The sequence below is a fragment of the Streptomyces sp. NPDC006997 genome, assembly GCF_040635175.1.
In the GTDB taxonomy this organism is placed as follows: Bacteria; Actinomycetota; Actinomycetes; order Streptomycetales; family Streptomycetaceae; genus Streptomyces.
This window is the reverse complement of the sequence record NZ_JBEYHH010000033.1, coordinates 1-57,671: the sequence shown is the minus strand read 5'-3', so window position 1 is coordinate 57,671 and position 57,671 is coordinate 1. Positions and strand designations below refer to the sequence as shown.

At 69.3% G+C, this 57,671-nt stretch carries 51 protein-coding genes, 2 tRNA genes and 1 pseudogene (1 of these 54 running past the window's edge); 34 read left to right on the top strand and 20 right to left on the bottom strand.

Features of this window, described 5'->3' with window-relative positions; all coding sequences use genetic code 11:
• Both ABZ659_RS28020 and rpsF read right to left on the bottom strand, forming a co-directional pair.
• Positions 1-318, bottom strand: partial view of a single-stranded DNA-binding protein gene (locus ABZ659_RS28020; RefSeq protein ID WP_360225168.1) — the 5' portion only. Its footprint begins 261 nt before the window's first position; only the first 318 of its 579 coding nucleotides appear in the window; its start codon is at positions 316-318; its stop codon lies off the left edge, out of view.
• A 75-nt stretch (positions 319-393) separates the two neighbouring features.
• Positions 394-684: a 30S ribosomal protein S6 gene (rpsF, locus tag ABZ659_RS28015; RefSeq protein ID WP_003991486.1), complete on the bottom strand. Its 291-nt coding sequence runs from the start codon at positions 682-684 to the stop codon at positions 394-396.
• A gap of 295 nt (positions 685-979) precedes the next feature.
• On the opposite strand from rpsF, the gene ABZ659_RS28010 reads away from it, so the two are divergent.
• The 3 genes from ABZ659_RS28010 to ABZ659_RS28000 all read left to right on the top strand — a co-directional run bounded on the left by ABZ659_RS28010 (position 980) and on the right by ABZ659_RS28000 (position 3,707).
• The gene (locus ABZ659_RS28010) at positions 980-1,294 is read left to right on the top strand and encodes a hypothetical protein (protein ID WP_360225166.1); all 315 of its coding nucleotides are present in this window, start codon (positions 980-982) and stop codon (positions 1,292-1,294) included.
• Between the two features lie 185 nt (positions 1,295-1,479).
• Complete coding sequence (gene femX / locus ABZ659_RS28005) at positions 1,480-2,601, top strand: peptidoglycan bridge formation glycyltransferase FemX (RefSeq protein WP_360225164.1); 1,122 nt, start codon at positions 1,480-1,482, stop codon at positions 2,599-2,601.
• 74 nt (positions 2,602-2,675) lie between these two features.
• The gene (locus ABZ659_RS28000) at positions 2,676-3,707 is read left to right on the top strand and encodes an alanine racemase (protein WP_360225162.1); all 1,032 of its coding nucleotides are present in this window, start codon (positions 2,676-2,678) and stop codon (positions 3,705-3,707) included.
• A 69-nt stretch (positions 3,708-3,776) separates the two neighbouring features.
• On the opposite strand, the gene ABZ659_RS27995 is transcribed toward ABZ659_RS28000, so the two are convergent.
• Positions 3,777-5,300, bottom strand: a complete 1,524-nt coding sequence (locus ABZ659_RS27995) for a glycosyltransferase 87 family protein (protein ID WP_360225160.1) — start codon at positions 5,298-5,300, stop codon at positions 3,777-3,779.
• 104 nt (positions 5,301-5,404) lie between these two features.
• Positions 5,405-8,101 (bottom strand): transglycosylase domain-containing protein, encoded by a 2,697-nt coding sequence (locus ABZ659_RS27990; RefSeq protein WP_360225158.1) that lies wholly within the window; start codon positions 8,099-8,101, stop codon positions 5,405-5,407.
• 374 nt (positions 8,102-8,475) lie between these two features.
• Between ABZ659_RS27990 and ABZ659_RS27985 the strand changes: the two genes are divergently transcribed.
• The 4 genes from ABZ659_RS27985 (at position 8,476) to ABZ659_RS27970 (ending at position 12,273) form a co-directional block, all read left to right on the top strand.
• Complete coding sequence (locus ABZ659_RS27985) at positions 8,476-9,153, top strand: helix-turn-helix transcriptional regulator (RefSeq protein ID WP_360225156.1); 678 nt, start codon at positions 8,476-8,478, stop codon at positions 9,151-9,153.
• A 45-nt stretch (positions 9,154-9,198) separates the two neighbouring features.
• Entirely contained in the window at positions 9,199-10,281 is a 1,083-nt protein-coding gene (locus ABZ659_RS27980; protein ID WP_360225154.1) for an inositol-3-phosphate synthase, read from the top strand.
• Positions 10,282-10,359: 78 nt separating this feature from the next.
• A complete protein-coding gene (locus tag ABZ659_RS27975; RefSeq protein ID WP_360225152.1) occupies positions 10,360-11,637 on the top strand; it encodes an MFS transporter in 1,278 nt (425 codons plus the stop codon).
• Between the two features lie 111 nt (positions 11,638-11,748).
• A complete protein-coding gene (locus ABZ659_RS27970) occupies positions 11,749-12,273 on the top strand; it encodes a hypothetical protein (protein ID WP_360225150.1) in 525 nt (174 codons plus the stop codon).
• A 100-nt stretch (positions 12,274-12,373) separates the two neighbouring features.
• Here the strand turns inward: ABZ659_RS27970 and ABZ659_RS27965 are convergent, their stop codons facing one another.
• A complete protein-coding gene (locus ABZ659_RS27965) occupies positions 12,374-13,816 on the bottom strand; it encodes a CCA tRNA nucleotidyltransferase (RefSeq protein ID WP_360225148.1) in 1,443 nt (480 codons plus the stop codon).
• A gap of 228 nt (positions 13,817-14,044) precedes the next feature.
• Here ABZ659_RS27965 and ABZ659_RS27960 point away from each other — a divergent pair, with 228 nt between their 5' ends.
• The 7 genes from ABZ659_RS27960 (at position 14,045) to trxA (ending at position 23,892) form a co-directional block, all read left to right on the top strand.
• Positions 14,045-16,456 carry a DUF6049 family protein gene (locus tag ABZ659_RS27960; protein WP_360225146.1) on the top strand — a complete coding sequence of 804 codons (2,412 nt, stop codon included), beginning with the start codon at positions 14,045-14,047 and terminating at the stop codon, positions 16,454-16,456.
• Positions 16,457-16,500: 44 nt separating this feature from the next.
• Positions 16,501-18,852: a murein biosynthesis integral membrane protein MurJ gene (gene murJ, locus ABZ659_RS27955; RefSeq protein WP_360225144.1), complete on the top strand. Its 2,352-nt coding sequence runs from the start codon at positions 16,501-16,503 to the stop codon at positions 18,850-18,852.
• A gap of 137 nt (positions 18,853-18,989) precedes the next feature.
• On the top strand, positions 18,990-20,714 hold the full coding sequence (locus ABZ659_RS27950) for a protein kinase family protein (protein ID WP_360225142.1): 1,725 nt from the start codon (positions 18,990-18,992) through the stop codon (positions 20,712-20,714).
• Between the two features lie 24 nt (positions 20,715-20,738).
• Positions 20,739-21,464: an RNA polymerase sigma factor SigM gene (gene sigM / locus ABZ659_RS27945; RefSeq protein ID WP_360225140.1), complete on the top strand. Its 726-nt coding sequence runs from the start codon at positions 20,739-20,741 to the stop codon at positions 21,462-21,464.
• Complete coding sequence (locus ABZ659_RS27940) at positions 21,461-22,390, top strand: hypothetical protein (protein WP_360225138.1); 930 nt, start codon at positions 21,461-21,463, stop codon at positions 22,388-22,390. Before sigM ends, ABZ659_RS27940 begins: the two co-directional genes overlap by 4 nt.
• A gap of 160 nt (positions 22,391-22,550) precedes the next feature.
• Positions 22,551-23,519, top strand: a complete 969-nt coding sequence (gene trxB, locus ABZ659_RS27935; protein ID WP_360225136.1) for a thioredoxin-disulfide reductase — start codon at positions 22,551-22,553, stop codon at positions 23,517-23,519.
• A 40-nt stretch (positions 23,520-23,559) separates the two neighbouring features.
• The gene (gene trxA / locus ABZ659_RS27930) at positions 23,560-23,892 is read left to right on the top strand and encodes a thioredoxin (protein WP_360225134.1); all 333 of its coding nucleotides are present in this window, start codon (positions 23,560-23,562) and stop codon (positions 23,890-23,892) included.
• A gap of 73 nt (positions 23,893-23,965) precedes the next feature.
• Here the strand turns inward: trxA and ABZ659_RS27925 are convergent, their stop codons facing one another.
• From ABZ659_RS27925 to rpmH, 9 genes are all read right to left on the bottom strand, one after another.
• Positions 23,966-24,583 (bottom strand): GNAT family N-acetyltransferase, encoded by a 618-nt coding sequence (locus ABZ659_RS27925; RefSeq protein ID WP_360225132.1) that lies wholly within the window; start codon positions 24,581-24,583, stop codon positions 23,966-23,968.
• Between the two features lie 298 nt (positions 24,584-24,881).
• Positions 24,882-25,976, bottom strand: coding sequence for a ParB/RepB/Spo0J family partition protein (locus ABZ659_RS27920; protein ID WP_360225130.1), 1,095 nt, complete (start codon positions 25,974-25,976; stop codon positions 24,882-24,884).
• On the bottom strand, positions 25,973-27,046 hold the full coding sequence (locus tag ABZ659_RS27915; protein ID WP_360225208.1) for an AAA family ATPase: 1,074 nt from the start codon (positions 27,044-27,046) through the stop codon (positions 25,973-25,975). Before ABZ659_RS27915 ends, ABZ659_RS27920 begins: the two co-directional genes overlap by 4 nt.
• Positions 27,047-27,381: 335 nt before the next feature.
• A complete protein-coding gene (gene rsmG, locus ABZ659_RS27910) occupies positions 27,382-28,098 on the bottom strand; it encodes a 16S rRNA (guanine(527)-N(7))-methyltransferase RsmG (protein ID WP_360225128.1) in 717 nt (238 codons plus the stop codon).
• 137 nt (positions 28,099-28,235) lie between these two features.
• Complete coding sequence (locus tag ABZ659_RS27905) at positions 28,236-28,748, bottom strand: R3H domain-containing nucleic acid-binding protein (protein ID WP_360225126.1); 513 nt, start codon at positions 28,746-28,748, stop codon at positions 28,236-28,238.
• A gap of 15 nt (positions 28,749-28,763) precedes the next feature.
• A complete protein-coding gene (gene yidC, locus ABZ659_RS27900; protein WP_360225124.1) occupies positions 28,764-30,068 on the bottom strand; it encodes a membrane protein insertase YidC in 1,305 nt (434 codons plus the stop codon).
• 3 nt (positions 30,069-30,071) lie between these two features.
• A complete protein-coding gene (gene yidD / locus ABZ659_RS27895) occupies positions 30,072-30,434 on the bottom strand; it encodes a membrane protein insertion efficiency factor YidD (protein WP_360225122.1) in 363 nt (120 codons plus the stop codon).
• The gene (rnpA, locus tag ABZ659_RS27890) at positions 30,431-30,802 is read right to left on the bottom strand and encodes a ribonuclease P protein component (protein ID WP_210922181.1); all 372 of its coding nucleotides are present in this window, start codon (positions 30,800-30,802) and stop codon (positions 30,431-30,433) included. The genes yidD and rnpA overlap by 4 nt, the downstream gene beginning before the upstream one ends.
• Before the next feature lie 21 nt (positions 30,803-30,823).
• On the bottom strand, positions 30,824-30,961 hold the full coding sequence (rpmH, locus tag ABZ659_RS27885) for a 50S ribosomal protein L34 (RefSeq protein ID WP_003949374.1): 138 nt from the start codon (positions 30,959-30,961) through the stop codon (positions 30,824-30,826).
• Between the two features lie 396 nt (positions 30,962-31,357).
• On the opposite strand from rpmH, the gene dnaA reads away from it, so the two are divergent.
• The 9 genes from dnaA (at position 31,358) to ABZ659_RS27840 (ending at position 44,294) form a co-directional block, all read left to right on the top strand.
• Positions 31,358-33,277, top strand: a complete 1,920-nt coding sequence (dnaA, locus tag ABZ659_RS27880) for a chromosomal replication initiator protein DnaA (protein WP_360225120.1) — start codon at positions 31,358-31,360, stop codon at positions 33,275-33,277.
• Positions 33,278-34,181: 904 nt separating this feature from the next.
• On the top strand, positions 34,182-35,312 hold the full coding sequence (gene dnaN / locus ABZ659_RS27875) for a DNA polymerase III subunit beta (protein ID WP_360225118.1): 1,131 nt from the start codon (positions 34,182-34,184) through the stop codon (positions 35,310-35,312).
• Between the two features lie 173 nt (positions 35,313-35,485).
• Positions 35,486-36,361, top strand: a complete 876-nt coding sequence (gene gnd / locus ABZ659_RS27870) for a phosphogluconate dehydrogenase (NAD(+)-dependent, decarboxylating) (protein ID WP_360225116.1) — start codon at positions 35,486-35,488, stop codon at positions 36,359-36,361.
• Positions 36,362-36,447: 86 nt separating this feature from the next.
• Positions 36,448-37,569: a DNA replication/repair protein RecF gene (recF, locus tag ABZ659_RS27865; RefSeq protein WP_360225114.1), complete on the top strand. Its 1,122-nt coding sequence runs from the start codon at positions 36,448-36,450 to the stop codon at positions 37,567-37,569.
• Complete coding sequence (locus tag ABZ659_RS27860) at positions 37,566-38,183, top strand: DUF721 domain-containing protein (RefSeq protein WP_360225112.1); 618 nt, start codon at positions 37,566-37,568, stop codon at positions 38,181-38,183. Before recF ends, ABZ659_RS27860 begins: the two co-directional genes overlap by 4 nt.
• A 385-nt stretch (positions 38,184-38,568) precedes the next feature.
• A complete protein-coding gene (gene gyrB, locus ABZ659_RS27855; protein ID WP_360225110.1) occupies positions 38,569-40,641 on the top strand; it encodes a DNA topoisomerase (ATP-hydrolyzing) subunit B in 2,073 nt (690 codons plus the stop codon).
• 42 nt (positions 40,642-40,683) lie between these two features.
• Positions 40,684-43,281 (top strand): DNA gyrase subunit A, encoded by a 2,598-nt coding sequence (gyrA, locus tag ABZ659_RS27850; protein ID WP_360225108.1) that lies wholly within the window; start codon positions 40,684-40,686, stop codon positions 43,279-43,281.
• An 18-nt stretch (positions 43,282-43,299) separates the two neighbouring features.
• Positions 43,300-44,130, top strand: coding sequence for a DUF3566 domain-containing protein (locus ABZ659_RS27845; protein WP_360225106.1), 831 nt, complete (start codon positions 43,300-43,302; stop codon positions 44,128-44,130).
• A gap of 87 nt (positions 44,131-44,217) precedes the next feature.
• Positions 44,218-44,294 (top strand) — tRNA-Ile (locus ABZ659_RS27840).
• Between the two features lie 73 nt (positions 44,295-44,367).
• On the opposite strand, the gene ABZ659_RS27835 is transcribed toward ABZ659_RS27840, so the two are convergent.
• Entirely contained in the window at positions 44,368-45,153 is a 786-nt protein-coding gene (locus ABZ659_RS27835; RefSeq protein WP_360225104.1) for a hypothetical protein, read from the bottom strand.
• A 229-nt stretch (positions 45,154-45,382) separates the two neighbouring features.
• The gene (locus ABZ659_RS27830) at positions 45,383-45,763 is read right to left on the bottom strand and encodes a DUF6344 domain-containing protein (protein WP_360225102.1); all 381 of its coding nucleotides are present in this window, start codon (positions 45,761-45,763) and stop codon (positions 45,383-45,385) included.
• 262 nt (positions 45,764-46,025) lie between these two features.
• Between ABZ659_RS27830 and ABZ659_RS27825 the strand changes: the two genes are divergently transcribed.
• Positions 46,026-46,154, top strand: a complete 129-nt coding sequence (locus ABZ659_RS27825; RefSeq protein ID WP_003999697.1) for a DLW-39 family protein — start codon at positions 46,026-46,028, stop codon at positions 46,152-46,154.
• Positions 46,155-46,357: 203 nt separating this feature from the next.
• Positions 46,358-47,656, top strand: a complete 1,299-nt coding sequence (locus ABZ659_RS27820) for a hypothetical protein (RefSeq protein ID WP_360225100.1) — start codon at positions 46,358-46,360, stop codon at positions 47,654-47,656.
• Between the two features lie 16 nt (positions 47,657-47,672).
• On the opposite strand, the gene ABZ659_RS27815 is transcribed toward ABZ659_RS27820, so the two are convergent.
• On the bottom strand, positions 47,673-49,208 hold the full coding sequence (locus ABZ659_RS27815) for a serine/threonine-protein kinase (RefSeq protein ID WP_360225098.1): 1,536 nt from the start codon (positions 49,206-49,208) through the stop codon (positions 47,673-47,675).
• 97 nt (positions 49,209-49,305) lie between these two features.
• On the bottom strand, positions 49,306-49,854 hold the full coding sequence (locus tag ABZ659_RS27810; RefSeq protein ID WP_360225096.1) for a DNA-binding protein: 549 nt from the start codon (positions 49,852-49,854) through the stop codon (positions 49,306-49,308).
• Positions 49,855-50,034: 180 nt separating this feature from the next.
• Here ABZ659_RS27810 and ABZ659_RS27805 point away from each other — a divergent pair.
• Positions 50,035-50,107 (top strand) — tRNA-Ala (locus ABZ659_RS27805).
• A gap of 72 nt (positions 50,108-50,179) precedes the next feature.
• Here ABZ659_RS27805 and ABZ659_RS27800 read toward each other — a convergent pair.
• Complete coding sequence (locus tag ABZ659_RS27800) at positions 50,180-50,887, bottom strand: DUF5324 family protein (protein WP_360225094.1); 708 nt, start codon at positions 50,885-50,887, stop codon at positions 50,180-50,182.
• A 316-nt stretch (positions 50,888-51,203) separates the two neighbouring features.
• Here ABZ659_RS27800 and ABZ659_RS27795 point away from each other — a divergent pair, with 316 nt between their 5' ends.
• Positions 51,204-51,737, top strand: coding sequence for a peptidylprolyl isomerase (locus ABZ659_RS27795; protein WP_360225092.1), 534 nt, complete (start codon positions 51,204-51,206; stop codon positions 51,735-51,737).
• A gap of 135 nt (positions 51,738-51,872) precedes the next feature.
• Positions 51,873-52,760: a rhomboid family intramembrane serine protease gene (locus tag ABZ659_RS27790; protein WP_360225090.1), complete on the top strand. Its 888-nt coding sequence runs from the start codon at positions 51,873-51,875 to the stop codon at positions 52,758-52,760.
• Positions 52,761-53,089: 329 nt separating this feature from the next.
• Here ABZ659_RS27790 and crgA read toward each other — a convergent pair whose 3' ends face one another.
• Complete coding sequence (gene crgA / locus ABZ659_RS27785) at positions 53,090-53,344, bottom strand: cell division protein CrgA (protein ID WP_221755573.1); 255 nt, start codon at positions 53,342-53,344, stop codon at positions 53,090-53,092.
• A 141-nt stretch (positions 53,345-53,485) separates the two neighbouring features.
• Between crgA and ABZ659_RS27780 the strand changes: the two genes are divergently transcribed.
• The 6 genes and pseudogenes from ABZ659_RS27780 (at position 53,486) to ABZ659_RS27755 (ending at position 57,609) form a co-directional block, all read left to right on the top strand.
• Entirely contained in the window at positions 53,486-54,268 is a 783-nt protein-coding gene (locus tag ABZ659_RS27780; RefSeq protein WP_360225088.1) for a DUF881 domain-containing protein, read from the top strand.
• 63 nt (positions 54,269-54,331) lie between these two features.
• Positions 54,332-54,799 (top strand): annotated as a pseudogene (locus tag ABZ659_RS27775) (sortase); the annotation flags it as partial.
• A 163-nt stretch (positions 54,800-54,962) separates the two neighbouring features.
• A complete protein-coding gene (locus ABZ659_RS27770; RefSeq protein WP_171060312.1) occupies positions 54,963-55,124 on the top strand; it encodes a hypothetical protein in 162 nt (53 codons plus the stop codon).
• Positions 55,121-55,759 (top strand): aminodeoxychorismate/anthranilate synthase component II, encoded by a 639-nt coding sequence (locus tag ABZ659_RS27765; protein WP_360225206.1) that lies wholly within the window; start codon positions 55,121-55,123, stop codon positions 55,757-55,759. Before ABZ659_RS27770 ends, ABZ659_RS27765 begins: the two co-directional genes overlap by 4 nt.
• A complete protein-coding gene (locus ABZ659_RS27760; protein ID WP_360225086.1) occupies positions 55,756-56,847 on the top strand; it encodes a class E sortase in 1,092 nt (363 codons plus the stop codon). Before ABZ659_RS27765 ends, ABZ659_RS27760 begins: the two co-directional genes overlap by 4 nt.
• 15 nt (positions 56,848-56,862) lie before the next feature.
• Positions 56,863-57,609 carry a class E sortase gene (locus ABZ659_RS27755; protein WP_360225204.1) on the top strand — a complete coding sequence of 249 codons (747 nt, stop codon included), beginning with the start codon at positions 56,863-56,865 and terminating at the stop codon, positions 57,607-57,609.
• Positions 57,610-57,671 lie beyond the last annotated feature (62 nt).

Genomic DNA, 57,671 nt, shown 5'->3' with positions numbered 1-57,671 from the left:
GACCTCGTCGACGTCCAGCTCGTAGACCGTGCGCTTGACGCCCTCACGGTCCTCATAGGACCGCTGCTTCAGCCGGCCCTGCACGAGGACGCGCATACCTCGCTGAAGCGACTCCGCGACGTTCTCCGCCGCCTGACGCCAGACCGAGCAGGTCAGGAACAGGCTCTCGCCGTCCTTCCACTCATTGGTCTGACGGTCGAAGGTGCGGGGAGTGGACGCGACACGGAACTTCGCGACCGCCGCACCGGAGGGGGTGAAGCGCAGCTCGGGGTCATCGACAAGATTGCCGATGACCGTGATGACGGTCTCGCCTGCCATGGGGGAACCTCTCGGCGGGTTTGCTGCTGGCTGCTGGTGCTGCTACTCGAAACCCGAGATCTACTGAGCGAAGGCTCAGTGGGTCTCGGGGCGGAGGACCTTGGTCCGGAGGACCGACTCGTTCAGGTTCATCTGGCGGTCGAGCTCCTTGACGACCGCAGGCTCGGCCTGCAGGTCGATGACCGAGTAGATGCCCTCGGGCTTCTTCTTGATCTCGTACGCGAGACGACGACGACCCCAGGTGTCGACCTTCTCGACCTTGCCGCCGCCGTCACGGACGACAGAAAGGAAGTTCTCGATCAGCGGGGAGACAGCGCGCTCCTCGACGTCGGGGTCGAGGATGACCATCACCTCGTAGTGACGCATGTGGAACCCACCTCCTTCGGACTCAGCGGCCACGGTCGTTCCGTGGCAGGAGGGTTGTGATGCGTACGCAACGGTATCGGCCGCCACTGACAAGCGGGGTCGGTAGGCGGTTTCCCAGGTCGGTGGGGACGGGTACCTGACGCGTCACCGACTCGGTGTGGGCAGACACCGGTGCAGACGGTACAGCCTACCCGCATGAGTGCTTCCGGTTGAAATTCCCCCGGGGAGGCAGTCAATCTGGACACATCGGGTGTGTATGGCGCTACAGTGCGCCGCCTTCCGCAGGAGGTGCCCCATGGCACAGGCAATGCGACCCAACACCGCCGGCTCTCTGTTCGCCACGGACGACCGGCGTCATCCGCTCCAGGACACCCTGCTCGCGGTGACGCTGGTGCTCGGAGTGACGGCCTTCGTCTCGGCGATGTTCCACGACCTGCATCTCCTCAGCTCCTGGACGGGTTTGCTGGGGATCATGACGGGCGCGTACGGGCAGTGGGTCTCGGAGACGACCCGCGAACGCTTCGGCCTGATCCTGGGACTCGGCGCCTCGGCCGTCGGCTTCTTCCTCGGGATGGCGCACGGCGGACTCTTCGGCGGCGTCGTCGGCTGACACGGAGGCGTCCCGGACCCGCGGACGCCGTCCTCCCGAAACGCCCCGGTGTACTCCGGTAGGCCGTGGCCCGGGGTGAAGGTGCCGTGTGCCCAGTCGGGGCGCTCCCAGGGCGCAGTAGGCTTCGGCGCGAGAGCCGGAGCCCCTGACCCCATGGGGACACACCAGCCCGAGGAGCGCCCCGAATGAGCCTGACCTTGAGGACCATCAGTCGCGAGCAGCATCTGGCCTACATCCAGAGTCTGCCGGCGGCGAGCCACATGCAGGTCCCGGCATGGGCAGATGTCAAGGCGGAGTGGCGCTCCGAGAACCTCGGCTGGTTCGACGACCGCACCGGCGAGCTGGTCGGTGTCGGCCTGGTCCTCTACCGGCAGCTGCCGAAGATCAAGCGCTATCTGGCCTACCTTCCCGAGGGCCCGGTCATCAACTGGTTCGCGCCGAACCTGGACGACTGGATCCAGCCGATGCTGGCCCACCTCAAACGGCAGGGCGCGTTCTCCGTGAAGATGGGCCCGCCGGTGGTCATCCGACGCTGGGAGGCCACGTCCATCAAGAAGGGTATCCAGGACCCGGACGTCAAGCGGCTGCGGGACATCGAGGCCGACTTCATCGAGCCGCGCGCCTTCGAGGTGTCGGACAAGCTGCGCCGGATGGGCTGGCAGCAGGGTGAGGACGGCGGCGCCGGGTTCGGCGACGTGCAGCCCCGCTACGTCTTCCAGGTGCCGCTGGCGAACCGGTCGCTGGAAGAGGTGCACAAGAACTTCAACCAGCTGTGGCGCCGCAACATCAAGAAGGCGGAGAAGGCGGGCGTGGAGGTCGTCCAGGGCGGCTACCACGACCTGGAGGAGTGGCAGCGGCTGTACGAGATCACCGCCGTGCGCGACCACTTCCGGCCGCGCCCGCTGTCGTACTTCCAGCGCATGTGGTCGGCCCTCAACACCGAGGACCCCAACCGGATGCGGCTGTACTTCGCCCGCCACAACGGTGTGAACCTGGCCGCGGCGACGATGCTGGTCGTCGGCGGTCACGTCTGGTACTCCTACGGCGCCTCCGACAACATCGGCCGTGAGGTCCGGCCCTCGAACGCGATGCAGTGGCGGATGCTGCGGGACGCGTACGCCCTGGGCGCCACCGTCTACGACCTGCGGGGCATCTCCGACTCGCTGGACGAGACCGACCACCTCTTCGGTCTGATCCAGTTCAAGGTGGGAACGGGCGGCGAGGCCGCCGAGTACCTCGGCGAGTGGGACTTCCCCCTCAACAAGCTGCTCCACAAGGCGCTCGACATCTACATGTCCCGCCGCTGAGCCGCGACCGTTTGGTTCCATAGCTTCCATACCTCTGATACACCGCAGCCACGAGAAAGGTTCCAGGTCCGGCCATGGCGCTCACGCTCTACGTCGACACCGCGCGCTGGCGGGCGCACCACAAGCACGTGCAGGAGCAGTTCCCGGGGCTCGTCCCGGTCTGCAAGGGCAACGGCTACGGCTTCGGCCACGAGCGGCTGGCGGAGGAGGCCACGCGGCTGGGCGCCGAGGTCCTCGCCGTCGGTACGACGTACGAGGCCGCGAGCATCAAGGACTTCTTCGGCGGTGATCTGCTGGTGCTGACGCCGTACCGGCGCGGCGAGGAGCCGGTGCCGCTGCCTGACCGGGTGATCCGGTCGGTGTCGTCGGTCGACGGCGTGTACGGCCTGGTGGGGGCCCGCGTGGTGATCGAGGTGATGTCCTCGATGAAGCGGCACGGGGTGAGCGAGCAGGACCTGCCACAGCTGCACGCGGCCATAGAGAACGTCCGTCTCGAGGGCTTCGCGATCCACCTGCCGCTGGACCGTACCGACGGCTCCGACGCCGTCGAGGAGGTCATCGGCTGGATGGACCGGCTGCGTGCCGCCCGGCTGCCGCTGCACACGATGTTCGTGAGCCACCTCAAGGCCGAGGAACTCGCCCGGCTGCAGCAGCAGTTCCCGCAGACGCGCTTCCGTGCCCGCATCGGCACCCGGCTGTGGCTGGGGGACCACGACGCCACCGAGTACCGCGGCGCCGTACTGGACGTCACCCGCGTCGCCAAGGGCGATCGCTTCGGCTACCGGCAGCAGAAGGCGGCCTCAGACGGCTTCCTGGTGGTTGTGGCGGGCGGAACGTCGCACGGGGTGGGCCTGGAGGCCCCCAAGGCGCTGCACGGCGTCATGCCGCGTGCCAAGGGCGTCGCTCGGGCCGGTCTGGCCACGGTCAACCGGAACCTCTCCCCGTTCGTCTGGGGCGGCAAGCAGCGCTGGTTCGCGGAGCCGCCGCACATGCAGGTCTCGATCCTGTTTGTGCCCGCTGACGCGCCGGAGCCGAAGGTGGGCGACGAACTGGTGGCCCACCTCCGGCACACCACGACGCAGTTCGACCGCCTGATGGACCGCTGACCGCCTGAGGCGAGCCAGCAGGCCGAACCGAAGCGGGCGCCGTCTCCCGCTCCGTCGCCGCCTCCCGCCTCACTGACTGGCGGCGGAATGACCGGGCCCCTCCGCGGGCTCCCCCCAGTTCACCTGCGGCCCCTCCACGAAGGGCGCCGCGTGCCGGGGCGGCCGGGCCAGAGAGCCGAGGACGAACACGTCGTCGGCCCCGTCCAGGACACCGCCCGAGGGATCGTCGTCGCCCGCCCGGCGCACGACGTCCCGCTCCGGCATGAGGATGTCCCGTACGACGACGGCACACAGGTACGCCGTACCGAGCAGGTGCAGGCCGATGGCCCAGTGGTAACCGTCGGTCGGCAGGCCCTTGTGGGCGTCGCCGCTGGTCGTGTACGCGAGGTACATCCAGATGCCGAGGAAGTACGCGACCTCGCACGCCTGCCAGATCAGGAAGTCCCGCCACTTGGGCCGGGCGAGGACGGCCAGCGGCACGAGCCACAGCACGTACTGGGGCGAGTAGACCTTGTTGGTGAGGATGAACGCGGCGACGATCAGGAAAGCCAGCTGGGCGAAGCGAGGCCGACGCGGGGCGGTGAAGGTGAGGGCCGCGATGCCCGCACAGCTCAGCAGCATGAGGAACATCGCGAGCGCGTTGACGATCTCGGTGCTCAGCGGGTCGCTGGAGTTCTGGGCCATGATCAGCCAGAAGGATCCGAAGTCGACGCCGCGTTCCTGGCTGAAGGTGTAGAACTTCGACCAGCCGTCGAAGGCGAGGAGCATCACCGGAAGGTTCACAACGAGCCAGGCGAGGGCCGCACCCGCGAACGCCTTCCCGAAGTCCCGCCACTTCCCCGCACGCCAGCAGAGCACGAGCAGCGGGCCGAGGAGGAAGACGGGGTACAGCTTGGCGGCCGTGGCGAGTCCCAGCAGGACGCCGAAGGCGAGCGAGCGCCCGCGTGACCACATCAGCATCGCGGCGGCGGTGAGGGCGACGGCCAGCAGATCCCAGTTGATGGTCGCGGTCAGCGCGAAGGCGGGGGCCAGGGCGACGAGCAGACCGTCCCAGGGGCGCCGGGCGTGGGTGCGGGAGACGCAGACGGCGATGATGGAGGCGCAGACCATCAGCATCCCGGCGTTGACCATCCAGTACCACTGCTCCTGGTGCTGGATGCTGCCGCTGCCCGGTGTGAGCCAGGAGGCGACCTCCATGAAGACGCCGGTGAGTACCGGGTACTCGAGGTACTCCATATCGCCGGGGAGCCGGTCGAAGTAGGGCACGAGCCCGTCGGCGAAGCCGCGGCCGTTGTAGAGGTGCGGGATGTCCGAGTAGCAGGCATGCGTGTACTGCGAGCCGGCGCCGAAGAACCAGCCGCCGTTGTAGCAGGGCGCCTTCTGGACCAGGCCGAGGGCGAACATGCCGATCGCCACGAGCGCGATCACCCGTACAGGTGTCCACCAGGACGTCCCCAGCAGGGCGTGCCTGCCGATGGGGCCGCCGATCAGCTCACTGCCGCTCGCGGCGACCTCGTCGGCCCGTGTGGGCTGCACCAGGTCGGACCGGCGTGCGCTCGCTTGTGTCGTCTCTGCACTGGGCATGGGGCACATCCTGCCGTACCCGTCTGGGAACACGGCGAGGGCCGCCACACCTGGTCGGTGCGGCGGCCCTCGCCGTGTTTCACGTGAAACACCCGTGCCGGGTCATATGGCGGCTAAGTGCTGTCGCCTCCGAAGAGGCCCCCATTTCCGTTGCCGCCGTTACCGTTCCCGCCGGTTTCCTCAATGCCGGACTCGCTGGTCGACGGCGAAGGTGACGGGGATTCTCCCGGGCCGCCGGTCTCGCCGCCGTTGCCGTTCCCGTTGCCGCCGGTGGTGTCACAGCCCCACCAGGAGTCGCAGGTCTGGGTCGGAGGCGACGCCGTCGGTGTGTTGCGCTTGGTCTTGGTGGGCGTCGGAGTCGGGGTCGGGCTCTCCTCTTCCGTCTCGCTGGCCGAGGGCGACGGGCTCGCGGACTCCTCTTCGTTGACCACCTCACCGATCGGCTCCGGCTTGGGGAACCGCTTCACCGGCTGGCCCTTCAGCGCCTCGGACATGTACGCCTGCCAGATCTCGGACGGGAACGACGCACCGTGGATGGAGTCCTGGCCACCCGTTCCGTACATCTTCAGAAACGTACGGTTCTTGATGGTCTCGTCGTCCGGGTACCGGAACATGCTGATCGCCGTCGACAGCTGCGGTGTGTAGCCGACGAACCAGGCGGACTTGTTGTCGTCCGTGGTACCGGTCTTACCGGCCACGTCACGGCCGGGGAGCTGGGCGTTGGTACCGGTGCCCGCCTCGACGACGGTCTTCAGCACGTCGGTGACGTTGTCGGCCACCTGCGAGGTGAACACCTGCTCGGTCTCGTCCTCGTGGGTGTAGATCGGGCCGTCCTTGCTGGTCACCTTGGTGACGGAGTACGGGGAACGCTGCTTGCCGCTGGCGGCGAAGGTGGCGTACGAACCCGCCATCCGGATGGCGCTGGGGTCGGAGGTGCCGATGGAGAACGAAGGGAAGCTGGCGCCCGCCAGGCTGCTCTCCAGGATGCCCGACTCGACAGCCGCCTCCTTCACCTTGTCCAGGCCGACGTCCATGCCGAGCTGCACGAAGGCGGAGTTCACGGAGAACTGCATCGCCTCGCGCAGGTCGATCTTGTAGTCGGGCGGGGTGCCACGCGACTCGTCACCGTCGTTGACCTGCAGCCACTCCTTGCCGTCCTCGTCGTGCCAGACCGACCCGTCGTAGTTCTCGATCTTGTACTTGTTCTTGCCGCTGTACAGGCTCTTCGGGGAGACGACGGTGCGCTCGTCCTGGGCCTGGACCTCCCCGAGGTCGGGATCCCGCACGCCCCACTTCATCGCCGCCGCGAGGACGAAGGGCTTGAACGTCGAACCGACCTGGGCGCCGGTCACATCGGCGTTGTTGGTGAAGTGCTGGGTGGCGTCCTTGCCGCCGTAGATCGCCACGATGGCGCCGGTCGCGGGGTCCACGGAGGCTCCGCCGAACTGGACGTGGGTGTCCTTGTCCGGGCGCTTCTTGGGGTCGATGTTGGCCTTCTTGACCTTCTTGACAGCCTTCTCCAGCGCCGCGACCTTCTTCTTGTCGAAGGTCGTGTGGATCGACAGGCCGCCTTCGCGGAGCTTGCGCTCGGTGATGCCGGTCTTGTCGCTGTTGTTGACGAGGTAGGCGTTGACCAGGTCGACGAGGTAACCGGTCTGACCGCTGAGCGCGGTGTTGGACCGGGGGTTCTTGACCTTGGGCAGGCTCGGGTACTTGGCCCGGGTCGTCGCGTCGAGGTGGTCCAGTTCGACCATCTTGTCCAGCGTGTCCTGCATCTGGACCTGGGCGCGCTTCTTGTTCTTCTCGGGCGTGGCGTTGACCGGGTCGATCGACGTGGCACCGGCCGGGTCGTAGTAGGTGGCGCCCTTGAGCATGGCCGAGAGGAACGCGCACTCGCCCGGGTTGAGGTCGATGGCGTCCTTGTTGAAGTAGGCGCGGGCGGCGGCCTGGATGCCGTACGCGTTGCGACCGTAGTAGGCCGAGTTCAGGTACCCGGCCATGATCTCGTCCTTGGGCAGGGACGCGCCCACCTTGATGGAGACGAACAGTTCCTTGAACTTGCGGGTGACGGTCTGCGACTGGTCGTCCAGCATCGCGTTCTTCACGTACTGCTGGGTGATGGTCGAACCGCCCTGGGTGTCACCGCCGCGGGCCATGTTGAACATGGCTCGGGCGATGCCCTTGGGGTCGATGCCGCTGTCCGTGTAGAAGGTCTTGTTCTCCTGGGAGACGACGGCGTACTGCATCTCCTTGGGGATCTGCGACAGGTTGATGATCTGCCGGTTCGTCTCCCCGCCGGTGGACACCATCTCGGATCCGTCGGCCCAGTAGTACACGTTGTTCTGGGCCGTCGCCGTCTCGGCGACCTTCGGGACGCTCACCATGGCGTAGCCGACGCCCGCGATGGCGACGAGGCTGCCGAAGAACGCGAGGCTCAGGGCGGAGACGAGCTTCCAGGAGGGCACCCAGCGGCGCCAGCCGAAGCGGCCCGCGCGTGGGTAGTCGATGAGCCGCTTCTTCCCGGGGTCAGCGGCGCGGCCACCGAGAGCGGCGCGCCTGCCGCCGCGTCCGGGTTCGGCCGCTCTGCGGCGGCTCCCTCCGCTCCTCTGCGCTGCTCGGCGGGCTTCGGCGCGGCCACCATAGGGGCGCTCCTCACCCTCGTGGGGTTCCGACCCGTAGGAGTCGGAAGGAGACCCGGTGGCGCCTCGCGGTGCCGCGCGGCGGCCGGAGGCCGAGCCGGACTGGCCGCGTCGGGCCGCGGCACGTCCGCCTCCCTGCGGCTGCGGCGGTTTGCGACGGTGCTCGCTCATCGAACGACTACTCCTCGGGCAGGCGCACCTCTGCGCGCCTGGAAACGGCGGCTGGTTTCCGGTCCCCCCGAAGTACGGATGCGGCTGTTACCGCATTCACCCGTACTGCACCGGGGACAGGGACGCCCCCTGGCGCAACTCGGTTCCCGGTGGTGTGCATGGCGCACAGACTACGCAGCCTGTAAACCCGTCTAGGCCCGAAGTTCACCCCAAATCCGGCAACTTGCTTCTGTCGAATCAGTGATGTGACGCCGTTCACTGTCCTCCCTCTTGTCGCACCAGGGTCGTCGTTCTATCGTGCTGATGTATCGAGTCGATACATCAGCACGGCATAAAGACCGTCACGGGATCCCTGCGGCAGAGAGGAGGCGACGATGAGCCGGCGTTCCGGAATTCTTGAGTTCGCCGTACTCGGCCTGCTCCGCGAATCTCCGATGCACGGCTATGAACTGCGCAAACGACTCAACACATCACTGGGTGTGTTCCGCGCGTTCAGCTACGGGACGCTCTACCCCTGCCTCAAGACGCTGGTCGCCAACGGCTGGTTGATCGAGGAACCGGGGAACATCACCGAGCCCGCCGCCACCCTCGCGGGCCGACGGGCCAAGATCGTCTACCGGTTGACGGCAGATGGTAAGGAACACTTCGAGCAGCTGCTCTCACAGACGGGCCCCGACGCCTACGAGGACGAGCACTTCGCCGCGCGGTTCGCCTTCTTCGGGCAGACCTCACGCGACGTGCGGATGCGCGTACTGGAGGGCCGCCGCAGTCGGCTGGAGGAGCGCCTGGAGAAGATGCGCGCCTCACTGGCCCGCACCCGGGAGCGCCTCGACGACTACACCCTCGAGCTCCAGCGCCACGGTATGGAGTCCGTGGAGCGCGAAGTGCGCTGGCTGAACGAGCTGATCGAGAGCGAGCGGGCCGGGCGGGACCTCAGAGGTTCCGCCACCGGGGGGTCCGCTCAACAGGACACCACATCTGGAGCGACGGGCGGCCTGCCCCGGCCGGGGGACGACCCCCGGCCGGATACGCCCGACGACACCGCCACGTGAGGTCCCTGTCAGGGCCTCACCGAGTACACACAGGGAGCAACCGGAATGGGTTCGGTTCGCGTAGCCATCGTCGGCGTCGGCAACTGCGCCGCGTCGCTGGTGCAGGGAGTCGAGTACTACAAGGACGCCGACCCGGCGACCAAGGTCCCCGGCCTGATGCACGTCCAGTTCGGCGACTACCACGTCCGTGACGTGGAGTTCGTCGCCGCGTTCGATGTCGACGCGAAGAAGGTCGGCCTCGACCTCGCGGACGCCATCGGCGCCTCCGAGAACAACACCATCAAGATCTGCGACGTGCCCAACACGGGCGTCACCGTCCAGCGCGGTCACACGCTCGACGGTCTCGGCAAGTACTACCGCGAGACCATCGAGGAGTCCGCCGAGGCCCCGGTCGACGTCGTCCAGATCCTCAAGGACAAGCAGGTCGACGTCCTCGTCTGCTACCTGCCCGTCGGCTCCGAGGACGCGGCGAAGTTCTACGCCCAGTGCGCCATCGACGCCAAGGTCGCCTTCGTCAACGCCCTCCCGGTCTTCATCGCCGGCACCAAGGAGTGGGCGGACAAGTTCACCGAGGCGGGCGTCCCGATCGTCGGCGACGACATCAAGTCGCAGGTCGGCGCCACCATCACGCACCGCGTCATGGCGAAGCTGTTCGAGGACCGGGGCGTCATCCTGGACCGCACGATGCAGCTCAACGTCGGCGGCAACATGGACTTCAAGAACATGCTCGAGCGTGAGCGCCTGGAGTCCAAGAAGATCTCCAAGACTCAGGCCGTCACCTCCCAGATCCCCGACCGGGAGCTGGGCGAGAAGAACGTCCACATCGGCCCGTCCGACTACGTGGCCTGGCTCGACGACCGCAAGTGGGCCTACGTCCGCCTGGAGGGCCGTGCGTTCGGCGACGTCCCGCTGAACCTGGAGTACAAGCTGGAGGTCTGGGACTCCCCGAACTCCGCGGGTGTCATCATCGACGCCCTCCGCGCCGCGAAGATCGCCAAGGACCGCGGCATCGGCGGCCCGATCCTGTCTGCGTCGTCGTACTTCATGAAGTCCCCGCCGGTCCAGTACTTCGACGACCAGGCTCGCGAGAACGTCGAGAAGTTCATCAAGGGCGAGGTCGACCACTGACCAGGCGCTGTCCTGTGAGCTGTTGAGGGTCCCCGGGTCGCGCGCCCGGGGACCCTCTCGGTATGTGAGGCTGTGCCCATGGCCGTCGTCCGCGATCTACGCGTCCTGCTGCGCTTCCAGGACTTCAGGCGCCTACTCGCCGTACGACTGCTCTCCCAGGGCGCCGACGGGGTCTACCAGGTCGGTCTCGCCACCTACGTCGTCTTCTCGCCCGAGAAGCAGACCTCCCCCACCGCGATCGCCTCCGCCATGGCGGTCCTGCTGCTGCCGTACTCCCTGGTCGGCCCCTTCGCCGGTGCCCTGCTCGACCGCTGGCGCCGCCGCCAGATCTTCCTCTACGGCAATCTGCTGCGCGCCGCCCTCGCCTCGGTGACGGCGGCCCTGATCATCAGCGGGGTCCCGGACTGGCTCTTCTACGTCTCCGCCCTGTGCGTCACCGCCGTCAACCGCTTCGTCCTCGCGGGGCTCTCCGCCGCGCTGCCGCGCGTCGTGGACGCCGACCGGCTGGTGATGGCCAACTCCCTCTCCCCGACCGCGGGCACGCTCGCCGCCACCGCGGGCGGCGGCCTCGCCTTCGTCGTACGGCTGCTGGTCTCGGACTCCGACGCCGCCGTGGTGCTGCTGGGAGCGGGCCTGTACCTGTGCGCGGCCCTCGCCTCGCTGCGGATCGCGGTGGCGCTGCTGGGGCCCGAGCCCGCCCTGGTGCAGCCCCGGCTGGGGGCGGCCCTCGCCGGGACGGCCCGGGACCTGGCGGCGGGGGTACGGCACCTTGCCGCGCCGCCGCGCCGGGAGGCCGCCTGGGCCCTGGGGGCGATGACGCTGATGCGGTTCTGCTACGGCGCCCTGACGGTGACGGTGCTGATGCTGTGCCGTTACGCCCTGACCTCCGGTACGGACGAGGGACTCGCCCTGCTGGGGCTGGCGCTGGGCATCTCCGGTGCCGGTTTCTTCACGGCGGCCGTGGTGACGCCGTGGGCGGCGACGCGGCTCGGTCCCGGGCGCTGGATCGTGGTGTGCTCGGCGGCTGCCGCGGTCCTGGAACTGGCCCTCGGGCTGCCGTTCGCGGCTGTTCCCCTGCTGGTCGCGGCCTTCGTCCTGGGGCTGACCACGCAGGGCGCGAAGATCGCCACGGACACGGTCGTGCAGTCCTCGGTCGAGGACGGCTTCCGTGGCCGGATCTTCTCCGTTTACGACGTCCTGTTCAATATCGCCTTCGTCGGCGCCGCCGGAATGGCCGCGCTGATGCTCCCGCCGGACGGCCGCTCGGCCCCGCTGGTGGTAACGGTGGCCGTTATCTACGGAGCAGTTGCGGTGGCTATGGCCCGCTTTGAACGCCGCAGAGTGTCACATCAGTGACACAGAGCCGTAGCCGCCTGCGGCGTTGTCAGTGCGGCCCGATAACTTACGTGGGACTTATAGCGCGACGTCATCGCGCCACGCACACCTATGTTCAAGGGGGACCCCCAAGTGTCTACTCCGCCGTCCCAGGGCAACCCGTTCGCACAGAACCAGCCTCAGGGTCAGCCCCAGGGCCAGAACCCCTTCGCCCAGGGCCAGCCCCAGGCTCCGTACCCGCCCCAGGGCGGCCAGCCCGGCTTCCCGCAGCAGGCCACCGCGCCGTACGCACCGGTCCCGCCGGAGCAGCCCCGCCGCAAGCTCAGCTTCAAGACGATCAAGAACATCGCGATCGCCGTGATCGTCGTCGGTGTGGCAGCCGGCGCTTACATATCGAGCCAGGACGACGCCAGCACGGCCTCCGTCGGTGACTGTATGCACCGCGGGAGCAGCGACGACAGCAACCCGGACCTTGAGGTCGTCGACTGCACCTCGTCTGACGCCCAGTACGAGGTGCTGGCCAAGGTGAAGGGCAACTACACCGGGCTCACCGCTCAGACGAAGTGTGAGACCGAGGCCAAGGACTTCGAGTACGTCTACACCGAGTCCGGTGACGGCTCGGACTTCCTGCTCTGCCTGAAGGACTACAAGAAGTAGTCGCACAGCGAGAGGGCCGGTGTTTCACGTGAAACACCGGCCCTCTTCGCGTCTGGGACGAGGTCGTGTTTCACGTGAAACATGACCTCGTCTCCCAGCGTCAGCTCTGCTCGGCCCACCACTCCTTCAGTGCCGCCACCGCGTCGTCGTGGCCCATCGGACCGTGCTCCAACCGCAGTTCCAGCAGGTGCTTGTAGGCGCTGCCGACGGCCGGGCCCGGCTTGATGCCGAGGATCTGCATGATCTCGTTGCCGTCGAGGTCAGGCCGGATCGCGTCCAGCTCCTCCTGCTCTTGGAGCTGGGCGATGCGCTCCTCCAGACCGTCGTAGGCCCGGGAGAGCGCGGTGGCCTTGCGCTTGTTGCGGGTCGTGCAGTCGGAGCGGGTCAACTTGTGCAGCCGGTCGAGCAGCGGTCCGGCGTCCCGCACATAGCGGCGGACAGCGGAGTCGGTCCACTCGCCGGTGCCGTAGCCGTGGAAGCGCAGGTGGAGTTCCACCAGGCGTGAGACGTCCCTCACCAGTTCGTTGGAGTACTTCAGCGCCGTCATGCGCTTCTTGGTCATCTTCGCGCCGACCACCTCATGGTGGTGGAAGGAGACCCGGCCGTCCTTCTCGAACCGACGCGTGCGCGGCTTGCCGATGTCATGCAGCAGCGCTGCCAGCCGCAGGGTCAGGTCGGGGCCGTTCCCCTCCAGGGCAATCGCCTGCTCCAGCACGATCAGCGTGTGGTCGTACACGTCCTTGTGCCGGTGGTGCTCATCACTCTCCAGCCGCAGGGCGGGCAGCTCCGGCAGCACACGGTCGGCCAGGCCGGTCTCGACGAGCAGGGCCAGACCCTTGCGCGGGTGCGCGGAGAGGATCAGCTTGTTCAACTCGTCCCGGACCCGCTCGGCCGAGACGATCTCGATCCGGCCGGCCATCTCCGTCATGGCCGTGACGACCTCGGGAGCCACCTCGAAGTCGAGCTGTGCGGCGAACCGAGCCGCCCGCATCATTCGCAGCGGGTCATCCGAGAAGGACGCCTCCGGAGTGCCCGGTGTGCGCAGCACCCGCGCCCCGAGATCGTCGAGCCCGCCGTGCGGGTCGATGAACGTCTTCTCCGGCAGCGCCACCGCCATCGCGTTGACGGTGAAGTCACGGCGGACCAGGTCATCCTCGATGGAGTCGCCGTAGGCCACCTCGGGCTTGCGCGAGGTACGGTCGTACGCCTCGGAGCGGTAGGTGGTGACCTCGATCTGGTAGCCGCCCTTCTGCGCCCCGACCGTGCCGAAGGCGATGCCGACGTCCCATACGGCGTCCGCCCAAGGCCGCACGATCTTCAGTACGTCCTCGGGGCGGGCATCGGTGGTGAAGTCCAGGTCGTTGCCGAGTCGGCCGAGCAGCGCGTCCCGGACCGAGCCGCCGACCAGGGCGAGTGAGAACCCGGCCGCTTCGAAGCGGCGCGCGAGGTCGTCGGCGACGGGCGCGACCGTCAGCGGCTCGTCGACCGCGCGGCGCTGCACCTGGTTCAGGACACGGAGCTTGTCTTCGTTGGCATTCGGCACAACAAGAGAGGGTACGTGGCCGAGGCACCGCCGAGCGCGCCCTTACCTGCACACGACCGCGTTCTCCGTCAACCGCGTGTTCCCCCGCAGAGGCGCGTATGCACGTCGGCGGTCCAGCTCCTACGATCTTGTGACACGGTCCGCGGCACTTCCCCTCAGCGGGCATCGTTACCATGCGTGGACGCACATTCCGACGACCACTGACAACGACGAGGGACGGGCGAGGGCGTGGCCGAGGCGGCAGATATCCAGGGGACCGGTCCCTCAGCTGCCCGCCCCTGGCTGCGACGTACCGCGGCCCTGATCGCCGGGGCCCCGCTGTTGACCGCTCTGCTCCAGTTTCCCGCCCCCCAGACCGCGGACGCCGCCGGGCAGGCCTCCGCCAAGGCGGCCTCCGGCTCGCGCACCGTGGCCATCGCCCTTGACTCGCTCAGTCCCGCCGTCCCCGGCGAGGGCGACACCCTGACCGTCTCGGGCACCGTCACGAACAAGGGCAAGCAGGCGATCACGGACGCCCACGTCGACCTTCGCCTGGGTCCCGAGCTGACCACCCGCTCGGGGATCGACAGCGTCTCCCAGCGCACCGACTACGTCCCCGGCACGGACGGCACAGAGGTCGACGACGCGGACGGCCAGGAGTTCGCCAAGCTCACCCCGGGCGTCGCCCAACCCTTCAGCGTCTCCGTCCCCGTCGACGACCTGGACCTCGGCGACAGCGGCGTCTACCAGCTCGGGGTCTCCCTGTCCGGTGAGACCTCCGCGCAGCCGTGGGAGCAGGTGCTCGGCATCCAGCGCACCTTCCTGCCGTGGCAGCCCGACGAGGCAGACACGACGACGAAGACGACCGTCCTGTGGCCGGTCATGGCCACCTCCCACATGACGGCGGAGACGGGGTCGAACGAGCAGCAGACGCCGGTCTTCAGCGATGACGACCTCGCGCAGGAGATCTCCGCGGGCGGCCGTCTGGAGCAGCTGGTGTCGCTGGGCAGTTCCCTCGACGTCACCTGGGTGATCGACCCCGACCTGCTGGCCTCCGTGGACGCCATGACGGGTGGCTACGACATCCAGGGCGAGGGTGACACGACCGTCCCCGGCACCCACCAGGCCGTCGCCAAGAAGTGGCTCGCCCAGCTCCAGCGGGCGGTGACGGGCGAGGAGGTCGTCGCCCTGCCGTTCGGCGACCCCGACCTGGCTTCCCTCGCCCACAACGGCACGAACGTCAACGGCTCACTGAGCCACCTCAAGGCCGCGACCGACGTCGCCACCACCACCGTGCGGTCCGTGCTGCACGTGACCCCGAGCACCGACTTCGCCTGGCCGGTGAACGGCGCCGTGGACCCGTCGATCGTCAAGGTCGCCACCTCCGCCGGAGCCGACAAGGTGATCGCGCGCAGCGACAGCCTGGAGGAGACGAGCGGGCTGCCGTACACGCCGTCCGCGGCCCGCCCGATCGGCGGCGGCACCACGGCGGTGGTCGCGGACTCGCGGATGTCGACGGCGTTCCAGGGCGACCTGACGAAGGCGTCCACCACCACGCTCGCCGTGCAGCGGTTCCTGGCGCAGAGCCTCGCCCTGAACCTCCAGACCAACAAGCAGCGCAGCATCGTCGTCGCCCCGCAGCGGATGCCGACCCCGAGCCAGGCGCGTGCGCTGGCCGAGGCGGTGACCGCTCTCCAGGACGGCACCTGGACACAGGCCCAGGACCTCACCGCCGCCGCGGAGGCCAAGCCGGACCCCGCGGCCACGACGAAGGTGCCCTCCAGGTCCTCGTACCCCTCGTCGCTGCGCAAGGGAGAGCTGCCGCGCGCGACCTTCGAGCAGGTCGCGACCACGCAGGACAAGCTCGACCACTTCAAGGTGATCCTCACCGACGAGACCCGGGTGGTGACCCCGTTCGGCCGGGCCATAAACCGCGAGATGTCCACGTCGTGGCGCGGCCGGGCGTCCGAGGCGGCCATCTTCCGCGCCGGTGTCGAGAGCTACCTTGACGATCTGACCGACCAGGTCAGGCTGATCGACAAGTCGGAGACCAAGCTCTCCGGCCGCAGCGCCACCATCCCGGTGACCGTGCAGAACAACCTGGTGCAGGGCGTCGACCATCTGGTGCTGCGGCTCACCTCGACCAGCCCGACGCGTCTGGAGATCGGCGGCAACGCCTACTCCGAGGTGCCCGTCACGGTCTCCGGCGGGCACAGCCAGTCAGTGAAGTTCACCACGTCCGCCAACGCCAACGGCCGGGTCACGGTGGTGGCCCAGCTGTTCACCGAGGACGGGCAGGCGTACGGCGAGCCGGTCACGTTCGACGTGAAGGTCACCGAGGTCACGGCCACCGTGATGCTGGTCATCGGCGGCGGGGTGCTGCTGCTCGTCCTCGCGGGCTTCCGCATGTACACCCAGCGCAAGCGCGCCGCCGCCCGCAGGGCCGCGGAGCGCGAGGCGGACGGCACCGACGCCACGGACGGCGCCGACGACGAATCCACCGGCGATCCGCGAAACCCCGAGGACCCCGCCGACCGTCACACCCAGGAGTCCGGCGTCCGAGCCGGGGCAGGCGACCCGGAGCAGCCGAGTGACCCTGGGCCGGACACCGCAACGGAAAGCCCCGACCCGTCCGGGACGGGTGAGAGAGTGGACCGTTGAGACACCGAGGCCGGTGGGGCCGGGACCGATGAGGTGGAGTAAGCATGAACGCGCCGTACGACGGTGACCGTGGCCAGGCCGCGGGCGACTCGGGCCACCCCGAGGGCCCGCCGCCCGAGCACGGCCAGGTGCCGCCGCAGCACCCGGCGGACATGTACCTCCAGGACGCCTACGACCAGGACCCGTACCAGGCCCAGGACCTGTCAGCACAGGACCCGGTCGCCGAGGCCCTCTACGACCGCGCCGCGCACCCCCCGCCGCCCCCGGGCACCTACCCGCCGCCGCAGCAGCTGTACGCCCAGCCGCCGCCCTCGCCGTACGCCCCCGACCCCCGCGTGTGGGCCCAGACCCCGGCGCCCGAGCCCGAGGGGCCGACACAGTACCTGCCGTACGGCGACGACCCGCGCAGCACGCAGTACGTCGGCGTGGACGACCTGGTCGGCCGGTCCGGCGAGGAGCAGCAGCAACCGGACGCCTTCGCGCACCTGTTCAGGGACCAGCAGCAGAGCGGCACACAGCCGACGGGGTATCCCGCGGTACCGGGCCAGGCCGCGCAGCCGGGCATGGGCCCGGGCCCGGCGGAGCCGTCCGGCGCGGGCCCGTACCAGACCGGCCCGTATCAAGCGGGTCCGTACGGCTCAGGCCCGTACCACGCGGGTCCCTACGCCGGTGCGCCCCAGGCGCCCGCCCCCGCCCCCGCGGCGCCGGTGCCGTCGCCCGCCGCCGAGACCCCCGAGCCCCTGCCCGCGTCCGCGCCGAAGAAGGGCGGTCGGGCGACCGGCCTGCTGAAGTCGAGCGCCGTGATGGCGGCGGGCACGATGGTGTCCCGCCTCACCGGCTTCATCCGCTCGGCGCTGATCGTCTCGGCCCTCGGCACCGCGCTGCTCGGCGACACCTTCCAGGTCGCCTACCAACTGCCGACGATGATCTACATCCTGACCGTCGGCGGCGGCCTCAACTCGGTCTTCGTACCGCAGCTGGTGCGCGCCATGAAGGACGACGAGGACGGCGGCGAGGCGTACGCCAACCGGCTGCTGACCCTCGTCATGGTGGCGCTGGGCCTGCTCACCCTGGTCGCGATGTTCGCGGCCCCCCTGCTGGTGCGCGCTCTGTCGAACTCGGTGGCGACGGACCCGGCGGCCAACGAGGTCGGCATCACCTTCACCCGCTACTTCCTGCCGTCCATCTTCTTCATGGGCGTCCACGTGGTGATGGGTCAGATCCTCAACGCCCGCGGCCGGTTCGGCGCGATGATGTGGACGCCGGTCCTCAACAACGTCGTCATCATCGTCACCCTCGCCATGTTCCTGTGGGTGTACGGCTCCGCCGAGCACTCCGGCATGAAGGTCACCAACATCCCGGCCGAGGGCCAGCGCCTCCTCGGCATCGGCATCCTGCTCGGCCTCGTCGTCCAGGCGCTGGCGATGATCCCGTACCTGCGCGAGACCGGGTACCGGATGCGGCTGCGGTTCGACTGGAAGGGCCACGGCCTCGGCAAGGCCGCGATGCTCGCCAAGTGGACGATCCTGTTCGTCCTCGCCAACCAGGCGGGCGCCCTCGTCGTCACCCAGCTCGCCACCGCGGCCGTCGCCGACACCAACATCCCCGGCACCGGCTTCAGCGCCTACGCCAACGCCCAGCTGATCTGGGGCCTGCCCCAGGCCATCATCACCGTCTCCCTGATGGCCGCCCTGCTGCCCCGGATCTCCCGCTCGGCGGCGGAGGACGACGGCGGCGCCGTCCGCGACGACATCTCCCAGGGCCTGCGCACCACGGCCGTCGCGATCGTGCCGCTCGCCTTCGGCTTCGTCGCCCTCGGCGTCCCGATGTGCACCCTGATCTTCGGCTCCTCGGGCAGCAACGCCGCCACCAACATGGGCTACATGCTGATGGCGTTCGGACTCGGCCTGATCCCGTACTCCGTGCAGTACGTCGTCCTGCGCGCGTTCTACGCCTACGAGGACACCCGCACGCCCTTCTACAACACGGTCATCGTGGCCGCCGTCAACGCGGGCGCCTCCGCGCTCTGCTTCGCGCTGCTCCCGCCCCGCTGGGCCGTCGTCGGCATGGCCGCCTCGTACGGCCTGGCCTATGTGATCGGCGTCGGTGTCGCCTGGCAGCGACTGCGCAGGCGGCTGGGCGGCGACCTCGACGGGGCTCGCGTGCTGCGCACCTACGCCCGGCTGAGCATCGCCTCGGTACCCGCGGCCCTGCTCGCCGGTGCGGCCTGTTACGGCATCACCCAGGTACTCGGCCAGGGCGTCGCGGGCTCGTTCGCCGCGCTGCTGGCCGGTGGTCTCGTACTGCTCGCTGTCTTCTTCGTCGGCGCCCGGCGGATGCGTGTGGAGGAGCTGAACTCGCTCGTCGGCATGGTTCGTGGGCGTCTGGGGCGCTGACGCGGGGGTATGCGCACAACCATCGTCCGCCATCGTGTGTCGTGCATAGCGGCGGTCTGTGGGCACAATTGGTTTCGGCGTCGGACGGCGCGCACGGGGTCGTACGGCGCGCAACGGATGGGGAGGCAGGAACGACGGTGGCGGAACGGAGCACGGCTGCCGTCGACGTGGCAGACAACAGCGGCGACGAGCCGCTGACCGCCAAGGCGGATCAGGCGGACCAGTCCACGGCCGACGGGGTGGCCCAGAACCTGGAGCGGAACACGAAGAACGACGAGGCACAGGGGAGGGACGGGACCAGCGGTCCCGGTAAGACCTCACCGCCGGAACTGCACAGCGGTCACAAGCTCGCCAGACGGTACCGCCTGGAAGAGTGCGTCACCCGTCTGGACGGCTTCAGCAGTTGGCGCGCGGTCGACGAGAAGCTGCGCCGCGCCGTCGGCGTCCACGTCCTGCCCGCGGATCACTCCCGGGCCCGCTCCGTGCTCGCCGCCGCCCGCTCCTCCGCCCTGTTGGGCGATCCCCGTTTCGTCCAGGTGCTGGACGCGGTCGAGGAGAACGACCTCGTCTACGTCGTCCACGAGTGGCTGCCCGACGCCACCGAACTGACCACCCTGCTCTCCGTCGGCCCGCTGGAGCCGCACGACGCCTACCAGATGGTCAGCCAGGTGGCCGCCGCCATGGCCGCCGCGCACCGCGAGGGCCTCGCCCATCTCCGGCTGAACCCCAACGCCGTGCTGCGTGCCTCCACCGGCCAGTGGCGCATCCGCGGTCTCGCCGTCAACGCCGCCCTGCGCGGCATCAGTTCCGACACCCCGCAGCGCGCCGACACCGAGGCGATCGGCGCCCTGCTGTACGCCGCGCTCACCCAGCGCTGGCCATACGAGAGCGACGCCTACGGTCTGTCCGGGCTGCCGAAGGACGTCGGTCTCATCGCCCCCGACCAGGTGCGTGCCGGGGTGCACCGCGGGCTGTCGGAGCTGGCCATGCGCGCGCTCGTCAACGACGGCGCGACCGCCTCCCGTCACGAGTCGGCGTGCACCACGCCGGAGGACCTGGTGAAGGCGATCGGGGAGATGCCCCGCATCCGCCCGCCGGAGCCCGCGTTCGCCGCGCCGCCCGAGTACCAGCGCACCACCTATCAGCAGGGCACCTACGGCCGCACCACGCCGCCGGGCGTCACCCAGCCGGTACCGTCCCCGCCGCCCCCGCTCCAGAGCCGTACCGGCAAGGCACTGAAGTGGGCGGTCTCCGCGCTGCTGATCGCCGCGCTGGGCCTGGGCAGCTGGCAGTTGGCCGACGCGTTGATGCAGCAGGGCGACAAGGCCGACGACACCAACCAGACCCAGACGACGGACGGCAACGACAAGGGCAGCAAGAAGCCGAAGCCGACCAAGCCCCTGGCGATCGAGGGCGCGCAGGAGTACGTGGTCAGCGGCAACGCCCAGGCCGCCGAGGACGTCGGCAACACGTACGACGGTGACAGCTCCACGTTCTGGCGCACCAACCGCTACAACGACGGCCCGGAGCTGGCTCCCTACAAGCCGGGCGTGGGCATCGTCTACGACCTCGGCTCATCCAAGGAGGTCTCCGCCGCGTCGATAGCGCTCCGGTACGGCGGCGACCACACCACGGCCACCCTCTACGCCACCGATTCGCTGACCCCGTCGACGGGCATCGACGGAATGGCGAAAATCGGCACCGCCACCACGAGCGGCACCTCACTCACCATGAAGGCGTCGAAGCCGGTGAAGACGCAGTACGTGCTGCTGTGGATCACGGCCGTCCCGAACGCGCCCACGGACGGCTACAGCAGCGCAGGGTACAAGCAGGCCATCACCGACCTGAAGTTCACGGGCTGAGTCGGCCGAAGGCGAGGGGGCCCGATGGCAGAGAACATCGCGTACGGCGATGTGAGCGATCAGGACCTCCTCGCCCGCCATGTCAAGGGCGATCACGACGCCTTCGGCGAGCTGGTGCGGCGCCATCGTGACCGGCTCTGGGCGGTGGCGCTGCGGACCCTGGGGGACCGCGAGGAGGCCGCTGACGCCGTCCAGGACGCCCTGGTGTCCGCCTACCGGGCCGCCCACACCTTCCGCGGCCAGTCGGCCGTCACGACCTGGCTGCACCGGATCACGGTGAACGCGTGCCTCGACCGGGTCCGCAAGGCGGCATCCCGGAAGACCTCGCCGGTGGACGACACCGAGCGGCTGGAGCAACTGTTGGAGCCGCATGAGTCGGCCTCGGCCCCCGCCGAGCGCAACGACGTGCACCGCCAGCTCCTGGACGCGCTGGGCACCCTCCCGGTGGACCAGCGGGCCGCCCTCGTCCTGGTGGACATGCAGGGCTACCCCGTCGCCGAGGCGGCCCGCGTCCTTGACGTGCCGGTCGGCACCGTGAAGAGCCGCTGTGCCCGGGGCCGGGCCAGACTCCTGCCGTTGCTCACCCATCTGCGGCCGGACAGCGCAGGGGGAGGCACACCACCGGGTGAGCGACGGAACCGGACGCAGGGGACATCCGTCCCACCGGCAGCGGAACCGCGTGACGACGCGCCGCGAGATGCCGGGCCAAGTGATTCAGCAGCCGTGAAGGGCGGAGGTGGGCGAGCGTGACATCCACGACGGACGCGGCGGGGCACCCTGATGTCGCCGAGATCTCCGACCTCTCCGAGGGCCTGCTGACCCCGGGCCGGACCACCGCTGTACGGCGGCACCTGGACGAGTGCGAACTCTGCGCGGACGTCTACACCTCACTGGAGGAGATCCGCGGCCTGCTCGGTACCCTCCCGGGCACCTCGCCCATGCCCGCCGAGGTGGCCGGGCGCATCGATGCCGCCCTGGCCGCTGAGGCGCTGCTGAACGCCACGACGGCCAAGGCCTTCGACAGCGAACCCGTCGAAGCCTCCCGCACCGCGTCCGGCGCGGACCACAGCGCGCGTGTTTCACGTGAAACATCGCCCGTCGGACGACCGGCTGGACATGCCCCCGGCTCCTCCACCGGGCCTGGCCGCAAGGACCGCAAGCGTGGAAGCCGCCGCAGGAACGTTGTGCTGGGAGCCGCACTCTCGGTTGCCGCCCTGGGCCTGGGCTCCGTCCTGTGGTCGCCGCTGAGCGGCAACGAGCCGGACACCAGCGCCCAAGGCGAGCAGTCCGCCTCAGCGGACACCTTCTCCGAGGAACAGCTGGAGACAGAGGTCGCGCATCTCCTCGCGGAGAAGCAGAACCGCCGGGGTGGCGTCCGATCCCCCGGCGACTCTGTTGTGGAGTCCGTTCCCAGCGCCCCGACCAACGGGGCCACCGGGCTGTTCAAAGAGACGACCGTGATCGTCCCCGAGTGCGTCCAGCAGACCATCGACGGCCAGGACGCGGCCCTGGCGGCCAGGGAGGGCGTATATCAGGGGACACGCGCCCTGCTCGTCGTGCTGCCGGACGACGCCGACCCCAGCCGGGTCACCGCCTACCTCGTGGACGCCACCTGTGTGGATCAGGCTTCGGTGAAGGCCAGAGTGCTCCTGAAGCACTCGTACCCGCGCTCCTGATCTCACCCTCCCGCGCTTCTTCATGTCGCCCCAGCGTGCTTCTTCGTGTGCCCGGGCACAGCGGGAATGCGGGCCCTTTAGGATCCGTTGGGTGGGGTGAGAGTCCGGAGTCGGACTCCCACCGGTCAAGCGATTCAGTCCAGAGACGAGGAATCAAGCCGTGAGCGACGTTCGTAACGTGATCATCATCGGCTCCGGGCCCGCCGGTTATACGGCGGCGCTCTACACCGCGCGCGCGTCGCTGAAGCCTCTGGTGTTCGAGGGTGCCGTCACCGCGGGCGGTGCGCTGATGAACACCACCGAGGTCGAGAACTTCCCTGGCTTCCAGGACGGCATCATGGGCCCCGAGCTGATGGACAACATGCGGGCCCAGGCCGAGCGCTTCGGTGCCGAACTCATCGCGGACGACATCGTCTCCGTCGACCTGACCGGCGAGATCAAGTCCGTCACCGACACCTCCGGGACGGTCCACCAGGCGAAGGCCGTGATCGTCGCTACCGGCTCCCAGCACCGCAAGCTCGGACTGCCGAACGAGGACGCCCTCTCGGGGCGTGGCGTCTCCTGGTGTGCCACCTGTGACGGTTTCTTCTTCAAGGACCAGGACATTGCCGTCATCGGCGGCGGCGACACCGCGATGGAGGAGGCGACCTTCCTCTCCCGCTTCGCCAAGTCCGTGACGATCGTGCACCGCCGTGACACCTTGCGCGCCTCCAAGGCGATGCAGGAGCGCGCCTTCGCCGACCCGAAGATCAGCTTCGTCTGGGACAGCGAGATCGCCGAGATCCAGGGCGACCCGAAGCTCTCCGGCCTGAAGCTGCGCAACGTCAAGACCGGCGAGCTGTCCGACCTCCCGGTGACGGGCCTGTTCATCGCGATCGGCCATGACCCGCGCACCGAACTCTTCAAGGGTCAACTGGAGCTGGACGAGGAGGGCTACCTCAAGGTCACTGCCCCCTCGACCCGGACGAACCTGACGGGTGTCTTCGGCGCCGGTGACGTCGTCGACCACACCTACCGTCAGGCGATCACCGCCGCGGGCACCGGCTGCTCCGCCGCTCTGGACGCCGAGCGCTTCCTCGCCGCCCTGGCGGACGAGGAGATGGCCGAGCCCGAGAAGACGACCGTCTGACCCCCACCACCCCACGCAACAACCAGTTAAGGAGCCCGCCGTGGCCGGCACCCTGAAGATTGTGACTGACGCCTCCTTCGAGGAGGACGTCCTCAAGAGCGACAAGCCCGTTCTGGTGGACTTCTGGGCTGCCTGGTGCGGACCGTGCCGCCAGATCGCGCCCTCCCTTGAGGCGATCGCCAAGGAACACGGCGACAAGATCGAGATCGTCAAGCTCAACATTGACGAGAACCCGGGTACGGCCGCGAAGTACGGCGTGATGTCGATCCCGACGCTGAACGTCTACTCCAACGGCGAGGTCGCCAAGACCATCGTCGGCGCCAAGCCGAAGGCCGCGATCCTCCGCGACCTTGAGGACTTCATCGCCGAGTGATCTACGCCGTCGCGCTGACGGCGATGTTTCACGTGAAACACGAAGGGGCCGCTCCCATCAGGGGCGGCCCCTTTCACAGTGGCCGAAGCACCGGATCCTTCTGCACCGCCCCGAGCAGCCGGTCCAGCGCCATCTCGACGTCCTCCTTCCAGGAGAGCGTCGTGCGCAGCTCCAGCCTCAGCCGTGGATACGTCGGATGCGGCCGGACCGTCTTGAATCCCACCGCCAGCAGATGGTCCGCGGGCAGCACACAGGCGGGTTCCTTCCAGCGTGCGTCTCCGAACGCCTCGATCGCCTTGAAGCCCCGCCGCAGCAGATCCTTAGCCACCGTCTGGACCATCACCCGGCCCAGCCCTTGCCCCTGGAACTCCGGCACGATGTAGGCGGTGATCAGCTGCACCGCATCGGAGGCGACGGGGCTCGTCGGGAACGCCGTCGAGCGCGGCACATAGGCCGGGGGTGCGTACAGGACGAAGCCCACCGGTACGTCGTCGACGTAGACGACACGGCCGCAGGAGCCCCAGTCCAAGAGCACGCCGGAAATCCAGGCCTCCTTCTCCATCGAGGCTGTGCCCGCCTTCAGTGCGGCCTCACCGCTGACCGGGTCGAGTTCCCAGAAGACACACGAGCGACAGCGCTGGGGAAGGTCCTGAAGGTTGTCCAGCGTGAGCGGTATGAGCCGACGCCCCATGAGGCCTGTTCCTCGCTTCCTCCTCCGCCCGCCGCATCACGGGCGGCTGCCAGAGCGCTCCGTTCCCTGAGCAGGCTGCCGACAAAGCCACCGACCGCTCCCAGCCCCAGTCCCGCGCTCACCAGTCCGGTACGGCTCATAGATCGCACGGCTCCGTCTCCCCTCAGAGCTGGCTGTCAGGAGGATGCGCTCTACCCGATCGCATCGTATCGACGAAGCGATTCCTCCCGATACCGCCAGAAAGCAAAGTGCGGGCCGTGTTCCGGCGTACACCGGACACGGCCCGCACCAAGCTGGTTCAGGCGCCCGCTTCCTCGGACTCGTCGTCCTCCAGGCCCCGCTGGAGCACCGGTCCCTCGCCGGGGGCGAGGGTGCCGAGGATGCGCTCCAGATCCTCCATCGAAGCGAACTCGACGGTGATCTTGCCCTTCTTCTGCCCCAGGTCGACCTTCACCCGAGTCTCGAAGCGGTCCGAGAGCCGGGTCGCCAGGTCGGTCAGCGCCGGAGAGACCCGGGCACCGGCCCTCGGCCCCTTGGAGCGCTGGGTAGCCTGAGGCCGCGAACCCATCAGCGTCACGATCTCCTCGACTGCCCGCACCGAGAGGCCCTCGGCCACGATCCGGTGCGCCAGCCGGTCCTGCTCCTCCGAGTCCTCCACGGAGAGCAGGGCCCGAGCATGACCTGCGGAGAGCACTCCGGCGGCCACCCGTCGCTGTACCGCCGGAGAGAGCTTCAGCAGCCGCAGGGTGTTGGAGACCTGGGGACGAGAGCGGCCGATACGGTCCGCCAACTGGTCATGGGTGCAGCTGAAGTCCTTCAGCAACTGGTCGTAGGCAGCCGCCTCCTCCAACGGGTTCAGCTGAGCCCGGTGCAGGTTCTCCAGCAGGGCGTCCAGGAGGAGCTTCTCGTCATCCGTGGCTCGCACGATCGCCGGGATCGCCTCCAGCCCCGCCTCACGGCAGGCCCGCCAGCGACGCTCACCCATGATCAGCTCATAGCGCCCCGGAGCAAGCTGCCGCACGACGACCGGCTGGAGGAGGCCCACCTCCTTGATGGAGGTGACCAGCTCCTGCAGCGCGTCCTCGTCGAAGACCTCACGCGGCTGCCGCGGGTTCGGTGTGATGGCGTCCAGAGGGATCTCAGCGAAGTGAGCGCCCATGACCGACGCCGAAGCCTCCGAGGCCCCGGTGGCCGGGGGTTCCTCTGTTTCACGTGAAACATGCGGCAGCGTGGCCACCTTCGCCGCAGCCACCCCCCGGTCGGTCGCCAGCACCGCAGAAGAGGACGCTGATGCGGCACCCCCGACGGCCGTCTGGGCCGGTGTCCTCTCCGTCGGTGCCGCTGGGATCAGTGCGCCAAGCCCTCGGCCCAACCCCCTTCGTCGCTCGCTCACTGGATCCCCTCCACCATGCTCTGTTCGCTCTGAGCGCCGATATGGGCGTGCTTCGCGTCATAGCTGACACCCACACCCTTCAGCGCGATTTCCCGGGCCGCCTCAAGATAGGAGAGGGCGCCACTCGATCCTGGATCGTAGGTCAGCACCGTCTGCCCATAGCTCGGCGCCTCGGAGATACGGACCGAGCGAGGAATGCTCGTCCGCAGTACCTCGTCACCGAAGTGGGTGCGCACCTCTTCCGCGACCTGGGACGCGAGACGCGTCCGGCCGTCGTACATGGTGAGCAGAATCGTCGATACATGCAGCGTGGGGTTGAGGTGCCCCCTCACCAGATCGACATTGCGCAGCAACTGGCCCAGCCCTTCCAGCGCGTAGTACTCGCACTGGATCGGGATGAGCACCTCCTGGCCCGCGACGAGTGCGTTGACCGTCAGCAGACCGAGCGAAGGCGGGCAGTCGATGAGGATGTAGTCCAGCGGCTGCTCGTAAGCCTGGATGGCCCGCTGGAGCCGACTCTCACGCGCCACGAGGGACACCAGCTCGATCTCCGCACCGGCGAGATCGATTGTGGCGGGCGCGCAGAAGAGCCCTTCAACATCGAGGACCGGCTGGACCACCTCGGAGAGCGGCTTACTCTCCACCAACACGTCGTAGATCGACGGGACTTCGGCGTGGTGGTCGATTCCCAACGCGGTGGAGGCGTTCCCCTGTGGGTCGAGGTCGATCACCAGAACACGGCTGCCGTGCAGAGCCAGCGACGCGGCGAGGTTGACGGTCGTCGTTGTCTTACCCACCCCGCCCTTCTGGTTGGCGACAACGATGACCCGGGTCTCCTCGGGCCGCGGCAGGCCCTCGCCGGCACGGCCCAGAGCCTCCACCGCCAGTTGGGCAGCACGACCGATGGGAGTGTCGTCCATCGGGGGCGGTGTTTCACGTGAAACATCGTCTCCGATCGACTCGGTACGGGGACCGGGGACCGGATCGGTCATCGGTCCCGCGATGTTGGCGTCGGACCGCAAGGATTCACTCTCCTCGACTTCAGGCTCGCAATGAACAGAGCCTCCCATGCCTTCGGGGTCGTGAACCAGTGAGCCCTGGTGTTCTGTGGAGAAATCCACCTCTGTGGACAACTCTGTGCCCCGTGGGGGCGACGGAGCGTCACGGGAAGGCGCCTCTCCCCGGGAAGGAGCTTCCCCAAGAGATCCAAGAGGCTTACGGTCGCGAGGTTCGGCCGCAGCGCGGCCGCGACTGATGATGCCGTGCAGCAGTGAGCGACGTTTCACGTGAAACACGATGCACAGCGGTCAGGCCCGCGCCCGGGAGACACTCCGTCACGCGTAGGTTTGACAGCTTGTGTGGAGTACGCCTCATCGACGAGAGCGCACCGCGACACCCAGCGTGCTCAGCGGCGCCGACGAGTCCGCCCGGTCCGTGCCGCCTTGGCCCGCTTGGCCGCGAACCGCACCCCGCCTGGGCTCTCCCCGACCTCCACACGCACCACGGTGGACATCGGGTCCACGACACCCTCACCCACATGCAGGATCGACGTCTCCACCGCACCGAGCTTGGTCAGCGCGGTCGCCGCGCTCTTCAGCTCCTCTTCGGCCGCGTCGCCCTTGAGCGCGAGCATCTCGCCGTAGGGGCGCAGCAGCGGAATGCCCCAGGTGGCGAGCCGGTCCAGCGGTGCCACGGCGCGTGCCGTCACCACATGGACGGGAGTGAGCTTCCCCATGACCTCTTCAGCGCGTCCCCGCACCACGGTCACATGGTCGAGACCCAGCAGCTCGACGACCTCGGTCAGGAAGTTCGTACGCCGTAGCAGGGGCTCCAGCAGGGTGATCTTCAGGTCGTCGCGGACGAGGGCCAGGGGGATGCCGGGCAGCCCGGCTCCCGATCCGACGTCGCACACGGTCACGCCCTCGGGCACGACCTCGGAGAGCACCGCGCAGTTCAGCAGATGCCTCTCCCAGAGCCGGGGCACCTCACGTGGGCCGATGAGCCCGCGCTGCACTCCCGCCTCGGCGAGAAGCTCCGCGTACCGGACCGCATCCCCGTAGCGATCGCCGAATACATCGCGGGCCTGCTCGGGCGCAGGGGGGAGTTCAGCTGCCTCCGTCACGGGGACCGTCCTTCCGTACCGCCTCGACGCGCTGAGCGCCGACTCCAGAACTACAGGCTGACAAAGTTCGGCCCCGCCTGCGCAACAGACGGGGCCGGAGGATGTGGGGACCGCTGAGGACCGGGTCGGGACCTGACTCAGGCGGGCAGCACGACGACGAACCGCTGCGGCTCCTCGCCCTCGGACTCACTGCGCAGGCCCGCGGCCTTGACCGCGTCGTGCACGACCTTGCGCTCGAACGGCGTCATCGGCTTCAGCTTCACCGGTTCACCGGCGCTCTTCGCCTCGGCCGCCGCCTTGGCGCCCAGCTCGGACAGCTCGGCGCGCTTCTTCGCCCGGTAACCGGCGATGTCCAGCATCAGTCGGCTGCGGTCGCCGGTCTCCCGGTGCACGGCCAGGCGCGTCAGCTCCTGGAGCGCCTCCAGCACCTCGCCGTCGCGCCCGACCAGCTTCTGGAGGTCACGGCTGCCGCTGTCGCTGATGATCGAGACAGAGGCGCGGTCGCCCTCGACGTCCATGTCGATATCGCCGTCGAGGTCGGCGATGTCCAGCAGGCCCTCAAGGTAGTCCGCCGCGATGTCGCCCTCCTGCTCCAGGCGGGTCAGGGTGTCTGCACCCTCGGCAGCGGCGGAGGTGGTGCCTTCCGTCACGGGATGGACTCCTTCTTACTTCTTGGTCGGGGACTTGGGCCGCTGCGGGCCCTTGCGCTGACCGGACTGGGCCCGGCTTCGGCCGCCGCCGGACTTGGGTGCCGCCTTCTCGGTGGACCCGGACGGCTTGCCGCCCTGCGGCTCGTCGGACTTGCTCAGCGACGTCGGCGAGGAGGAGGTACCGCCCTCGGCGTCACCGCCACCGGCGGACGACGAGGTCTTGGCACCGCCGGACTGGCGCTTGGACTTGGGCTGCCGCTTGGGCTGCTGCCGCTTGGGGGCGGCCGTGGGGGCGGGGCTGCCGTCCTCGGTGGCGACGGCGACCGCGCTGTCGCTCTTGGTCACGGTGCCGTCGGTCTGGGCGGCGAGACCGGCCTTGGTCAGGCCGTTGATGAACTTGCGCTCGTACTCGTTGCGGTCCCGGCCCTTGGCGACGATCGCCTTGATGATGGCGCGGTCGCGGCGGTTGCGGGCCGCGCTGTGGTGCGTGACCTGCTTGTAGAGGCGCTCCAGGTAGGCGGCCTGCGCCTTGGAACCCGGAGTCGGGTTGTTGTGGATCACGTACATCTGCTGGCCCATGGTCCACAGGTTCGTGGTCAACCAGTAGACGAGGACACCGACCGGGAAGTTGATACCGAAGACGGCGAAGATGACGGGGAAGACGTACATCAGCATCTTCTGCTGCTGCATGAACGGGGTCTTCACCGAGGTGTCGACGTTCTTCGTCATCAACTGGCGCTGCGTGTAGAACTGCGACAGCGACATCAGGACGATCATGATGGCGGTGACGATCCGCACATCGGTGATCGAGGAGCCGAGGGCCTCGACCTTGGAAGAGCTGTCGGTGAACTTCGCGGCCAGCGGAGCACCGAAGATGTGCGCCTTCTGCGCGCTCTCCAGCAGCCGGTTGTTGATCACGCCGATGGTGTCGTTCGACGCGATGCTGTTGAGCACGTGGTATAGGGCGAAGAAGAACGGCGACTGCGCCAGGATGGGAAGGCACGAGGAGAGCGGGTTGGTACCCGTCTCCTTGTACAGCTTCATCATCTCTTCGGACTGACGCTGCTTGTCGTTCTTGTAGCGCTCCTGGATCTTCTTCATCTCCGGCTGGAGCGTCTGCATCGCGCGCGTCGCCTTGATCTGCTTCACGAAGAGCGGGATCAGGCAGATACGGATCAGAATCACCAGGGACACGATGGACAGGCCCCAGGCCCAGCCCGTGTCAGGGCCGAAGATCGCACCGTACAGCTTGTGGAACTGGACGATGACCCACGAGACGGGTGTGGTGATGAAGCTGAACAGGCTGGCAATCGTGTCCACTAATCATGCTCCTTGGGCATGGGACGAGGTCTCTGCGGCCGGGCTGGAAGGACTCACAGAATTCTGTCCCTCGGTGGCCGGGTCGGCGGCGGAGGGCCCGCCCTTGCGTGCGCGCCACGCACCGCGCAGCATTTCGTGCCACCGCGGGCGCTTGCGTGGCGGGACATGGTCCACACCACCCAGCGACCACGGGTTGCACCGGAGGATGCGCCAGGCGGTGAGCGCCGTGCCCTTGATCGCACCATGCCGGTCGATGGCCGTGTAGCCGTAGTGGGAACACGACGGGTAGTACTTGCACACCGGTCCGAGCAGCGGGCTGATCGTCCACTGGTACAGCTTGATCAGCGCCAGCAGCGGGTACTTCATCGCGCACCCCCTCCCAGCAGCCGCTGAAGGGCGGCATCCAGGTCTCGGGCCAGCTGTGCATGGTCGGCGTCGCCCGCACCGGGCAGCGCCCGTACGACTACCAGGCTACCGGGGGGCAGGTCGGTGACTCGCTCCCGCATCAGGTGACGCAGTCTGCGCTTGACTTTGTTGCGTACGACCGCACCACCCACAGCCTTGCTGACGACGAAACCCGCACGCGTCGGGGGAGCGCTCTCCCCAGGCGCGTGCGGGTCCGTTGCACCGCTTCGTAGGTGGACGACGAGGAGAGGGCGTCCAGCCCTGCGGCCTCGTCGTACCGCGGTCGCGAAGTCCTCGCGCCGCCTCAGCCGGTTCTCGGTGGGCAGCACGACGTCATGACCTGACCGGGATCAGGCGGACAGACGGGCGCGACCCTTGCCACGGCGGGACGCGAGGATCGCGCGGCCGGCACGGGTGCGCATACGCAGCCGGAAGCCGTGGGTCTTCGCGCGACGACGGTTGTTCGGCTGGAAGGTGCGCTTGCTCACTCGGGGGCTCCAGAAAGAAATCGGGGTTGGCGGGGTGCCGTCCTGGCTGTCACCGTGCGCCCACGAGTAGCTCGCGTTACGCCCGAGTGCACCGCTTTCCGATCACCGAATTCCCCCGCTGGAGGCGGAGACGTGATCTGTGCCCATCGGAGGCAGGCGGCAGCAGCCATCGACAACTCGACCTGGTTACGGTACGCGCGGCTGCGCCATTCGGTCAAACCAGGGATCGGCGGGAGACACTATCCACAGGCTGGGGACAACAACTTGAACCGCACCCGTCGCCCTGACTACCTTGACTGAACTCCGATTCGTTCCCTTGTCCCCACCCCACCCGATTTACATCCCGACCCGTCCCGTGAACCACACGTTCGTGGGAACTATGAGAGAGCGTGCCCTGTGGCTGACGTACCCGCCGATCTTGCCGCAGTGTGGCCGCGAGTACTCGAACAGCTCCTCGGCGAGGGCCGCGGGCAGGGGGTCGAGGCCAAGGACGAGCACTGGATCCGCCGCTGTCAGCCGCTGGCGCTGGTCGCGGACACCGCCCTGCTCGCCGTACCGAACGAATTCGCGAAGGGCGTGCTGGAGGGCCGTCTCGCCCCGGTGGTCAGCGAGACCCTGAGCCGGGAATGCGGTCGGCCGATCCGGATCGCGATCACCGTGGACGACTCCGCTGGGGAGCCCCCGGCCCCGCCGGCGCCTCCCCAGCAACACCGCTACGAGGAGCCCGAGCCGCCCTCCGGAGCCTACGAGGGCTACGGCCGCCACCGCGGCGAGCAGCACCCGGGGGACCAGCTCCCCACCGCCCGCCCCGCCTACCCGTCGGAGTACCAGCGCCCCGAACCCGGCGCCTGGCCGCGCCAGGGCCAGGACGACTACGGCTGGCAGCAGCAACGCCTCGGCTTCCCGGACCGGGACCCGTACGCGTCGCCGCCGCAGGAGTCGTACGGCCCGTCCGACGCGTACGGCGCGCAGGACCCGTACGGCGCGCAGGAGCCGTACCGTCCGCAGGATTCGTACGGCTCCCAGGACAAGTACGGCGGGCCCGCCCAGGACTACCGCCCACAGCCTGTGGACCGTCCGTCCTATGACCAGCAGCGCTCCGAGTACGAGTCCGCCCGCGGCGACTACGACCAGCGGGACGGCCGCCGTGAGCTGCCCGACCCGCCCGCGGGTTCCGGGCACGTGCACCGCGGCGGTCCGGTCGGCTCCTCGCTGCCCGCCTCCAGCGGCGCCCCCGGCCCGCTGGCCGCGCAGCCCGCCCCGGCGACCGGCCCCGGTGAACCGACCGCGCGGCTGAACCCGAAGTACCTCTTCGACACGTTCGTCATCGGCGCCTCCAACCGCTTCGCGCACGCCGCCGCGGTGGCCGTCGCCGAGGCGCCCGCGAAGGCGTACAACCCCCTCTTCATCTACGGGGAGTCCGGGCTCGGCAAGACGCACCTGCTGCACGCGATCGGGCACTACGCGCGCAGCCTGTACCCGGGCACGCGCGTGCGGTACGTCAGCTCGGAGGAGTTCACCAACGAGTTCATCAACTCCATCCGCGACGGCAAGGGCGACAGCTTCCGCAAGCGCTACCGCGAGATGGACATCCTGCTCGTCGACGACATCCAGTTCCTCGCGGACAAGGAGTCGACGCAGGAGGAGTTCTTCCACACCTTCAACACGCTCCACAACGCCAACAAGCAGATCGTGCTCTCCAGTGACCGGCCGCCCAAGCAGTTGGTCACCCTGGAGGACCGGCTGCGGAACCGTTTCGAGTGGGGCCTGATCACCGACGTGCAGCCGCCCGAGCTGGAGACGCGGATCGCGATCCTGCGCAAGAAGGCGGTGCAGGAGCAGCTCAACGCCCCGCCGGAGGTGCTGGAGTTCATCGCCTCCCGGATCTCGCGCAACATCCGCGAGCTGGAGGGCGCGCTGATCCGGGTGACGGCGTTCGCGTCGCTCAACCGGCAGCCGGTGGACCTGGGCCTCACCGAGATCGTCCTGAAGGACCTGATCCCCGGTGGGGACGACTCGACGCCGGAGATCACCTCTACGGCCATCATGAGCGCCACCGCGGACTACTTCGGGCTCACCGTCGAGGACCTGTGCGGCAGTTCGCGCGGCCGTCAGCTCGTCACGGCCCGCCAGATCGCGATGTACCTGTGCCGTGAGCTGACGGACCTGTCGCTGCCGAAGATCGGCGCGCTGTTCGGCGGCCGGGACCACACGACGGTGATGCACGCCGACCGCAAGATCCGCAATCTGATGGCCGAGCGGCGCTCCATCTACAACCAGGTGACGGAGCTGACGAACCGCATCAAGAACGGCTGACACCGGCGGCCGGAAGGCCGCTCGTACGGCGTCCAGGGCGCCCCCGGAGGTCTTCCCGGGGGCGCCCTCCGCCGTTCCCGGGGGGTTCCGGCGTCTCCCCGGCCCTCCCCCGCGCGCCACCCGCTGTTCGAATACTCGCCGGGTTACGGCCTCTCTCCACAGATTCGGCGACTTTCTGCCGTCCACATCCTGGGGACCGCGAAGTTGTCCAGACCGTATCCACAGCCGACCCTGTTGATAGATCATCAAGCCAGGTCAGATCCCTGTGGATTGGTGGACGAAAGATCTCCACAGCCTGTGGACGACACGTCGGTCCACAGGCTGTGCACGGAGTTGTCCACCGACAACCCACAGGCTGAGGACGATTGTCCCCAGCGATCGCCGGCTTCTCCACAGCTCTGTCCACTGTTCGGCAACATGGCGCGTCTCCTCACCGCGTCGAGTGAAGCGCGTCACACGAAGGTGCCAGATTGGGCTGTGGGAAAGACGGGTAAAGCTGGGGACGACGCTGGGGAGAACTCGTCCCTCCCTGTGCACGGCGTGTGCAGAACTTTCTGTTCTCCACAGCGGACCCGGGTTGTCCACCGCCTCCGCCCACAGGGCCAGTGGACAAAATCTCCGTCCTGAGCTGCGGAAACGCGGTTATCCACGGTATCCACAGGCCCTACTACTACCCCCAACCAGTTAGAGCGGGGAATTCGTTTCGAAGCGGGTCCTGTGCACAACTCGCGGCTCGGCGCCCGGCTGCCCCTCGTCACGACTTGACCCCGAGAGGCACCTACTGTCAGTGCCGTGCGTCAGACTGTTCCCCGGTGTCCTTCCCGTCCCGGGACCGTCGACACCAAGACAGACGACGAAGCGAAGCAGGGCGAGAAGCGCCGGCAACAGCAGGAGGCGGCTAACCGTGAAGATCCGGGTGGAACGCGACGTACTCGCGGAGGCAGTGGCCTGGGCGGCGCGCAGCCTCCCGGCCCGTCCGCCGGCGCCTGTGCTCGCCGGCCTGCTCCTGAAGGCCGAGGACGGCCAGCTGAGCCTGTCCAGCTTCGACTACGAGGTCTCCGCGCGTGTCAGCGTCGAGGCCGAGGTCGAGGAGGAGGGCACGGTCCTCGTCTCGGGGCGCCTGCTCGCCGACATCTCGCGCGCGCTCCCCAACCGGCCGGTGGAGATCTCCACAGACGGTGTACGGGCGACGGTGGTCTGCGGCTCCTCCCGCTTCACGCTCCACACCCTGCCGGTGGAGGAGTACCCGGCGCTGCCGCAGATGCCGAACGCGACGGGCACGGTCCCCGGCGAGGTCTTCGCCTCCGCCGTGCAGCAGGTCGCCATCGCCGCGGGCCGCGACGACACGCTGCCCGTCCTCACCGGCGTCCGTATCGAGATCGAGGGCGACACGGTCACGCTGGCCTCCACCGACCGCTACCGCTTCGCGGTCCGCGAGTTCCTGTGGAAGCCGGAGAACCCCGACACCTCCGCCGTCGCCCTGGTGCCCGCCAAGACGCTCCTGGACACCGCCAAGGCGCTCACGAGCGGCGACAGCGTGATCCTGGCGCTGTCCGGCTCCGGCGCGGGCGAGGGCCTCATCGGCTTCGAGGGCGCCGGTCGCCGTACGACGACCCGTCTGCTGGAGGGTGACCTCCCGAAGTACCGCACGCTGTTCCCGACCGAGTTCAACAGCGTCGCCGTGATCGAGACCGCGCCCTTCGTGGAGGCCGTCAAGCGCGTGGCCCTGGTCGCCGAGCGCAACACCCCGGTGCGGCTCAGCTTCGAGCAGGGCGTGCTCATCCTGGAGGCCGGTTCCAGCGACGACGCACAGGCTGTGGAAAGGGTCGACGCCCAGCTGGAGGGCGACGACATCTCGATCGCCTTCAACCCGACCTTCCTGCTGGACGGCCTGAGCGCGATCGACTCCCCGGTGGCGCAGCTGTCCTTCACGACGTCCACCAAGCCCGCGCTGCTCAGCGGCAAGCCCGCGCTGGACGCCGAGGCGGACGACGCGTACAAGTACCTGATCATGCCGGTCCGGCTGAGCGGCTGACTCGGGCTCCCCGAGAAGCCGCAGGTGGGGGCGTACGTATGAGCGCGTATGCCCACAGGTGTGCATGAGCGTCCGGGTTTAGGCTCGTACGTGGGTACGAAAGTGCCGCGGGGCGACCGCGCCGCGGCACGGACGGCCGTAACGCCACCTCGCGAACCTAAGGAACACAACTGATGGAGCTCGGTCTCGTCGGCCTCGGCAAGATGGGCGGCAACATGCGCGAGCGGATCCGCCGCGCCGGCCACACCGTCCTCGGCTACGACCGCAACGCGGATCTCGCCGATGTCCACAGCCTGGAGGAGCTTGTGGGCAAGCTCTCCGGCCCGCGCGTGGTCTGGGTGATGGTCCCGGCCGGCGAGCCCACCCAGACGACCATCGACCAGCTCGCCGAGCTGCTGGAGCCCGGCGACGTGGTCGTGGACGGCGGCAACTCGCGCTGGACGGACGACGAGAAGCACGCCGCGGAGCTGGCCGCCAAGGGCATCGGCTTCGTCGACTGCGGCGTCTCCGGCGGCGTCTGGGGCCTGGAGAACGGCTACGCCCTGATGTACGGCGGCGACGCGGAGAACGTCGCCAAGGTGCAGCCGGTCTTCGACGCGCTCAAGCCTGAGGGCGACTTCGGCGCCGTCCACGCGGGCAAGGTCGGCGCGGGCCACTTCGCGAAGATGGTCCACAACGGCATCGAGTACGCCATGATGCAGGCCTACGCCGAGGGCTGGGAGCTGCTGGAGAAGGTCGACTCCGTGACCGACGTCCGGGAGGTCTTCCGCTCCTGGCAGGAGGGCACGGTCATCCGCTCCTGGCTGCTCGACCTGGCCGTCAACGCCCTCGACGAGGACGAGCACCTGGAGCAGCTGCGCGGCTACGCCCAGGACTCCGGCGAGGGCCGCTGGACCGTGGAGGCGGCGATCGACAACGCCGTGCCGCTGCCCGCGATCACGGCGTCCCTCTTCGCGCGGTTCGCCTCGCGGCAGGAGGACTCACCGCAGATGAAGATGGTCGCGGCGCTGCGGAACCAGTTCGGCGGTCACGCGGTCGAGAAGAAGTAGCCCGGTCGAGAAGAAGTAGTCCACAGGACTGTGTCAGCAGGACCGTTTCGGCGGTCCACCACGCCGGGGGAGGTCGGCGAACGACCATGCACGTCACGCATCTGTCGCTGGCCGACTTCCGCTCGTACGCCCGGGTCGAGGTCCCGCTCGACCCGGGCGTCACGGCCTTCGTCGGCCCGAACGGGCAGGGCAAGACGAACCTCGTCGAGGCGGTCGGCTACCTCGCCACCCTCGGCAGCCACCGCGTCTCCTCCGACGCCCCGCTGGTCCGCATGGGCGCCGAGTGCGCGGTGGTCCGGGCACAGGTGCGGCAGGGCGAGCGCCAGCAACTGGTCGAGCTGGAGCTGAACCCGGGCCGCGCCAACCGGGCCCGTATCAACCGGTCCTCGCAGGTCAGACCACGGGACATCCTGGGCATCGTGCGCACGGTGCTGTTCGCGCCGGAGGACCTCGCCCTGGTCAAGGGCGACCCCGGGGAGCGGCGCCGCTTCCTGGACGAGCTGATCACCGCCCGCTCCCCGCGGATGGCCGGGGTCCGCTCGGACTACGACCGCGTGCTCAAGCAGCGCAACACCCTGCTGAAGTCGGCGGCGCTGGCCCGCCGTCACGGCGGGCGTTCGGTGGACCTGTCCACGCTCGACGTCTGGGACCAGCACCTCGCGCGCGTGGGCGCCGAGCTGCTCGCCCAGCGCCTCGACCTGATCGCGGCGATCCAGCCGCTGGCCGACAAGGCGTACGAGCAACTCGCCCCCGGCGGTGGCCCCGTCACCCTGGAGTACAAGCCGTCGGCGCCCGGCGGGGCACACGCGCGTGAGGCGCTGTTCGAGCAGCTGACGGCGGCGCTCGCGGACGTCCGCAAGCAGGAGATCGAGCGGGGCGTCACCCTGGTGGGACCGCACCGCGACGACCTGCTGCTCAAGCTGGGCGAGCTGCCCGCGAAGGGGTACGCCTCGCACGGCGAGTCCTGGTCGTACGCGCTGGCGCTGCGGCTGGCTTCCTACGACCTGCTGCGTGCCGAGGGCAACGAGCCGGTGCTGGTCCTCGACGACGTGTTCGCCGAGCTGGACACCCGGCGCCGGGAGCGGCTGGCGGAGCTGGTGGCGCCGGGCGAGCAGGTGCTGGTGACGGCCGCGGTCGACGACGACGTACCGCATGTGCTCAGCGGCGCGCGGTACGCGGTGTCCGGTGGGGCGGTGGAGCGCGTATGAGCGGCAACACCTCCGGCACCGGCCCCGGCACCGGGAGAACGTCCGGGGCCGCCCCCGACGGCATCCCGCGGCAGACCCCGGCGGACGGGGCCCCCGCCGCGGGCCCCGACAAGGCGGCGCACTCCGGCGTCGACCTCGCGCGTGTGGCGCTGCGCGCGGCCCGGGAGCAGGCACGCGCGCGTGGGGACGCGACGCGGCAGCGCAAGCAGGCGCGTCGCGGCGGGCTGCGCTCCGGCGCGCGCGCCGACGGCCGGGATCCGATGGCGCTCGGCTCGGCGATCAACCGGCTGATCACCGAACGTGGCTGGGAGGCCCCGGCGGCGGTGGGCGGCGTCATGGGGCGCTGGCCGCAGATCGTCGGCGAGGACGTGGCCAAGCACTGCGTGCCCGAGCGGTACGACGAGGACGAGCGCGTGCTGGTCGTGCGCTGCGACTCGACGGCCTGGGCGACGAACCTGCGGCTGCTGGCGCCGACGCTGGTCGCCCGGCTCAACGAGGACCTCGGGCACGGCGCGGTGCGGCAGATCAAGGTGCTCGGCCCCGGCGGCCCGGCCCGCCGCTACGGCCCGCTGCGGGCTCCGGGGAGCACCGGGCCCGGCGACACCTACGGGTGACGAACGTCACGTGGAGAGCTCCGGCGCGTCTTCCCGGACGCCCCCGTACGTCCCTTGTGGAGGGGCCCGCGCGCCCGGCGCACACGAGGGCGAATCCCGACCTGACCCTGGAGTAGCAAAGGGTTGACGTCCCGAAGCGCTGAGTGCCTCTGTGAGCCTCTTGGAGCCCCCTTCCGCATATCGGGAGTCGGACGAGCGTCGTTCAGGGCGGCACATGAGGACTCAGGTACCGGCAAACCCCCATCAGTGTCAGTGCTACCGGTAGACTGGAAGACAATCCCGCCCCGAACGTGGGGACCGTCCGGGAAACGCTGAGCAACGCTGATCAAGGCTTACCACCGCAACATGCCGCAGCCGCTCCGGCAACCGCCGCCGAGCCCGGCTCGTGCTGTGCCAGAAAGGGCGCTTCGTGGCCGATTCCGGCAACCCCAACGACAACATCCCGTCCACCGAGGCCCCGGCCGGTGTCGCCGAGGCTTCCGTCACGGCGTCGTACGACGCCAGCGCCATCACCGTCCTCGAGGGCCTGGACGCGGTACGCAAGCGTCCCGGTATGTACATCGGCTCGACCGGTGAGCGAGGGCTGCACCACCTCGTGTACGAGGTGGTCGACAACTCCGTCGACGAGGCGCTGGCCGGCCACGCGGACACGATCGAGGTGACGATCCTCGCCGACGGCGGCGTCCGCGTCGTCGACAACGGCCGTGGCATCCCGGTGGGCATCGTCCCGTCCGAGGGCAAGCCCGCCGTCGAGGTCGTGCTGACCGTGCTGCACGCGGGCGGAAAGTTCGGCGGCGGCGGGTACGCGGTCTCCGGTGGTCTGCACGGTGTCGGCGTCTCGGTCGTGAACGCCCTGTCGAGCAAGGTCTCCGTGGAGGTCCGCACCGACGGCCACCGCTGGACGCAGGACTACAAGATGGGCGTACCGACCGCCCCGCTGGCGAAGCACGAGGCCATCGAGGAGACCGGCACCTCGGTCACCTTCTGGGCCGACGCGGACATCTTCGAGACGACCGACTACTCCTTCGAGACGCTCTCGCGGCGCTTCCAGGAGATGGCGTTCCTCAACAAGGGTCTGACGATCAAGCTCACGGACGAGCGCGAGTCGGCGAAGGCCACCTCCGGGGCGGACGAGGCGGGCGCGGACGAGACGGCCGAGGTCAAGGCCGTCACGTACCACTACGAGGGCGGCATCGTCGACTTCGTGAGGTACCTCAACTCCCGCAAGGGCGAGGTGGTGCACCCCACGGTCATCGACCTGGAGGCGGAGGACAAGGACAAGAGCCTCTCCCTCGAAGTCGCGATGCAGTGGAACAGCGGCTACAGCGAGGGCGTGTACTCCTTCGCCAACATCATCCACACGCATGAGGGCGGCACCCACGAGGAGGGCTTCCGCGCGGCGCTCACCAACCTCATCAACAAGTACGCGCGCGACAAGAAGCTGCTCCGCGAGAAGGACGACAACCTCACGGGCGACGACATCCGCGAGGGTCTGACCGCGATCATCTCGGTGAAGCTGAGCGAGCCGCAGTTCGAGGGCCAGACCAAGACCAAACTGGGCAACACGGAGGCGAAGACCTTCGTCCAGAAGGCGGTCTACGAACACCTCAACGACTGGCTGGACCGCAACCCGAACGAGGCCGCGGACATCATCCGCAAGGGCATCCAGGCGGCCACCGCGCGCGTGGCGGCCCGCAAGGCGCGCGACCTGACCCGCCGCAAGGGCCTGCTGGAGACGGCGTCCCTGCCGGGCAAGCTCTCCGACTGCCAGTCGAACGACCCCACCAAGTGCGAGATCTTCATCGTCGAGGGCGACTCCGCCGGCGGCTCGGCCAAGTCCGGCCGGAACCCGGAGTACCAGGCGATCCTGCCGATCCGCGGCAAGATCCTCAACGTCGAGAAGGCGCGGATCGACAAGATCCTCCAGAACCAGGAGATCCAGGCGCTGATCTCGGCCTTCGGTACCGGGGTCCACGAGGACTTCGACATCGAGAAGCTGCGCTACCACAAGATCATCCTGATGGCGGACGCGGACGTCGACGGCCAGCACATCAACACCCTGCTGCTGACCTTCCTGTTCCGCTTCATGCGGCCGCTGGTCGAGGCCGGGCACGTGTTCCTGTCCCGTCCCCCGCTCTACAAGATCAAGTGGGGCAAGGACGACTTCGAGTACGCGTACTCCGACCGCGAGCGTGACGCGCTGATCGAGCTGGGCCGCCAGGCGGGCAAGCGCATCCGGGACGACTCGGTGCAGCGCTTCAAGGGTCTCGGCGAGATGAACGCCGAGGAGCTGCGCATCACGACGATGGACCAGGAGCACCGCGTCCTCGGCCAGGTCACCCTCGACGACGCCGCCCAGGCCGACGACCTGTTCTCGGTCCTCATGGGCGAGGACGTCGAGGCCCGCCGCCAGTTCATCCAGCGCAACGCCAAGGACGTCCGCTTCCTCGACATCTGAGTCGGTCTCAGCTGACCGCACCAGGAAGGACCTTCACCAGCAATGACCGACGAGAACACTCCCGTGACGACGCCGGAGGGCGACGCCCTGGGTATGCGCGTCGAGCCCGTCGGGCTCGAGACGGAGATGCAGCGCTCGTACCTCGACTACGCGATGTCCGTCATCGTCTCGCGCGCGCTGCCGGACGTCCGTGACGGACTCAAGCCCGTCCACCGCCGCGTCCTGTACGCGATGTACGACGGCGGCTACCGCCCCGAGCGCGGCTTCTACAAGTGCGCCCGCGTCGTCGGCGACGTCATGGGCAACTACCACCCGCACGGCGACTCCTCGATCTACGACGCGCTGGTCCGCCTGGCGCAGTCGTGGTCGATGCGGATGCCGCTGGTGGACTCCAACGGCAACTTCGGCTCGCCGGGCAACGACCCGGCGGCGGCCATGCGGTACACCGAGTGCAAGATGGCGCCGCTGTCGATGGAGATGGTCCGCGACATCGACGAGGAGACCGTCGACTTCACGGACAACTACGACGGCCGCTCCCAGGAGCCGACCGTCCTGCCCTCCCGCTTCCCGAACCTGCTGATCAACGGCTCGGCGGGCATCGCGGTCGGCATGGCAACCAACATCCCGCCGCACAACCTGCGCGAGGTCGCGGCGGGCGCCCAGTGGTACCTGGAGAACCCCGAGGCCACGCACGAGGAGCTGCTGGACGCGCTCATCGAGCGGATCAAGGGCCCGGACTTCCCGACCGGCGCGCTCGTCGTCGGCCGCAAGGGCATCGAGGAGGCGTACCGCACGGGCCGTGGCTCGATCACCATGCGCGCGGTCGTCGAGGTCGAGGAGATCCAGAACCGCCAGTGCCTGGTGGTCACGGAGCTGCCGTACCAGGTGAACCCCGACAACCTCGCGCAGAAGATCGCCGACGGCGTGAAGGACGGCAAGCTCGGCGGCATCGCCGACGTCCGCGACGAGACGTCGTCCCGCACGGGCCAGCGCCTGGTCATCGTCCTGAAGAGGGACGCGGTCGCCAAGGTCGTCCTGAACAACCTGTACAAGCACACGGACCTCCAGACCAACTTCGGCGCCAACATGCTGGCCCTGGTCGACGGCGTCCCGCGCACGCTCTCCCTGGACGCGTTCATCCGCCACTGGGTGACGCACCAGATCGAGGTCATCGTCCGCCGTACGCGCTTCCGGCTGCGCAAGGCCGAGGAGCGGGCGCACATCCTGCGCGGCCTGCTGAAGGCCCTGGACGCCATCGACGAGGTCATCGCGCTGATCCGGCGCAGCGACACCGTCGACATCGCCCGTACGGGCCTGATGGGCCTGCTGGAGATCGACGAGATCCAGGCCAACGCCATCCTGGAGATGCAGCTGCGGCGGCTGGCCGCCCTGGAGCGCCAGAAGATCGTCCAGGAGCACGACGAACTCCAGGCGAAGATCCGCGAGTACAACGAGATCCTCGCCTCCCCGGTCCGCCAGCGCGGCATCGTCAGCGCGGAGCTGACCGCGATCGTCGAGAAGTACGGCGACGACCGCAAGACCATGCTGGTGCCCTACGACGGTGACATGTCCATCGAGGACCTCATCGCCGAGGAGGACATCGTGGTCACCGTCACGCGCGGGGGCTACGTCAAGCGCACCAAGACCGTCGACTACCGGGCGCAGAAGCGCGGCGGCAAGGGCGTGCGCGGGACGAAGCTGAGGGAAGACGACATCGTCGACCACTTCTTCGTCTCCACGACCCACCACTGGCTGCTGTTCTTCACCAACAAGGGCCGCGTCTACCGCGTGAAGGCGTACGAGCTGCCCGACGCCGGGCGGGACGCGCGCGGTCAGCACGTCGCCAACCTGCTGGCCTTCCAGCCGGACGAGGCGATCGCCGAGATCCTCGCGATCCGTGACTACGAGGCGGCGCCGTACCTGGTGCTCGCCACGAAGGCCGGTCTGGTCAAGAAGACGCCGCTGAAGGATTACGATTCCCCGCGCTCCGGCGGCGTCATCGCGATCAACCTCCGGGAGAAGGAGGACGGAACCGACGACGAACTGATCGGAGCCGAACTCGTCTCGCCCGACGACGATCTGCTGCTGATCAGCCGAAAGGCACAGTCGATCAGGTTCACCGCGACGGACGACACGCTGCGTCCCATGGGCCGCGCGACCTCGGGCGTCAAGGGCATGAGTTTCCGCGAGGGGGACGAGCTGCTCTCGATGAATGTTGTTCGACCCGGTACGTTCGTGTTCACTGCTACCGACGGTGGGTACGCGAAGCGGACCGCTGTCGACGAGTACCGCGTCCAGGGACGCGGCGGCCTCGGTATCAAGGCCGCCAAGATCGTTGAGGACCGCGGTTCGCTCGTCGGCGCGCTGGTGGTCGAGGAGACCGACGAGATCCTCGCCATCACGCTGGGCGGCGGTGTGATTCGTACGCGAGTCAACGAGGTCAGGGAGACGGGCCGTGACACCATGGGCGTCCAACTGATCAATCTGGGCAAGCGCGATGCCGTCGTCGGTATCGCACGCAACGCCGAGGCGGGACGCGAGGCGGAGGAGGTCGACGGTGACATCACCGTCGACGAGACCACCGCCGAGGCACCCGCGCCCACCGGCACGGACGAGGGCGTGGTGCCCCCGGCCGAGTAGCACGAGGAGTGAGTCAGCGTGAGCGGAGCCACGGGCGCCGGACCGACCGGAACGTCCACCGGTTCTACGGCCGGTACGGAGACGGACGGCGGCGGCCGTGGCTCCGCCACGCGTGACCCGGACTCGGCATCCTCGTCGGCATCATCCTCGTACGCACAACAGACGCATGGATCCCAGGGGGGAACTGTGACGGACACCCGAGGTCCGCAGACCCAGCAGTACGCCGCTGGAGCGGGCCCGGCCGCCCCCGGCGGCCAGACGCAGCCACCGGCCGCGTCCCAGCAGACGGCATCGCCGCTCCCCGGCGAGCGACAGCCGCAGCAGCCCGCCGGGCCCTACCACCCGCCGCAGGCCTATCCGTCGCAGGGCGGCGGACAGGGCGCACAGGCCGCGGGGGGCGGCCCGACGGCGGTCGCGGGGCCCGCAGGCCCCGCCGCGGGCGTACGCCGCCCGCGCACCGGCGCGCGCACCACGCCGCGGGTCCGCAAGGCGCGGCTGCGGGTGGCCAAGGCCGACCCGTGGTCGGTGATGAAGGTCAGCTTCCTGCTCTCCATCGCCCTGGGCGTCTGCACCATCGTCGCGTCGGCCGTGCTGTGGATGGTCATGGACGCGATGGGCGTGTTCTCGACGGTCGGCGGCACGATCTCCGAGGCCACCGGCTCCAACGAGTCGAACGGCTTCGACCTGCAGGCCTTCCTGTCGCTGCCCAACGTCCTGATGTTCACGGCGATCATCGCGGTGATCGACGTCGTCCTGGCGACGGCCCTCGCCACCCTCGGCGCCTTCATCTACAACCTCTCCGCCGGTTTCGTCGGCGGCGTGGAACTGACCCTCGCCGAGGACGAGTGAGGCCCCGCGACTATCGATTTTGGGACTGCCCCGGTCGTGCGCTAATCTTCAGGAGTCAGCGCGCGGACATGCACCGCACAGCGCGGCGGGGCTATAGCTCAGTTGGTTAGAGCGCATCCCTGATAAGGATGAGGCCACAGGTTCAAATCCTGTTAGCCCCACCATCGAAGACCCTCAACCGGGAATGGTTGGGGGTCTTTTCCTGTGGGGTGGCCGGGTCGGCCTTGTCGCGCGTGGCTATGAGGCGTGGCGGAATGGGGTGGCCTGGCCCCCGGTGCGGGCGCGGCCGGTGGTCTCCTCGGTGGTGGGGCGGGCTTCCCGGCTCGGGCCGAGGGCGAGTTGTACGGGGGTGCCTACGGCGTCGAGCAGGTCGTCGGCGTGCAGGGTGATCGCGGTGAGGCGGGCGCGGCGTGGGCCCGCGGCGTCCAGTAGGCGGTAGGCCGTGGAGCGCAGGTCGTCGTGGTGGGCGGACGGCCGGGCGGGGCGCCGGGAGGTGGTCCAAGCGGGGCCGTCGGGGAAGCGCAGGGCGAGGGTCAGGGCGCCGGGGGCCTGGTGTCGGTGGCGTAGCTGGTGGCCGAGTCGGCTCACCAGGTCGAGCAGGGCCGCCCGGACCTCGGCGCCGCCGGGGGTGTGCCGGGGGAAGACGTGGGTCACGGTGGCGGAGGCGGGCAACGGGGCCGACCAGTCGGTGACCTTGGCGGGGGACACGGCGAGGACTCCGCCTGGGCGCGGGATCTGAGCGGAAGCGGAGGCCGCGGCCGCGACGGACGGTCCGATGCCGACTCGGACGTCCACTCCGAGGCGGGAGATCGTGCGGATCCGCAGGGTCTCGCCCAGACCGCAGGCGTCGTCCGCGCCGTGCTGGTGTGGTGGTGCGCCGAGCTCTATCAGAGCCGCTTGCGGGGGCAGGGCCCGGACGAGTGGAGCCAGCTCCGTCAGCAGCTCCAGGAGCTGCCGGTAGGTGTCCTCGGGCAGGTGGTCGGGGCAGCGTACGTGCATCACCGTGGAGGCTTCCGGTGTCATGGCGTCCACCTCCCTGGCCGTCTGCTTTCTGCTTCTCTCCCCACAGTATCGAACGTTTAGTCGAATGGGTGCTCGGTTCGGCACGGGGAAGGCCCGGTCCTCAGGGGCGCGCAAGGGCGCTGAGGGCCGGGCCTTCGGGTTGGTTCGGGTGCGTCATGCCGTAGGGCAGAGCTGTACGCAAGATCGCCGTGACGACGGTGACGGTAAGAGGAGAAGAGGATCTTCGCGGTCAGCGCTGGTGCGGGAGCTTCGCTGGCTCGGGGTCTTCGGGGGCGGGCTCGTCGTCGCAGGGGTGGCCGGCCTCCGCGGCGGCCTCCGCGTCCCGGTCCGGGTGGGGGAGGTGGCGGCAGTTCGGGGTCTTGCCGTGGGCTTCCGCTCGGATGCGCTGCTTCATCGTGGGGGGCAGTGCTCTGGCGTAGGACCAGGCCCAGCCGGGCGTCGCCGCCGGTGTCGTCGTCGGGGGCGTGTGGTCCGCGGCGCTGTTGCGGGTCGGCTCACTCTGCGGTACGGCCGCGGCGGCGGTCGTGGTGACGAGTCCGAGTGCGGTGAACAGCGTGATGAAGGCGGTGACGAGGACGTTCCACAGCTTCATGACCTTGGTGCGGGCCATGGCCCCTCACTTTCGGGTTGGGCGATTTGCGTACTTTCCTCATGATGTGTATGTGGGTCCCGAAGTGGTGGACCGACGCCCGTGGCGCGGCGATGTTCAGATGAACACCACCCGGATGGCCGCAAGGCCCCCGGAAAACGCGCGGATGTGCCTGGTCAGGGGCCGGAGTTGAGGCCCCGGCGCAGGTCACCGGCCGATATCGGCCGGTGTGTATAGTCGGGCGCCAGAGGTCCCCTACGTCAAGGAAAGACGAGGTCGCGCGGTGAAGAAGCTTCTCCTGGTCGCACTGGCCGCCATCGGCGGGCTCCTCGTGTACCGCCAGATCCAGGCGGATCGCGCCGAGCAGGATCTGTGGACGGAGGCGACTGACTCCGTGCCCACGGGTTCGTGAGCACCGACATCCAGTTCTGAACAGACAGACCCCGGCCGTCATCGCGGTCGGGGTTTTGCGTGTGCGGCAGGATGGGCCACGGTCGGAACGGGCGCGGTGACGACGAGGGGTGGCGCGTGATGGGTCGGCGTACGCAGCGGTGGCGTGCGGGGGCGAGGCGTTCTGATCGATCCCCACGCGCGCGTGGGGCCCTCGTAGCGGCGGTGGTGGCGTGTGCCGTCGCGGGCCTGCCGGGACAGGCGCTCGCCGTCGTCCCCAGCGCGCCGTACAGCTCTCCGTACGGCCTCCCGTACGGCTCTCCGCGGGGGTATGCCTTCGCGCCGGACGCCCTGGCGGTCCCGGCAGCCACCGGCACCGCCGACGCCGCGCTCCTCGTGCCCGGCAGGACCTTCAGGAGTACCCTCCGCAGCGGCGCGAAGGCGTACTTCCGCCTCGAACTCGGGGCCAGCGAGAACGCGTACGTCTCCGTGACCGCCGTACCTCACGCGGGGGCCACCCTCTCGCCCCTCGACCGGTTCAAGGTCTCCCTCCAGGACGCGGACGGCGAGCCCTGCACCCTCTCCCCCGACAGCGCGGCCTTCGGCGCCGCCCGCAGTCCGCGCCCGGTCGCGGTCTGGGGTCTGCGCGAGGTGGCACCGGACTCGTCCCGGTGCCAGGGCGAGGGGACGTACTACGCCGTCGTCGAGCGGACCGCCACGGCCGAGTCGGCGTCGGACGTCTGGGACCTGGAACTGGCACCCGTCACGGAGCCCGGCCTGACCTCCGCCGAGGACAGCGGGGCACCGGACGACTGGGACTCCGCCTCTCCTGAGCCGCCCACGGGACAGGCCGGGCGACGGGCGGGCGGCGAGGGGTTCGCGTCGGCGGCCACGATCGGCCGCGGTGTCTGGTCCACGGAGATCGCGCCCGGCCGGACGCTCTTCTACAAGGTGCCCGTCGGCTGGGGCCAGCAGCTCTCCGCCACCGCCGAACTCGCCGGCGCGACCCCGCTCGACGGCTCCGGGTTCTCGGTCAGCGCGCTCAACCTCGACCTCTACAACCCCGCCCGCGGTCCGGTCGCGGGCGAGGCCACCAGCTACGCCGGTCGGCAGAGGTCCGCCGCACTCGACCCGCTGCCCCCCGTCGACCACGCCAACCGGCACGCCGCCGCGGGCGCGGTGAGCGCGATGCGGTTCGCCGGGGCCTACTACCTCGTGGTCCATCTCGCCGCACAGGTGGCGGACGACTTCGGCGACGGGCCGTTCGGGCTGACGCTGCGCGTGGGGATCGAGGGAGCCGCGGGGGAAGGGCCCGCGTATGCCGGGGACGCGGTGCCGGAGGGGGTGTTCGACGCGAGCGTCGGCGGCTCGGGCCCCGTGAGCGGTGGCGGTGGTGAGGACGGCGCCGGGCGTGATCCCGCGATGACCGCGCTCGCCGTGAGCGGCATCGGTGGCGGGACGTTGCTGCTGGCCGGGCTCGGGGTGTGGTCGGCGGCGGCGCGGCGGCGGGGCGTCTCGGCGTAGCGGCGCGCGTCCCTTCTCAGATGCGGGTCAGGGCCCAGAACCCGATGGCGTAGCAGGCCAGCGCCAGGATCAGGACCGGGACCACCACCTTGGCGGGCGGGCCGGGGCGTGGGGCGGCACGTCGGCCGCGTCGGCCGGGGCGGGCCGGGCCGGGGCGGGGCTGGGGTTGAGACGGGGGCGGGGGCCACGAAATCGGTGGCGCCGGGGTGGGAACCTGCGGGTCCTGAGCGGTGTACGAAGCAGTAGAGGCATCAGCGCGATGCCGCACCGCTTGTGCCGTGGGGTCGTGAGGGGAGGCTGTGGGATGGGGGGACAGGGGTGGAAACGGGGATGGGGAAGGGGACGGAAACGGGGACGGGGACGGGGACGGGTCGTACGGCGGTGGCGTGGGCGTCTGGGGGAAGGGGGGAGCCGCGGGCGGCGGAGGCGGGAGGTGGAAGCTGCCCGTGTCCGACCTGCTCGGCCGCTGCTGCGAATGCGCCTGTGGTGGTTGCTGTGGTTCATGTTGCGGCTGTGGCAGGGGAGTCCGTGGATCAGCGGGTACGGCTCCCGAACCCGCATCGTCCTCATGGGAAGGCGCGGAAGGCGCGGAAGGCGCCGAAGCGCCGGACGCCGTACCTCCCGTGTCCTCCGACCGTCCCCTCAACCCCGGCGCCACCCCGGGCGCCCTCTTGAGCGGGCCGTCGGGGGCGTATGCCGTGGGCAGCGGGCCGAGCTGGTCGAAGACCTCGATCTGCTCGTCATCGGGTCCGGGCTCGGGGAGGAGTTCGATGGCGGACGCGAGGGCCTTGCGCGCCCCCGTGGCGGTGCGGAAGCGGGCCTGGGGGTCCGGTTGCAGCAGGGTGGCCACGACCTGCCAGAGCGGCTCGGGAATGCCCTTGGGCGCTCCCGGTGTGCCGTGCTCCGCGAAGTACTGGATCAGCGCCTTGGCGTCAGGCTTCGCGCCCTCCAGCAGATACAGCGCGACCAGTCCTACGGCGAACAGGTCGGCGGGGAAGTCGGGTTCGGCGCCCATCATCTGCTCGGGCGCGAGATAACCGGGCGTGCCCACCACCAGGTTGGTCTCGGTCAGCCGGGGCTCACCGAGCCGCATCGCGATGCCGAAGTCGGACAGCCGCAGCTTCGGCCGGGAGGTGCCGGTGGCTTCGAGGAGCACGTTGGCGGGCTTGATGTCCCGGTGGACGACGTCCTCCGCGTGGACGGCGGCCAGCCCGGCCAGCAACTGGTCGAGCAGGGTGCAGACGAACGGAGGCGGCAGGGGGCCGTAGTCGCCGACGAGGTGGACCAGCGAACCGCCGGCCACCAGGTCCATGGTGAACAGGACCTTGTCGTCGTCGGCGGCCCAGCTGGCGGGCGCGAGGACATGGGGGTGGTCGATCCTGAGGGCCTGCTCGCGGACGAAGCGCAGCAGCGAGTGGGCGTCGCTCTGCTGGAGGACCTTCGCGGCCACATAGCGGCGACGGCGGTGGTCCCAGGCGCGCCAGACGGCGCCGACGCCTCCGCGTCCGATCGGGTCGACCAGTTCGTACCGGCCGGCGAACACCTCACCCATCGCTGCGCGCTGCTCCTCCCCCTGGGTTCCCCTGCTCCGGAGTCGGGCTCGGCGGCGGCCCGGCTGCCGTGCCCCCGCGACGACCGGGCCGTGGGGCTCAGCTCTGGTGTGCCTGGTAGTGCGCGACCGCGTCGGAGGTGCGGCCCGCGCCGTAGACCCGGAGGAACTCTGCCAGTTCCGGGTGGGTCGGGGCGAGGGTGTCCGCGGCCTCGATGATGTCGCCCGCGGCGGCCACCGAGCGCAGCAGGGACTGGATCTCACGGACCACGCGCTTGACGGTGGGCGCCCCCGAACTGCTCGTCGTCTGCGTGGTGTTGTTCAGCACGGATCCCCCCTGGGACTTCTTGATCTCCTCCATGCGGTCGGTGGCCTCGGCGGCGCTGACGCTGCCGTCGGCGACCTGCGCCGCCAGTTCCTGCAACAGTTGCACCCGCTGCACGACCGCCGGGTTCCCGATCTTCGCGCGCTGACCGCTCATCAGCTGCGACAGCATCGGTGCGGACAGTCCCAGTACCCCCGCGAGACGAGCCTGGTTGAGGCCCAGGTCGTCTATGAGTTTACGGAAGAGCGCCCCCAACGGCTCCCCGTACCAGTTCCGCTGCAGTTCCCGCGCTCTTGCGGTGGCTTCCTGCTGTGCGGCGTCCATTGCGTCTCCCCATCGCTTCCCCAAGACGTGCTTCGCTGCCGCGAACCACGCCGAGCATCTTACGGAGAGTGGTCGTTCGCGGGGACCCCTTATCGTTTTGCGAGATCCAGGGGAGGACCCGGTACTCTGGTCTGCGGCGTCCACCGGAACACGGATCCTTCCGATGGGGCGTTTCCCTCCGGGGCCTTAGCTCAGTTGGTAGAGCGCTGTCTTTGCATGGCAGATGTCAGGGGTTCGACTCCCCTAGGCTCCACGCACGAATACCCCGCTGACCTGTGGAAACAGGTCAGCGGGGTATGTCGCTGTGTGCGGTGGGGCGGTGCTGTCAGCCGCGGTCCTCGTTGTTGGTGGCGCCCTTGGCCTCTTCGGCCTCCTTGGCCTGGACCTCGGGGTCGAGGTCGGACTGGCCGCTGCCGTCGACGGAGGTGAGGCGACCGGACTCGGGCACCTCGGTGGCGGCGGGCGGTTCGACCAGCCAGTCCGGGTTGGCCTGCTTGTCCCACCACTTCCAGGCGGCGAAGGCGCCGCCCGCCACCGCGCCCAGGACCACCAGCGCCCTGGCGAGACGTCCGGCCCTGGCCCGGCGCTCGTGCTTGCGGACCAGCTTCTCGATCTCCCGGGGGGTGATCTGGCCGCGCAGCGCGGCCAGCGCGGCGGCGCTGCGCGCGGCCGCCTCCTCACGAACGGGCCCGGCCGCGGCCACCGCCTGTTCGATCCTCGGCCTGGAGTAGACGGCGGCCTGCCGGGCCGCCTTGCGGGTACGTGCGGCGGCCTCGTGGGCGGCCTGGTCGACCTTCGGCGGGACGTGGGAGCGGGCCTGGTCCAGTCGCGGGACGAGATGGGCCTCGTACTGGAGCCGGGCCTGTTCGGTGGCCTGCGTCACCTTGGGCGCGAGCCGTACGCGTGCCTCCTGTGCGTAGTGTGCGGCCCTGTCCTTGGCCGTGTCGGCGTAGGGCGCCACCACTTCCGCGGCGTGCAGCACGCTGTCCTTGGCCGAGCCGGTCGCGGCGCGCACGCTGTCCATGCGGGTCACGGGATCCTCCTCCTCGGTGGCGTACGGTATTTCGACTTTCCACCCTTTTACGGATCATGCCTGCCGGTGGGCGACGGGGCATGTGTGGGCGGCCATCCGGGTCACCGGCACCTGCGATAGCAGATGAATACGGGGCAACGGGAGCTTGTCGTCGACAATGCCACGGATCGTCGTCACGCGCCCGTGTCCTGGGCCCAGTCGGCCGGTTTTCCGCGACTGACGCGCCCGTACGGAGGGCGGTCCCGGGAGGCCGGGCGACTCGGGGCGCCGGGCGTGCGAGGATCGGGGGGTCACAGAGGACAACGGAAGGCAGATCGTGGCTGAGCAGCTCTACGCCACCCTGAAGACCAACCACGGCGACATCGACGTCCGGCTGTTCCCGGAGCACGCGCCGAAGACGGTCAAGAACTTCGTCGAGCTCGCCAAGGGCGAGCGGGAGTGGACCAACCCGGCCACCGGCCAGAAGTCCACGGACAAGCTCTACGACGGCACGGTCTTCCACCGGGTGATCAGCGGTTTCATGATCCAGGGTGGTGACCCGCTGGGCAACGGCACGGGCGGCCCCGGGTACCAGTTCGAGGACGAGTTCCACCCGGACCTGCGCTTCGACAAGCCCTACCTGCTGGCGATGGCCAACGCCGGTCCGGGCACCAACGGCTCGCAGTTCTTCATCACCGTCGCCCCGACGGCGTGGCTGAGCCGCAAGCACACCATCTTCGGCGAGGTCACCGACGCGGCCAGCCAGAAGGTGGTCGACACCATCGCGACCGCGCAGACCAACCCGCGCACCGACCGTCCGGTGAAGGACGTCGTCATCGAGTCGGTCGTGGTCGAGAGCCGTCAGGTCTGAGCCCGAGTGCTCAGGACCGCCTGAAGCGGCGGCCCCGGCCAGGGACCGAAGCGTCCCGCCGGGAACCAAATGCCCCGCTCATCCGTAAGGATGGGCGGGGCATGGTAGTGCTCAGGACGATATCGAGGGGACCTCATGGAGCAGGCCGCAGGCGGTACGCCGGACGCTCGGAGTGTGCCCTCCTGCTACCGGCACCCGGACCGCGAGACCGGCGTGCGCTGCACCCGCTGTGAGCGCCCCATCTGCCCCGAGTGCATGATCAGCGCCTCGGTGGGCTTCCAGTGCCCCGAGTGCGTCCGCGGCGGCTCGGGGTCCGCGTCCGGGCCCGCGGCGAGCGCCTCCCGGCCGCGCACCCTGGCGGGTGGCACGGTGGCCGCCGATCCCCGGCTGGTGACCAAGGTCCTGCTGCTGATCAACCTGGTGGTGTTCTTCGTCGGGCGCTCCTCGGAGGCGCTGCTCGACCACATGGTGCTCGTCGGTGAGTGGCCGCCCTACGGGCCCACGCAGGGCGTCGCGGAGGGTGAGTGGTACCGGCTGCTCACCTCGGTCTTCGCCCACTACGAGATCTGGCACATCGCCTTCAACATGCTGAGCCTGTGGTGGCTCGGCGGCCCGCTGGAAGCGGCTCTCGGCCGGGCCCGCTATCTGGCGCTGTACCTGGTGTCGGGGCTGGCGGGCAGCGCCCTCGCCTATCTGCTGACCTCGCCGACGACATCCATGCTCGGCGCCTCGGGCGCCATCTTCGGCCTCTTCGGCGCGACGGCCGTGCTGCTGCGGCGCCTGCGGTACGACATGCGTCCGGTGATCGCCCTGCTGGCGATCAACATGATCTTCACCTTCAACCCGGCCTTCGACATCTCCTGGCAGGCGCACATCGGCGGTCTGGTCGCCGGGGTCGTCATCGGCTACGCCATGGTGCACGCCCCGCGTGAGCGGCGGGCGCTGGTGCAGTACGGCACCTGCGCGCTGGTCCTGCTGGTGGTCGTGGGCATGACAGTCCTACGGACGCTCCAGCTGACCTGAGGGCCGTCCCAGGGTGGGCGGAGGCCGTTCCGGGGCTGGTCCAGGCCGTTTGTCCACAGCCTGTGCCGGATCTTGTGCACAGTGTGCGGGGTTACGCCAGAACAGCTGTGCCCCCTGTCGTCAACCCGTGTTTCCGCAGGTCAGGCAGGGGGCTCAGTGATTCGAACGTATATCCAGAACCGGTGTGTCAGTCGTACCGGCGTCAACCCTCGATGAGTTATCCACAGATCGTCGTCTTTTCCCCAGGTGAGGTGTGGAAAGACCCTCAACCTGTGGATAACTCAGCGGATAGCCCTGGGTAGAGCTGCCGCGGCGCTGCTACCGCGCCGCTACTTCCACTGGGTCGAGACGCCGAATCCCGCCGCGATGAAGCCGAAGCCGACCACGATGTTCCAGTTGCCCAGCGAGTCGATGGGCAGTGAACCGTCGGTCACATAGAAGACGACGATCCAGGCCAGGCCGATCAGGAACATGGCCAGCATGACCGGTGCGACCCAGGCCCGGTTGGTCAGCTTGATCGCTGTCGTCTGCTTCGCAGGGGGCGGCGTGTAGTCGGCCTTCTTGCGGATACGTGACTTCGGCACGAGGGTCTCTCCTGTCGATGCGCTGCGTGGCCGCGCAGGTAACTGGGTCGGGCTCGGGGCAGCGTACAAGGGGACACTGAGCGCTCCCCCGGGTGTCCGTTAGCGTAGTGCTTCCGTGGCACCGAAGGAGATAAGGGTACGTTGAGCAATTCTGCCGACTTCCCCCCGTCCGGATCCAGCCCTGAGCGCAGTGGGCGTTTCCGGCCCGTACGCGTGCTCACGGTGGGGGTCTTCGCCCTCGCCGGGCTGATCTTCTTCACCAGCTTCAACACGGCCAAGGGCACCAACATCCGCACGGACGCCTCCCTGCTGAAGCTCTCCGACCTGATCCAGGAGCGCAGCCACAACAACGGCAGGCTGGAGGAGTCCAACGCGGCCCTGCGCGACGACGTCGAGTCACTGGGCGAGCGCGACACCGGCATCACCAAGGCCGACGAGACCAGGCTCGCCGCGCTGGAGGAGAACGCCGGGACCGAGGAACTGCGCGGCGAGGCCATCACCGTCACCCTCAACGACGCCCCGCCCAACGCCACCGCGAAGCTCCCCGGCTACCCCGAGCCGGAGCCCGACTACCTGGTCATCCACCAGCAGGACCTGCAGGCCGTGGTGAACGCCCTCTGGGAGGGCGGCGCCGAGGGCATCAAGGTCATGGACCAGCGGCTGATCAGTACCAGCGCCGTCCGCTGTGTCGGCAACACCCTGATCCTCCAGGGCCGCGTCTACTCACCGCCGTACAAGATCACCGCGGTCGGTGATCCCGGGAAGCTGAAGGACGCGCTCGCGGAGTCCCCGGCGATCCAGAACTACATGGTGTACGTCAACGTCTACGGCCTCGGCTGGAAAGTCGAGGACGACGGGGCGGTGACTCTGCCCGGCTACTCGGGCACAGTGGATCTGCAGTACGCGGAGCCCGTGGAGCAGTAGCGGTAGCGGAGAAGAGCGAGGGCCGGTGTCGGTGCGCTCGGTCGTCAGGACCCTCGGCGAGCTGTGCGTCACACTGCTCCAGGACCAGTGGGCCGAGGGCGCCGTACCGCAGCCACCGGACGCCGCGCCGGGCGGCACCACCCCCACCAGCCCGCCCGAGCCGGAGCCGACCGGCAGCGCGGGCCCTTCGCGATCCTGTACGTCCCCCGTCTTGGTTTCACGTGGAACAAGCCGGTGCCGGAGGGCACCGACACCGGCACGCTGGAGAAGGGGCTCGGGCACTGCGCCGGTACCGCCCAGCTCGGGCAGCAGGGCAACCTCGCCGCCGCGGGTCATCGCCGCACCTACGGCGACCCCTTCAAGGGCTTCCCCCCGGCTGCGGCGCGGCGACGCGGTGGTGCTGACCGACGGCGCGACCTGGTCCACGTACCGGATCGGCAAAGGGCCGTACAAGACCGTGCCCACGGATGTCGCCTGATCGACCCCGTGCCGCGTACGTCGGGCTACCAGTGGCCGGGCCGCTACCTCACGCTGACCACCTGCGACCCGGAGTGGGGCCACAGCCACCGACTGGTCGTCTGGGCGCACCTGGACTCCCCCAGCCCGTGGAGGCCGGGAAACCTCCGGCCCTGCGCCGTTAGTCTGGTGCCGGTACGGCGTGAGTGTGGTGCCGTGGTGCGACGGAAGGGACGGCATGTACGGCTGGATCTGGCGGCATCTGCCGGGAAACGCCTGGGTGAGGGCCCTGATCTCCCTCGTGCTGGTCCTGGCCGTGGTCTACGTCCTCTTCCAGTACGTCTTCCCGTGGGCCGAACCGCTGCTTCCCTTCAACGATGTGACGGTGGACAACCAGTGAGCGCGCGCATCCTCGTCGTGGACAACTACGACAGCTTCGTCTTCAACCTGGTCCAGTACCTCTACCAGCTCGGCGCCGAGTGCGAGGTGCTGCGCAACGACGAGGTGTCGACGGCCCACGCGAACGACGGCTTCGACGGTGTGCTGCTCTCCCCCGGCCCCGGCGCCCCCGAGCAGGCCGGGGTCTGCGTCGACATGGTCCGGCACTGCGCGGCGACCGGCGTCCCCGTCTTCGGCGTCTGCCTCGGGATGCAGTCCATGCAGGTGGCGTACGGCGGTGTGGTGGACCGGGCGCCCGAGTTGCTGCACGGCAAGACCTCGCTGGTCGAGCACGGGGGCAAGGGCGTCTTCCGCGGCCTGCCCTCGCCCTTCACGGCGACCCGTTACCACTCCCTGGCCGCCGAGCCGCCCACCGTCCCCGCCGAGCTGGAGGTCACCGCCCGCACCCACGACGGCATCATCATGGGCCTGCGGCACCGGGAACTCCCGGTCGAGGGCGTGCAGTTCCACCCCGAGTCGGTGCTCACCGAGCACGGTCACCGGATGCTGGCCAACTGGCTCACCGAGTGCGGTGACCAGGGCGCCGTCGCCAGATCCGCGGGACTGGCCCCGGTGGTGGGCAGGGCCACGGCGTGACCGCACTGCGCCCCGAGCGCGAGGCCGATCTCCCGTACGGACAGCAGCAGTCGTACGGGGAGTCGGCCACGTTCGAGGAGCAGTACTCCCCTCAGCCGCCTGCCGGTGAGCCGCCCGTCGACGCCCCCCAGGAGCCGTACCCCGCCCCGTACGAGCCTCCCGCCGACGACGAGACCGTCGCCCTGCGGATAGCGGACCTCCCCAAGGGCCCCGTATCCGCCTCTGGCGCCTCATCAGCCTCACCGGCACCCGGAGTTGCCTCCGGCGGCCGAGCGGCCCGCAGGAAGGCCGCCAAGCGCCGCCACCGGCGTCACGCGACGGGCGCCGCGCCCATCACCCCGTCCACGCCGCAGCCGGAGGAGTCGGGCGCCCCCCTCTCCCGGGTGGAGGCCCGCCGACTGGCGCGCGCCCGCAAACCCGGCCCCGCGGTGATCGCCAGCCGGGCCATCGGCGAGGTGTTCATCACCACCGGCGTGCTGATGCTGCTGTTCGTCACCTACCAGCTGTGGTGGACGAACGTCCGCGCGCACGCGCAGGCCGGGAAGGAGGCCAGCGACCTCCAGGACCAGTGGGAGAACGGCGAACGCGAGCCCGGCACCTTCGAACCGGGGCAGGGCTTCGCCATCCTGCGCATCCCCAGGCTCGACGTGGTGGTGCCGATCGCGGAGGGCATCAGCAAGAGCAAGGTCCTCGACCGCGGCATGGTCGGCCACTACGCCGAGGCCCCGCTGAAGACCGCGATGCCCGACGCCAAGTCCGGCAACTTCGGCCTCGCGGGACACCGCAACACCCACGGTGAGCCCTTCCGGTACATCAACAAGCTGCAGCCGGGCGACTCCATCGTCGTCGAGACGCAGGACACCTACTACGTCTACAAGACGGCGTCGACGCTGCCGGTGACCCCGCCCAGCAACACCACCGTCCTCGACCCCGTCCCCAAGGACGGCGGCTTCACCGAGCCGGGCCGCTACATCACCCTCACCACCTGCACGCCGGAGTTCACCAGCAAGTACCGCCTGATCGTCTGGGGCAAGATGGTCGAGGAACGCCCGCGCAGCAAGGGAAAGCCGGATGCGCTCGTCGAGTAGAGGCAGATGACACCAGTGGCAGCGACCACCGACGACACCGAAGAGCAGACCACGGTCCCCGCGCCCCGCCGCCGCCCCGGCCGGATCGCCCTGGCGGTCAGCGTGCTCGGCGAACTCCTCATCACCGCGGGCCTGGTGCTCGGCCTGTTCGTCGTCTACTCCCTGTGGTGGACGAACGTCCTCGCCGACCGCAAGGCCGCGCAGGAGGGCGACAAGGTCCGCGACAACTGGGCGGCGTCCGAGAACCCCGACGCCGACGGCCCGGTCGGCCTCGACACCAGGGACGGCATCGGCTTCCTGCACGTGCCCGCGATGAACGGGGACGAGATCCTCGTCAAGAAGGGCACCTCGAACAAGATCCTCAACGACGGTGTCGCCGGGTACTACACCGACCCGGTCAAGGCGACCCTGCCCACCTCGGACAAGAACGGCAACTTCTCCCTGGCCGCCCACCGCGACGGCCACGGCGCGCAGTTCCACAACATCCACAAGCTGGGCAAGGGCGATCCGATCGTCTTCGAGACGAAGGACAAGTGGTACGTCTACAAGGTGTACGCCACCCTGCCCGAGACCTCGAAGTACAACGTCCGGGTCCTGGACGCCGTGCCGAAGGACAGCGGCCGGAAGAAGGCGGGCAAGTACATCACGCTGACCACCTGCACGCCGATCTACACCAGCCGGGACCGGTACGTCGTCTGGGGCGAACTGGTCCGCGTCGACGATGTCGACGACCAGCGGACGCCGCCGAAGGAACTGCGGTAGCCGGACCCGCCCACCACGCCGGAGCCCCGGCACCCCCCCCGGCGGGGGGGCGGGGCGGCGGC

What these genes read in the sequence shown, in the direction of transcription:
- rpsF (WP_003991486.1), bottom strand. Translation starts at nt 684, where the DNA reads ATGCGTCACTACGAGGTGATGGTCATCCTCGACCCCGACGTCGAGGAG.
- ABZ659_RS28010 (WP_360225166.1), top strand. Translation starts at nt 980, where the DNA reads ATGGCACAGGCAATGCGACCCAACACCGCCGGCTCTCTGTTCGCCACG.
- femX (WP_360225164.1), top strand. Translation starts at nt 1,480, where the DNA reads ATGAGCCTGACCTTGAGGACCATCAGTCGCGAGCAGCATCTGGCCTAC.
- ABZ659_RS28000 (WP_360225162.1), top strand. Translation starts at nt 2,676, where the DNA reads ATGGCGCTCACGCTCTACGTCGACACCGCGCGCTGGCGGGCGCACCAC.
- ABZ659_RS27995 (WP_360225160.1), bottom strand. Translation starts at nt 5,300, where the DNA reads ATGTGCCCCATGCCCAGTGCAGAGACGACACAAGCGAGCGCACGCCGG.
- ABZ659_RS27990 (WP_360225158.1), bottom strand. Translation starts at nt 8,101, where the DNA reads ATGAGCGAGCACCGTCGCAAACCGCCGCAGCCGCAGGGAGGCGGACGT.
- ABZ659_RS27985 (WP_360225156.1), top strand. Translation starts at nt 8,476, where the DNA reads ATGAGCCGGCGTTCCGGAATTCTTGAGTTCGCCGTACTCGGCCTGCTC.
- ABZ659_RS27980 (WP_360225154.1), top strand. Translation starts at nt 9,199, where the DNA reads ATGGGTTCGGTTCGCGTAGCCATCGTCGGCGTCGGCAACTGCGCCGCG.
- ABZ659_RS27975 (WP_360225152.1), top strand. Translation starts at nt 10,360, where the DNA reads ATGGCCGTCGTCCGCGATCTACGCGTCCTGCTGCGCTTCCAGGACTTC.
- murJ (WP_360225144.1), top strand. Translation starts at nt 16,501, where the DNA reads ATGAACGCGCCGTACGACGGTGACCGTGGCCAGGCCGCGGGCGACTCG.
- sigM (WP_360225140.1), top strand. Translation starts at nt 20,739, where the DNA reads ATGGCAGAGAACATCGCGTACGGCGATGTGAGCGATCAGGACCTCCTC.
- ABZ659_RS27925 (WP_360225132.1), bottom strand. Translation starts at nt 24,583, where the DNA reads ATGGGGCGTCGGCTCATACCGCTCACGCTGGACAACCTTCAGGACCTT.
- ABZ659_RS27915 (WP_360225208.1), bottom strand. Translation starts at nt 27,046, where the DNA reads ATGGGAGGCTCTGTTCATTGCGAGCCTGAAGTCGAGGAGAGTGAATCC.
- yidD (WP_360225122.1), bottom strand. Translation starts at nt 30,434, where the DNA reads ATGAAGTACCCGCTGCTGGCGCTGATCAAGCTGTACCAGTGGACGATC.
- gnd (WP_360225116.1), top strand. Translation starts at nt 35,486, where the DNA reads ATGGAGCTCGGTCTCGTCGGCCTCGGCAAGATGGGCGGCAACATGCGC.
- recF (WP_360225114.1), top strand. Translation starts at nt 36,448, where the DNA reads ATGCACGTCACGCATCTGTCGCTGGCCGACTTCCGCTCGTACGCCCGG.
- ABZ659_RS27860 (WP_360225112.1), top strand. Translation starts at nt 37,566, where the DNA reads ATGAGCGGCAACACCTCCGGCACCGGCCCCGGCACCGGGAGAACGTCC.
- gyrA (WP_360225108.1), top strand. Translation starts at nt 40,684, where the DNA reads ATGACCGACGAGAACACTCCCGTGACGACGCCGGAGGGCGACGCCCTG.
- ABZ659_RS27835 (WP_360225104.1), bottom strand. Translation starts at nt 45,153, where the DNA reads ATGACACCGGAAGCCTCCACGGTGATGCACGTACGCTGCCCCGACCAC.
- ABZ659_RS27830 (WP_360225102.1), bottom strand. Translation starts at nt 45,763, where the DNA reads ATGGCCCGCACCAAGGTCATGAAGCTGTGGAACGTCCTCGTCACCGCC.
- ABZ659_RS27815 (WP_360225098.1), bottom strand. Translation starts at nt 49,208, where the DNA reads ATGGGTGAGGTGTTCGCCGGCCGGTACGAACTGGTCGACCCGATCGGA.
- ABZ659_RS27810 (WP_360225096.1), bottom strand. Translation starts at nt 49,854, where the DNA reads ATGGACGCCGCACAGCAGGAAGCCACCGCAAGAGCGCGGGAACTGCAG.
- ABZ659_RS27790 (WP_360225090.1), top strand. Translation starts at nt 51,873, where the DNA reads ATGGAGCAGGCCGCAGGCGGTACGCCGGACGCTCGGAGTGTGCCCTCC.
- ABZ659_RS27770 (WP_171060312.1), top strand. Translation starts at nt 54,963, where the DNA reads ATGTACGGCTGGATCTGGCGGCATCTGCCGGGAAACGCCTGGGTGAGG.